We start from the raw sequence: 57,116 nt of genomic DNA, 5'->3' as shown, positions 1-57,116 counted from the left end.
TTCTTCTTGACGAAGAAAATCTCCGCCTTGGGTATCTCGCAACGCGGAATCTCCGAGAAACAAAAATACTGTGCCCTGTCCAGCTTCACGAATCTGCTCAAACATCAGGCGGTCCGGATCCACTCCGATTTCTAATAAAGCTTCTCTAGTCGGGGGAATGCAATCAGATACGAAGGGGTCGCCGTACTCATCGTAAGACTCAAAGTCTTTCAGCTCCCAGTACTCTGTCCCGTTCCGTACCCGCCTGTGGATCCAAATCATGCGCCCATCTGGAGTGCCTTTCGTCCACGAGAGCACAACGATTCCGTACGGGTTCCAGAGATAACAAGATGCTTTAAACCCCTGGCCGAAGTTCCCATGATCGGAGATTTCACGGCCGCCTGAACCGAAATGAGAAAGAAAGTCACCAAGCTCATCTTCATTCATTCCATGGCCGTTATCTGCAACATAGCGACGAAGGACCCCTTGGCTTTCGTACCCCGACTCCTCAATCCCAAACTTGACCCAAGTTGCCTTAGCTTGGATTGAGTTAACCAAACTTTCGCGGACCCATTGAAATTTTCCACCGGCTTGGTATGCCTGGCGAATCAGATTTCCAACCGCGGAATTATCGACGGAAACTTGACGAGACATGCTGACGACCTCCTGAAATTTAGCTCTCGCTAAACACACTATCCACGAAACTCGACGTCAGTCAGCAGTTTTCACAAGTTCGAACCTGTTATCTAACCAACAATAAGGCCACCTTTTCTAGATTTCGCTTGAAAATCCAGCAGTTCAAGACTTTCACTTCGCAGAGATGTCCGAACATACAAACGAACCTTACTCTACAAAAGAGTGCACCTATACATTGCTTCCTCCAGTACATATACACCCCCGAAGAACAGTCCATCCGGTTTGAGTGGTCACTCCAACGAGAGATGCCGAAGCAACTTTTTCCGGCTGAAAACAGTCGCATAGAGGTCATTTTCGAGGCCAGCGTGAGACGCAAAGCGAAAGGCTTAGATTTCCCATACAGCCTGAAGGTTTCTTATCTTTGTTGCTTAGAGGTTACCTTATGGTTCTGGGCCATCCGGCTTACATTGCTCGTATAATCCGTCTTCTCGCCGTTGAGGAAAAATGCACTTTTCGTCCATGCGCTCTTACACGCCATTCCGCGAAAGCACGTTTAAGTCTTCCCAGGTGGCACAGAACCACGCATGGATGCGTTGCGACGGCCAGGATCGCCGCCGCCCGCACAAGCCATACGGCTACTCTGCGCCGCGGTACTAACCGCGAACTTGTACAAGAACTAGTGGACAACAACCAGCGCTGGTACAAAACAGCCAGCGGCCGGTCTTCCCTACTTTGTGGCGGAAGCCCGGCCAATGCTGTGGTTTTATCGGGCGCCTGCTCAGTTGTAGTAGCTGGCCTTGCCGATGATGCCGCGGACTATTTCCGCGATGTGCTTGGCATCGCTTCCTGTCCCCTGCTCAATCTGGGTGCGGCAGGAAAAGCCATCAGCGATGACAACCTTGCCTTCCGTGGCTGCCTTCCTCACCTTCGGGAATAGTTCGCGCTCCCCCAGCGCCATGGACACTTCAGCATGGCCTTTCTCAAAGCCCCAGTTACCGGCCAGGCCGCAGCAGCCGGTGGTGATCTGTTCCTCTTTGATTCCGAGCGCCCGCAGCACGGCAGCGGAATGTTGCGGATCGCCTAAGGACTTTTCATGGCAGTGCACCTGTGTCAGCGCGGAGACATCGCCCGGCGCGATGACGCCGGCGGCGACGAATTGCTCAAGGCGCTTGGCAATAAACTCGCTAAACGAGTGGGTGTTGCGCGCCAGGTTTTTAATCACTGCGCCGTATGTCGGGTCGTCGCAAAGCTCAGCGGCTTCATGTTTCAGCATCACGGCGCATGAGGGTTCCACGCCGATGACCTGCAGGCCGCGGTCCAGGTAAGGTTTCATCACCTTCGCCGTCTGCTTGAGCACGCGCTTTACCATGTCGAGCTGCCCAGTCGAGTGCCAGGTCAGGCCGCAGCACACAAACTCCTGCGGGATCTCCACCGTGTACCCGAGCGCTTCGAGCACCTCCACCGCGGCCGTCGCCGGTGAAGTACCCAGTGAGGAGTTGAAGGAGTCTGGCCACAGGACGACCGTCCGTTCGTTGTCGGCCAGCAGCGGTACCGTCGCCTTGTCATTGTTGTTCGCGATGCCGTTTTGCGCGGTGCCGTTGCACGCGACGTCGTCAAGCGCGGCGACGGAGGTGTGCTGCTTATGCCACTTGCGCAGAGACGTGTGGGCGAAGCGGATGAGCGGGCGGTTCGGGTCGAGACCGCCCACCTTCGCGATGAGCTTGTCGAGGCCCTTGGTGGACATCGCCTTGTCGATGAGCGTGGGCAGAAGCGGAATCTTGTGCGCGATATAGCCCAGCAACGGCAGCCAGCCCATCACGTAGTGCGCGCCCGGGCGCAGCTTGCCCTTGTAGTGGTTGTGCAGGAACTCCGCCTTGTACGTCGCCATGTCCACGTTCACCGGGCATTCGGAAACGCACGCCTTGCAGGACAAGCACAGGTCGAGGGCTTCCTCCACTTCCTTGGACTCAAAGCCGCCCTGGATGGACTCGCCACGGAACATCTCACTGAACATGCGGGCACGGCCGCGGGTCGAGTGCATCTCGTCGCCGGTGATCTGGAAGGACGGGCACATCGAGCCTGTCTCACTGCGGCACGCGGATACACCCACGCACCTATTGATGGCGTTGACCAGCGAGCCCTTGTCCTTGCCCAACTTGTGCACCGGCGTGAGCTCAAAACGCCGCTGCCCCGGCGCCATGCGCAGCCCCTCAGTCACTGCCTCCGGCTTTACTAGAACGCCCGGGTTAAAGAAGTTCTCCGGATCGAAGATCTCCTTGAACTGTTCGAATAGCTCGCGCATCTCCTGCGAGTACATGCGGTCCAGCAGCGCCGAGCGTGCGCGGCCATCGCCGTGCTCGCCCGAGAGCGAACCACCGTGGGCCGAGACCAACTCCGCTGCCTCATTCATGAAGGATTCGAACTGCGCGATGCCCTCCTCAGTGCCGAAGTCGAAGGAGATGCGCACGTGCACGCAGCCCTCACCGAAGTGACCAAATGGAATACCGCGCAGCTCATGCTTTGCCATCAACGCGTACAAATCCCGCAGGTAGTCCGCCAGGTTCTCCGGCGGCACCGCGGAGTCCTCCCAGTTGGGCCAGGCCTCCCCGCCATCGGGCAGGCGCGTCACGATTCCCGCCGCGGCTTCACGGATGCGCCACAGCTCCCGCATTTCTTGTTCCCCGTGCACCACCACGTAGTCCACGGTCTCTACGGCAGTGGCCACCTCCTGCGCGCAAGCCAAGGCTTGCGCTAAGCTTGGTGCGCCGACCTCGCAGTAAAGCCAACCGCCGGCAGCAATGCCCTTGCGGTTACCTGGCAAGTTGCCGCCCGCTTGCTCCTGCCCCACTTTGGAGCGCAGCGCCTCCAACAGGTCGCCGCCCATGCCCTCGATTGTTGCCACGTCCGGCATGCGAAGCTTCGCTGCTGCCGACGCCGCATCAAAGACAGTGTCAAAGGCCAGCACTGCCAGCGCCTTGACCTTAGGCACCGGCACCAGCTTAACCTTCAGCTTCGTGATGATGCCGGTGGTTCCCTCCGACCCCGCCAACGCCTTGGCGGTGTCGAAGCCATGCTTATCCAACAGGTAGTGCAACCCGTAACCGGAAACCTGGCGTGGAAAGCGGCCGAGCTCGGCGTCGATAAGCGTGGCGTTTGCTTCTGCAAGTTCTCGTAGGCGTTGCTCGATTTCTGGGTCGTCGCAACCGCCCTTAAAAAAGTTGACCTCGCGGCCATCTGCCAACAGCAGAGTTAGTTCCTCCAAGTTCTCCGCCGCAGTGCCAAAAGCCACCGAGTGCGAGCCGCATGCGTTGTTGGCCACCATGCCGCCCACCGTGCAGCGCGAGTGCGTCGACGGGTCCGGGCCATAGGTCAAGCCATGCGGCAGTGCAGCGTCGCGCAGCGCATCTGCCACCACACCTGGTTCGATGGTGGCAGTGCGCTCGGCGACGTCGATATCCAGAATGCGGTTGAAGTAGCGCGAGGTATCGATGATGAGACCCTCGCCAATGGCATTACCCGCAACGGACGTGCCGCCGCCGCGGCCGACCACACTCCAACCGCGCACCTTGGCCACATCGATGCCATCACGAATGTCCTCAACCGTCCGCGGCTCTAGCACAGCGGCCGGAACGCGCCTAAAGATGGAAGCGTCCGAGGTATACACAGCCCGCGATGCCATGTCCGTGCGCAAGTTTGTCCGCGCAATCTTGGAATAGACGCTGGGCTCAAGACGAGTGAACTTGGTGGTGTTGCTCATGCGTGCCGCCTTCGCTTTAGTACCCCGCTCGGGGTGGTTGGCCAAATCGGTGAGTAACATGTTACTGCACCTTGCTTTAAGCTTGGGGCAGAATTTTCCACTAATTTTTAGGCTCAACTTTCCAAGAGCCGCTACACCAATCCAGAAGGAACCCACTTTCCCGCCATGCCACGCCCTCCCGCACAACCACGGAAGAACCTCGCACGCGAGGTCATGGACTATGTTCGCGATCGCGCCCAAGCAGGGGAAATGACACCGGGTACGTGGTACAGCGTGTACAAACTTTCAGAGGAGCTAGAGATTTCCCGCTCCCCTGTCCGCGACGGGTTGCTCCGCTTAGAAGAAGCAGGGCTTATTGAGTTCTCCCGCAACCGCGGATTCCAAATTGTGGAAACCAAGCCTTCTGACGTCGCCCAAATCTTCGACATGCGCCTGGCATTAGAGCCAAGAATTGCCGCACGCGCCGCCAAATTCCGCGCGCCTGCGCACATTGAGCAGATGCGCGAAATCCTGCAGGCCATGCAAACCCATGCACAGGCAGGTGATGAAGCTGGCTTCTTCTCGTGGGACAAGCGCCTGCATGACGTCATCTTAGAAGCCGGAGGCAGCACCCGAGCGCAAGATACATTGGCAAGACTGCGCACGCATACCCAGATTCTGACCGATTCAACGGTGCGCAGCGAGCGCTCTTTACCGGACGTCTATGCAGAGCATCTACCCATCATTGAGGCAATCGCGGAGGGTAATGCCCGCGCCGCGCGCCAGCGCATGAGCGAGCACATCACCACTACCGGCCGGCTGCTGTTGCGCCAGACGCTCGTGCGCACTGCGGGCTTTGACGCACTTGCCGACGCCGCCCTTCTCGACGCACGAGTCGAGGAAATCTGGGAGGCTCACACCAGCGAGCTTTAAGAGCGCTTCTTCTTGCGCAGCGGGATTCGGCGGACGATAGCGCGACGCTCTTGTAGCGTCTCACGTCCGCACAGCCAAGCCACAAGCCCCATGGCGGCCACGCCCGCGCATACGGCAAAGGCCTTGGCAAAACCGAAGTAATCCGCCAGGCCACCAACCACGATGGGGCCAAGAATCTGGCCAAAGTCACCGGCCATCTGGAAGGTGGAAAGCACCTGACCGCCGGAGCGCTTGTTGCCCACGACGTCACCAATGGCAGCGGTCTGCGCCGGATTGATGAGGCCGGAAGCAGCCCCCGCAAAGGCCGAGACAACGAGCAGCGCAGGGATGGTATCGGCCAAGCCCATAAGGCCCACGAATACACCCGTGCCCACCAATCCGATGAGAATCATGGGACGACGGCCGTAGATATCGGCCCATCTGCCAGAAAATTGCAGCACCACAGCGTTTCCCGCAGCGAATACAGCTAGAGCAAAGCCGGAGGCAGCGGCGCCGTTATGAAAGACCGAGGCGGCAAACAACGGCAGCACGGAAACTCGCACACCCATGTTGATCCAGCCTTGAGCAAAGTTAGAGGTCAACACCGCCCGATACGCGGTATCGTGCCAAGCCTCGCGAAGCTTCATCGGCGGCAGCGCCGAGCCCGCAGAACCATCGCGCGAAAGCGAAGGCATGAGAACCCAGACCACAACCGCCGCAAGCGCGACGCCCGCGCCGTAAAGCACGAAAGGCCACCTAAAACCCATGAATGCGAGGCTGGCTCCAAGCAGCGGGCCGATGATATTGCCGAGCAGGAAGGCCGTGGCATAGGTGGCAGAACACTTGCCGCGGATAGTCGGCGGCGAAAGCTTCACGATAAGCCCCATGGCAGAGACCGTGAACATCGTGGAACCGATACCCGCCAGGGCACGAAAGAGCACGATGTGCCAGTATTCCTGGGCCACCGCTACGAGCGCCGTGGTAATCGCCACCGTCAATAGGCCCGTCAGATAAACCCAGCGCGAGCCAAACTTGTCCACGAGTTTGCCCGCACCGGGCGCAAAGATGAGACGGCTGGCGGAGAAAATCGAGACCACCATGCCCGCCGCCGCCATCGATACATCGAAGCTCACCACAAACTGAGGAAGCAGCGGCGCGATGATGCCGTAGCCCAAGGCGATAATGAAGGCCGCCGAAACCATAATCCAAATTTCACGGGGGATCTTTGGCGCTGCTTGCGGTTTGGGCTCACCGGCATTTAATTCATCTGCTGCAATAGCTGCTTTTTCATTGTGGGACATAGCAACATTTACCTTAACCCGTTTGGCAAACCGGCAGCTAAGGATGGAAATATCACTAAAAAATAGTTTAGGAAAATCCCAATTCGAACACCTTTTCGAACAATTTTCTTTTTATGTCAACTACACCGATTAGGTTGTGCGCCATGAAGAACTTCAAGAACTCCCCCACTTCCACAGACACCCGTTTCGGCATCCGCCACGCCGCAAGCCGGCATGCGCGCACAACCCATAGCCATTCGCATGAGTCCGAGCGCCTCCGCGCCGGCGAGATAGCCGCTGACATCCTCTTCCATGAAACAGAAACGCTCAACGCTCTAAACGGGATAGTGCGCCATCCACGCTCGCTGGCGCGGCCCACGCCAACATGGCGGCCGCCAATAAAGGAGCTTCCGGCAGTAGCAGGCTTTCCGGCACTAACCATGGCAATAACGCGCCATCGTGTGGGCGAGCGCGCCCGCGCACGAGTCTTGGGCTATGGCGAAGACCGAGTGCCCGCGTATCTCGTCTCAGTACGAATTACTGATTCGACAGGAGCCTCTGTTACCCCAGAACTTGCCGAGGCATGGGTGCGTGCAATGGTGCCGCCGGAGCTAGCAGACGCTGTCCACGAGCTAACCAATGCCGAAGCGCAGCGGTTCGTGTGGCTGGTTGACAGTGCCTACCTTCCGGTTCACTCTCCAGTCTCACTCTTCGCAGGCTTTAGCCAGGCAGCATAGCGGCTGATACCACGGTCCATATAGCGCAAACCGCGGCGAATGCCATCGCCGCCCCCAGGGCTTTCGCTATTTTCACGGAAGACGCTATCCGCAATTGCTGCGTTTCCGGGATAGACGGCATAGGACCGCAAGCCGGCAGGGGCAAAACGGATGAGGAGACACGCTGCAACGACCGTGAAGGCCTTGTCAATGGAATCAGAGGTAAGCGCCTGGCAGATAATGGCCAAGCGGTCATTTCCAGTCACCATCTGGTAGAAGTTCAACAGACCTTCACGCCCGATATCGCCTTCCCCACCGAGCGAATAGATCATGGGATAGACGGCAAGCATGCCGGACAAGCATCCGGCCAGCAGGCCAATCACGATGGTGCTTGCCACGTAACGGAACATGCGCCGTTGTGCCAGCGCACCGAAGATATACCCCACGAACATGGACACGGGGATAAAGGCTAAAGGATGCGCAGCATAACTAGCACTCAGCACAGTAGAGCCGAGGCCTGTAGCCATGCCCAAGGTAGGCCCATACAAAATGGCAACCACGATAGTGCCCAAAGTATCGAAATAAAAGGGGATGTTCGTTCCTACCACCAAAGAGCCAATAAGCATGTTCAGCGCCATCCCCATCACGGGGTTGAACATCATATAGCGCGGAAATAGCCCGTACCTAGAAAGTAATAGGCCCGCAGTTGCAACCAAGCCCAACGCCCAAATGGTGATGGTCAAAGGGCTCGAGAAGGTATAGGTTATCTCCCGGAACTGCGGGGATGTCGACATAGACCACGCGCCTGCGGCAACCAGCACCGAGAAGAGGACGCTTAGTTGGCGCCAGCGGTTGCGGAAGAGACCCGATACGGAACCCAGTTTAGAGCTCATCCTCGTCATCGTAGTCATCGATGGCATCAATGGCATCGCCATCTTCATCATCTAGCGTTTCATCCTCATCGTCGTCAGCGCCGAAGATGTCGTAGACGTCGGGCTCCTCAAACTGTGCATCGTCGAAGGAAACCAACTGACACTCCCAGTCCAGAGCTTGATCGGAGACCAAGCTCAGCACATCAAAGAGGCGATCGAAGTCAGTGTAGGTACCAAGCTCCAAGGCCTCGGCCGGGACTTCAATGATTGGGGCGGAATCGTGAGCCTCGCCGGCCTCAAACAATGCAAGACGCTGCTCCTCGCTCAAGTCATCGTCCTCGTCCTGCTCCCACAGCTCGTTGATGGCTTCATCCTCGAGCTCGTCATACTCTTCCTCGTCAAAGTCGAATGCCAAGAAACGCACGATGGCAGAGGGCACGCCATCGACAGTCTCTACGAGCACGCGCAGCTCAGAGTCGTTAGCCACCTCAGCCACGACGAGGTTCGGGTTGAACTCATCCTGCATAAACTCAAGGTCCGCAATGCGCTCATCGGTGCCTTCCAGTAGGTCCCGCAAAACCGTCACTACCTGATCGGTAGCGATGTGCTTTGCCACAGCCTCAACTGCATCATCCACGGAGAAGGCCACCGAGACCAGGACGGCCTCAAAGTCTTCATCGTCTTCATCCACATCCGCTGCCGCAATGTAGACATTCGCGGCAGGCAGGATTGGGTCAATTTCCACTAGTTGAATCTCAAGATCCGAAGTAATGGGCACAAACATCACGTCATCATTGACGCGGGACTCAATTCCCTCAGCGTCCAACGCAGAAGCGATATCTTCAAAAAAGCTCATCAGTGCAATCCATCCATGTGGCAGTTGGTCACCATGGCTATCACCAAGGCTCCTCAAAGCCTACCCGTTATCCTGCCGCCGTGTTTCTAAACCAAGCGCAGCCAAAAGCTCGGGTCGACCGCTTCCCCACTCGAGCATGTGATAGTTCTGCCATGCTTGGCGACGCCGCTCGAAGGGCGCAACCACGACCTGCGGCTCCGAGTCAAAAATCATGGTCTTGCGCTGGCTTGGCTCATAGCGCGGCCAGTCCTCGTTTGGCCGACCAGCATGGATAAAAGAGGACCACTGCGACTGCATGAGTTGGGTCATATCATCCATCAGTGCACTATCGCCCATACGGGTCAGTGCGGAGACCCGGGAAGCGCCAGGATCGCCAAAGATATTGGAAAGCTCCATCGAGTGCATCGCACCTAGCCCAAGCCACTTCAACGCCGCTGGCGCGAAGTCAAAGCGGTACATCCACGTCTCATGTTCTCTCGAGTGCGCATCGGCAACTCGTACGGTGGGCGCCCAGAACAGGGCGTCGGTAAGCAGGTGCGCAAAATCCTGCCGAGCAACTGCCCCGCCATAGGCCTCCACCACAGCTGGGGCGTTGACCTCGTCGAAGGAAGCAAGCAGGCGCAACGCGGCGCGCCGGCGCGCACTCTGACGCTGGTAGAGAAACTTGCCAAAGCTCGCCTCGTCCGAGTTCGTCCCCACCAACAGCGGTACATCGACTTGTTTGCCTTGGGCGAAAGCCTCCAACGGATGCAAAGGAATCAGATCGTCATCCACCGTGGGCGCGTAGCAGGAATTCAAGTGGAAAAGCTCGCCCGCACGCCACATCATCGATTGGCCCGCGCGCACTATGTCGCCGAACTCAGCCTCGCGCAAATCATCCACGCTGGCTGCGCGCGGCAAGGCCATACGGTTGACCAACTCGCGCGCCCAGAACGTTGACTGCGCCCGCGAATGCAGCATGCCAATCGGCGGCGACTGCGCAATCGCACGGTGAAACAGCCCGTGCGCACGCGGCACCGTCATCAGTGTCAACACCGCTGCGCCACCGGCAGATTCACCCATCAAGGTGATGTTGCCATCATCCCCGCCAAAAGCGGCGATGTTTTCCTTAACCCACTGCAAGGCCAGGAGCTGATCCGATACCGCTGGATTGGCCGAGCACTCGCCGCCCAGGCTGCGCAGATCCAAATAGCCCAGCGCACCCAAACGGAAGTTGATGGAAACGTAGACCACATTCATCTGCGCAGCCAGTTCGAATCCGCGCAGCATAAGCATGTGCGAGGAGCCAACGATGAAACTGCCGCCATGGATGTAGACCACCACCGGCAGCTTTTCGTCGTTGTCTGGGCGAACGACGTCGAGATGCAAGCAATCCTCTCCGCCCGCGACGCGATCCTGCCAAGAATAGATAGGCTGCGGGGCTACTGGGCCAAAGTCATAGCACTCGCGCACGCCTTCCCAACTGGGAGCTTTCTCGGCAGCACGAAAACGCTGGGCGCCGCTGGTATCGGCGCCGAATGGAATGCCCCTCCAAGAGCGCACGGGCGCGGAAATTGGGCGATCTGTACGGAGATCTTCTTCCCTCGTGCCACGTACCCAGCCAGATGAAGTCCGTACCGTCAGCTCGTCTTCCCACACGTTGGCTGCGGCCTCCGCCGCAGCACGCGCACGACGATGCGCATCCGCTGCATGCATGCGGGCAGCGGCGGAACTAGTTTCACGGGGTACATCCCCGAAGCTCCCCTCAGCTTTCATACTTCTAAGACTAGAAAAGTTTCTCTCATTTAGACGAGTTTGGATACTTAAAAAAGTCCTCGACCAACGCTATCGCTAAATCCACAGCAAGCGCTCAGGAAAAAGCAGAGACACTTCGCTACGGTGGTTTTACAACAGGCAACCAAATACCGGTTGTCATAAACAGTTTTTAGAGGTGATTTAGAAGATGAGCATTTTAGATAAGACAAAAGGCGCAATTGAAAAGAGGGTTTCTAACAACGCGACGGGCCCGGCAAATCCCACCAACTCCGACGATGTTTATGAGATCAACCCGGAGGAAGCCAACCGCGTCACCAACGCGCTTTTAGATGGCCTAGACAAAGCAGTCGCAGCGCAGTCTGGTGTTATCAAGAAATACGTTGATGGCCTTCGCAAGCGCAATCCGGAGTCAAGCCCAGCACAAATCCAAGCAATCCTCGATAAGCACTTGCTCAACCTAGTCTCTGGCACTGGTGCTGCTGCCGGTGCTTCCGCCGCAGTTCCTGGTGTGGGCACCATCGCCGGCATCGCTGCTATCGCGGCAGAATCCGTGGTTTTCCTGGAAGCCGCCTCCTGGTACGTCTTGTCTTCTGCTTACCTGCGCGGTGACAACATCGGAGACGAAGAACGGCGCCGTGCCCTGGTTCTGCTGGTGCTGACCGGATCCAAGGGCAGCGCCTTGGTTGACACCTTGGTCGGCGACATGGGCACCGTCAAGGGCGTTACTTCCGCCGCCACCCTGTCGCGTTTTACCGGCCCAACCCTAAGCGGCCTCAATGGCCGTCTCACCAAGCTTTTTGCCAAGCAGGTAACCAAGCGCCTGAAGTGGGCATGGGTCTCCAAGCTGATGCCAATGGGCATCGGTGCAGTGCTCGGCACTTCTGCCAACCGGAAACTTGCCAAGAAGGTAATTGAGCATGCTGGCGAGCAACTTTCGCCTTTGCCCACCTCATAAGGGGCGCTTTCACCCCTGACCTAGTGAGCAAAACAACTCGGAACGTATCATGGTTGAAGACACTTTTCGGGGTGCTGTGTGCACCCGCGCAAAGGCCCTACTAAAGTCCCATTAATGAACCGTAATTAACAAGGAAATGAGGCGAATTCCTGCCGTGAGCAACTCGAGCATTTTCGGCCCCAACGCGTGGCTGATTGACGAACAGTTCCAGCAGTACTCAAAGGATCCCAACTCCGTAGATAAGGAGTGGCGCGATTACTTTGAGGCCAACGGAGCACCGAAGAACGCGGCTTCTGCCCCAGCAGCCGCTGCACAATCCTCCGCGAAGAAGTCCACTCCGGCGAAGCCAGCTGCAGATTCTGCTACCCCGAACGGTGCGCCAGCAGCAAAGCCAGCGAAGGTAGCAGAGAAGCCAGGCAAGGATTCTGACTCCAAGAAGAACTACCCAGATTCCCCGCTCGATCGCATCGGCGAGGCTCCGGAGGCTGGCGAGCGTCAGCTCAAGGGCATGTTCAAGGCAATCGCTAAGAACATGGACGAGTCCCTCGAGATTCCAACCGCAACCACCGTGCGCGACGTTCCAGTCAAGCTGATGTGGGAAAACCGCGCGATGATCAACGATCACCTCAAGCGCACCCGCGGTGGCAAGATTTCCTTTACCCACATCTTGGGCTACGCCTTGGTCAAGGCGACCCAGATCCACCCAGACATGAACGTCCGTTACGAGGTCAAGGACGGCAAGCCGACTGTCGTACAGCCAGAGCACGTCAACCTGGGCCTCGCTATCGACCTCCCGCAGAAAGATGGCTCCCGCGCACTCGTTGTGGCAGCGGTCAAGGAAGCCGAGAAGATGTCCTTCTCCGAGTTCGTTGACGCATACCAGGACATCGTCAACCGCTCCCGCCAAAACAAGCTCACGATGGATGACTTCTCCGGCGTCACCATCAACCTCACCAACCCGGGCGGCATCGGCACCCGCCACTCCATCGCCCGCCTGACCAAGGGCTCCGGCGCCATCATCGGCGTCGGCTCCATGGATTACCCGGCTGAGTTCGCCGGCACCTCCGAGGACCGTCTGGCTGACATGGGTGTAGGCCGTCTGGTCACTCTGACCTCCACCTACGATCACCGCGTCATCCAGGGCGCGGAGTCCGGCGAGTTCCTGCGCACCTTGGGCCAGCTGATCACCGATGATCGCTTCTGGGACGAGCTGTTTGAGTCCATGGGCGTTCCTTACCAGCCATTCCGCTGGGCACAGGATGTCCCGAACACCGGCGTGGACAAGAACACCCGCGTCATGCAGTACATCGAGGCTTACCGCTCCCGCGGCCACCTCCTCGCCAACGTCAACCCACTTGGCTGGCGTCAGCCGGGCCTGCCTTGGCCGGATCACCGCGACCTTGACCTTAAGACCCACGGCCTGTCGATCTGGGATCTGGACCGCACCTTCAACGTCGGCGGCTTCGGTGGCCAGGAGACCATGAAGCTGCGCGACGTCGTCAAGCGTCTGCGTGATGCTTACACGCTGAAGGTCGGCTCCGAGTACGCCCACATCTTGGACCGCGATGAGCGCAGCTGGCTGCAGGATCGCCTCGAGGCTGGCATGCCAAAGCCATCCAACGCTGAGCAGAAGTACATCCTGCAGAAGGTCAACGCTGCTGAGGCATTCGAAAACTTCCTGCACACCAAGTACGTCGGCCAGAAGCGCTTCTCCCTCGAGGGAGCTGAGTCCCTCATCCCGCTGATGGATGCCATCGTGGACACTGCTGCGGGCCAAGGCCTCGACGAGGTCGTCATCGGCATGCCTCACCGTGGCCGCCTGAATGTCTTGTTCAACATTGTTGGCAAGCCACTGGCTGACCTCTTCGGCGAGTTCGACGGCAACTACAAGGGTGGCCAGCTCGGTGGCTCCGGTGACGTTAAGTACCACTTGGGTTCCCAGGGGCACCACATCCAGATGTTCGGTGACGGCGAAATCGATGTCAGCCTGGCTGCTAACCCGTCTCACCTCGAGGCCGTTGACCCAGTCTTAGAGGGCATCGCCCGTGCCAAGCAGGACCTACTGGACAAGGGCCAGGATGGCTTCTCTGTTGTCCCAGTCATGCTGCACGGTGACTCCTCCTTCAACGGCCTGGGCATTGTTCAGGAGACCATCAACCTGTCCCAGCTACGTGGTTACACCACCGGCGGTACCGTCCACATCGTGGTCAACAACCAGGTGGGCTTCACCACTACCCCGGATTCCGCACGTTCTACCCACTACGCCACCGACCTTGCGAAGGGCTTCGATTGCCCGGTATTCCACGTCAACGGCGACGACCCAGAGGCAGTTGTCTGGGTTGGCCAGCTGGCTACCGAGTACCGCCGCAAGTTCGGCAAGGACGTCTTCATCGATCTCATCTGCTACCGTCTGCGCGGACACAACGAGGCAGATGATCCTTCGATGACCCAGCCGGAGCTGTACTCCATCATCGATGACCACAAGTCTGTCCGTGAGATCTACACCGAAGAGCTCATCGGCCGTGGTGACCTGTCCGAAGCAGACGCTGAGGCTGCAGCACGTGACTTCCACGACCAGATGGAATCCGTCTTCACCGAGGTCAAGGAATCCGAGGCCGGTGCCCCTGGCGAGCAGCACGGTATCACCTCTGCGCAGAAGCTCACCCACGGTCTAGATACCTCCATCACCGCCGAGGAGATCGAGGAAATCGGCCAGGCCTACGCCAATGGCCCAGAGGGCTTCGAATACCACAAGCGTGTTGCCCGCGTTGCCAAGGAACGCCTGAAGACCTCCACCGAGGGCGGCATCGACTGGGGCTGGGGCGAGCTTATCGCCTTCGGCTCCCTGGCTAACCAGGGCAAGCTGGTCCGCCTGGCCGGTGAGGATTCCCGCCGCGGTACCTTCACCCAGCGCCACGCTATCCCAGTTGATCCGCGCGATGGCTCCGAGTACAACCCGCTGAACTACCTGGCTCAGGCCAAGGGCAACGGCGGTCGCTTCCTGATTTACAACTCCGCGCTGACCGAGTACGCAGGCATGGGCTTCGAGTACGGCTACTCCGTGGGTAACCAGGACGCACTCGTTGCATGGGAGGCACAGTTCGGTGACTTCGCAAACGGTGCACAGACCATCATCGACGAGTACCTGTCCTCCGGTGAGGCAAAGTGGGGCCAGCTCTCCAGCCTGGTTCTGCTGCTGCCGCACGGCTACGAGGGCCAGGGCCCAGACCACTCCTCTGCCCGCATCGAGCGTTACCTGCAGCTGTGCGCTGAGGGCTCCATGACGGTGGCCCAGCCTTCTACCCCGGCTAACCACTTCCACCTGCTGCGTCGCCAGGCGCTGGGCTCCATGAAGCGTCCGCTGGTCATCTTTACTCCGAAGTCCATGCTGCGTAACAAGGCATCCGCTTCTGCTATCTCCGAGTTCACCGAAATCAAGCACTTCCAGTCCGTCATCAATGACCCGAACTTCGTTGACCACGAGGGCAAGGTTGTAGGCGACGCCGAGAAGGTCAAGACCATCATGCTGGTCTCCGGCAAGCTCTACTGGGAGCTGGCTAAGAAGAAGGAAGCAGACGGCCGCGATGACGTTGCAATCGTCCGCCTCGAGATGCTGCATCCGATTCCGTTCAACCGTCTCGCAGAGGCATTCAAGGCCTTCCCCAATGCCACCCAGGTTCGCTTCGTCCAAGACGAACCAGCAAACCAGGGCCCATGGCCTTTCTACAACGAGCACCTGCGTGAGCTCATTCCGGATATGCCGGAAATGGTCCGCGTATCTCGCCGTGCGCAGTCCTCGACTGCAACCGGTATCGCCAAGGTCCACCAGATCGAGCAGAAGAAGCTGCTTGAAGAGGCCTTCGATGTCTAAGGCTTAAAAGCCAGATATAACGGCTAAAGCGCCCTTGCCGCCTCGAATAGAGGTAGCAAGGGCGCTTTAGTATATTTTCGAAAAAGCAAGCTCTACGAGGAGCTGCTCAGCAGCCAAGCTAGGACTTCGGCTTGCTCGAATTGTCCTTTTTCTCATCGCCGGAGGTCAGATCGGATCCTCCGGAAGAGTTGGAATCACCGCCGGTATCCATGACTGTGCCCGCATTGGATTGCGAGTTCCAATCACTTACGGTTTGCTCCAGAGAACCGGACTCGTCGGTCTTTTCCAGCAGCTCACGGATTTCCCCATCGGTCAAAAACTTGGTCAGGGAAGACACTGCGAGGCGTTCCTCACGGTCAAAAAGACCCTTGTAATAAACCACGACGTAGTTCTGCGGCAGATCCGGCTCCGCTTCCTTGCACCCCTGCGCGCTGGAAGGCTCTACCACCGCGAGGTCCGGCGGTAGCGCATTCATCAGCGCCACGTGGGTAGTAGCCAAGAAATCCTCGCCCGAGGGGTCCTTTTGGTCTTCCTCGTAGCGCTTCGAAATCTCGCGTGCGGCAACAGGGTTGAAGGCATCGAGCAATTCACCGGTGCAACCGATGTAGAAGTTCGTTGCGCCGTCGCCGCTCTCGATAAGCGGGAGGTTCTGCTCGTTAGCAGAGGTGGCCTCCAGTTCCTCATTACTGGCCACATTTGCGGCTCTGCCCTGGGACTCCAAAGTCTGCTTATACAACTCAGCGAGCAACAGCTGCCGCTTGGACTTTGGGTTGACGGATATGGTTACCGCTTGGTGCAAGCCAGGCTTTTCATCCGCCGAAGGATCAAATTTGGTGCAGGAGCTCAATGCAGCCAATGCCAGTCCGGCAGTCGCTAGCGTCGCTACAAGGCGGCGGGATCGCATCGGCACAGTTCTCCTTAAAGTTATGGTTCTTCCTAAATATTCCTAAAATTCTACACGGCACTGCTGGGCTTTCCGACGCCGCCTTATCCCAGCGTTTTCCTGTATTTAATAAGGGGCTAAGATGGGTTGGGTTATGACTAGCGCTATTACTGAATCCGCCGTTCGGGAGGCCCTTAGCCGGGTTGAAGACCCAGAAATCGGCCGCCCTATCACCGAGCTCGACATGGTGAAATCCGTCGCCATCGACGGCAATGACGTCAGCGTCGAAATCTATCTGACCATTGTCGGCTGCCCGATGAAAAACACCATCGAAGCCAACACTCGAGCCGTCCTCGAGGACATCGAGGGCGTTGGCAATGTCAGCGTGACCATGGATGCCATGAGCGATGAACAGCGTCGCGCTTTAAAGCAGAAGTTGCGCGGCGGCCAGGCTGAGCCGGAGATTCCTTTCGCCAAGCCAGAATCCACCACGCGCGTGTTCGCGGTGGCCTCTGGTAAAGGCGGCGTCGGCAAGAGCTCCACCACCGTCAACCTCGCAGCCGCGCTTTCGGCCAAGGGCTTAAAAGTTGGCATTGTCGACGCCGATATCTACGGCCACTCCGTACCGGGCCTGCTGGGTTCGACCGCCGGCCCCACCGTCATTGATGATGAAATGCTGCTGCCACCAATTTCCCACGGCATCAAGCACATCTCCATTGGCCAATTCGTCGAGGGCAACGCCCCTGTGGTCTGGCGCGGCCCGATGCTGCACCGCGCGCTGCAGCAATTCCTGGCTGACGTCTTCTGGGGCGATCTGGACGTTCTACTGCTCGATCTCCCACCCGGCACTGGCGACGTCGCGCTTTCCGTGGCTCAGCTCATCCCGAACGCCGAGCTGCTCATCGTCACTACCCCGCAGGCAGCAGCCGCGGAGGTGGCAGAGCGTGCAGGCTCCATCTCGCAGCAGACTCGCCAGCGCGTAGCCGGCGTTATTGAGAACATGGGCGCCATGGTGCTGCCTGACGGTTCCACGATGGATATCTTTGGTACCGGCGGCGGCAAGGTTGTAGCAGAGCGCCTTAGCACCATCTTGGGCTACGAGGTGCCTGTCTTGGCTGAGGTGCCGCTCGATCCGGCTCTGCGCACCGGCGGCGATGCCGGCGAACCAATCATCACCGCCGCCCCGGATTCTCCTTCTGCAACGGCAATCAAGCAGCTAGCGGATAAGCTCGCCATCCGCAACGACTCTCTGGTGGGCAAGACCTTAGGTCTGGGCGTTACCCGCCACTAAAAAATTAGGCAGACGCCTAAAGCAGTTACTGCTTAGGTAACATCAGCCCAAGAAAAGCCGGTTCCTTCTGCGTTGTCATTTGCCGCAGTTGGTGCCGACTTTGGCGCCGACTTTGGCGTAGGTGCCTGCGGCTGTTGAGCCGAGCTCTGCTGCGGTTGTGCCGGTGCCGCGTAAATCTGGGAGTAGTCGAAGGTCGGGCGCTGCTGGCCCTGCTGACCTGAATTCGCCTGTTGACTGCGCTGACTGTGTTGGGCACGTGGCCCGGAAGCACCGCGCTGCGCTGCGGAGTGCGCTTGCTCATCGCCCGCGCTTAGATGCGGTTTGCCCATTCCCTCTGTCAGCTTGCGCGGGTCGAAATCATCCCAAGCGGAATCGTCTCCGTCAAAAAGAGCCTTGGTGATAGCACCGCGTGGGCCCAAGCGCGTCCATTCGGCGGCCTGGCTGATGGGGCCACGCAAAGTTTCAAATTCCTCGCTCAGGCCGCCCATTTCACCTTGTAGTTCGGCCTTGGCATTGTTGATTGCCTTACGCGCAGCATAGATTGCCGCACGGACATCCATGATTACGCCGGGGAGCCTCTCTGGACCGATGATCACGATGCCAAGAAGCACGATGACGGCAATCTCTGTCCAACCGATTGAAGAAAACACTATGCTATCTTAGCCCTCCGTTAGCGCCTGTGCGCTATGTGAAACGGGCACCAACCTCATTCGCCTTGACTCCGCTGCTAATAGCGCCACTTAGCGCCACTGCATTAACGCCTCTGATTGTGCTTGATGGCGCGAATGACCATCTCGACCTTGTCAAGGATATCGCGCTCGCCGACGCCACTGGTACCGCCGTGTGCGCTGAAATTGTTTCGCCCTTTTTCAGGTGTGGCGGCGTCCTCGTCAGCTGCTTCAGCTGCGATTCCGGCCAGCTTGGCCATCAAATCTTTCGGTGCACGCACTTGGTGGTCAACGTTGCAGTTGCGCACCCACTGGGAAGCACGGCGCTGCTCACGGACGTCGGCGCGACATTCAGCGCAGTGCACCAGGTGAACATGCACACGATGAGTGGCTTTGGGATCCATCTCGCCATCGACGAAGGCTGCCACAGCTTCGGGGCCTAAGTGCCCAATGGAATCAGCCCGCCGAGCCCTTGCTTTGGCCTTATCACGGGTCTTGGCAAGAGTCTTGTCAAAGGTGGTGGTGGCGCCTTCTACTCCACGCATATGAAACGAGGCGCGGTGCTGATGTGCAGAATCCTCCACGGGAGTTTTGCCACCTACCTTTCTATCGAACGTTGGGTTCGTTAATTAGTCTCCACAATAGACCTCATTGCACTTTAGCGTGGGCGGCCTAGCGGCTACGGAGCAAAACTCGGGCTTCGTCGTTGGTCTGCGCGGCGGTTTCGAGAGCCGCGCGCAGCTGTGCACGGCCGCGGTGGATGCGCGAACGAACGGTACCCATCTTCACGCCCAGGGTCTCTGCGATTTCGTCGTAGCTCATTCCCACGACGTCACACAGAACAACTGCTACACGGAAGTCAGGGGCCAGCTCGTCGAGCGCCTTTTGCAAGATCGGGTCCAAGTTGGCCACGGTATAAGCTTGCTCCGGGGTCATATCGGTGCCGGGCACGCGCTCATAATCTTCCGGCAGGGCCTCCATCCGTATCTTGGCACGATGGCGGACCATATCTAAGAAGAGGTTGGTGGTAATCCGGTGCAACCAGCCGCGGAAAGTACCGGGCTGATACTTATCAAGCGAGCGGAACACACGCATGAAGGTCTCTTGGGTCAAGTCCTCTGCATCATGCTGGTTACCGGACAAGCGGTATGCCAGGCGGTAAACGGAGTCTGCATGCTCGTCCACGAGCTCCGACCACGAAGGCATCGCAGCCTGGCCGGCGTCGAACGCGGCTGTGCCGCTGAGTTCTTCGGAAGCAGCGACGTGAGGCTCCGTTGGGCTAGTGGCCACACCAGTTTCCTGGCGCAAAGACGAATCGACGCGATGCTTCCTTTTCATGCTTTCATCTTCCTATACCGAGCTTCAAAACGCCAGACAGTACTCTGCGAAGTGACTGTGAGCGTCACCGAAAAACAAAAACTTCTACCTCATCAGTAACAATCCTGGCGTCTTGACACCGCATACACAGAAAATTACCTATGGTTTAGGTTGTGACTAATACGGCATACGACGCACTGCGTTCTTACATCGAATCCACCAGCGAAGTTTCTACGGCACTCGCCGGGGCCCGTTCCCATGCCGAGGAATTTGGCTTGTCCGTACCGGACGAAGCAACCGGGCAGCTTCTTTCCTCCCTTTCCGCAGCCAGCTCTGGCGCTGATCGCCCCCAGGCCATCGCCATTACTCCGGCTGCTGCTGTAGCCGGAATCTACCTCCTGCAGGGCCTGCCTAACAATGGAATCGTCACCTGCATCGATCCGGAGGCAGAGCATCAGGCCATGGCGAAGTCCACCTTCCGTGAGGCTGGCTTTGCCACCACCCGCGCGCGCTTTTTGCCCTCCCATCCTCTGGAGGTCATGGGACGTCTCGCCACCGATTCTTATCAATTGATCTTCGCAGACGTTCCCGCGCTGGATATGCCGGCTCTTATCAACGCCGCTTTCCCACTGCTGCGTAAGAACGGCACGCTGGTTCTCGCGAACTCTTTGTTGGATGGCACCCTCGCCGACACCACCCGCAGCGACCGCGACACTGCCGCTGCCCGAGAAGCAGACGAGCTCGCCCGCTCACTCGAAGACGCCGTAGTAACCCGTCTACCACTGGGTTCCGGCCTAACGCTTATCACCAAGCGCTAAGAAAGTAGAAACCTCACACGAGATACAGGCGGCTGCCCCTTCATCTCGTGTGAGGCTTCTGTGTTTTCTCCCCGCCGCGGTGCGCTAGACGGTTTCGTTCTTGCCCACGACGACAACGCCGCCGGCAGAGACCTTAAAGCGGGACTCGTCGCGCTCGCGGTCGCAGCCGATGATGGCACCTTCGGAAACCACCACGTTCTTATCCAAAATGGCATGGCGGACAACCGCGCCCTTGCCCACGCGCACGCCTGGCAGCAGCACCGAGCCTTCTACTGAAGCTCCGTCGGCCACATGCACGTCCGAGGACAGCACAGAGTTGCGCACGGTGCCGCCGGAGATGATGCAGCCGGGGGCCACCATGGAAGACTGCGCGATGCCGTTTTGGACGAACTTCGCTGGCGGAAGGTTGGACTCATCCGTGGAGTGGATGGGCCAATGATTGTTATAAAGATTAAAAATCGGGTGCACCGAAATTAAGTCCATGTGCGCTTCGTAGAAAGAATCGATGGTGCCCACATCGCGCCAATAACCATGGTCGCGCTCAGTGGAACCTGGCACGTCATTCGCCATGAAGTCATAAACATGCGCCTGCCCGCGCTCCACGAAGTACGGAATGATGTCGCCGCCCATGTCGTGGTCGGAGTTTTCGTTCTCCTCGTCCTTGAGCAGGGCCTCAATCAGAGCATCGGCCGTAAAGACGTAGTTACCCATGGACGCATAGGTCATGTTCGGATCATCCGGAGTCGAAGGCGGATTATCCGGCTTTTCCAAAAACTCCGTGATGGTTCCCATGCCGTCTGCCTGAATGCAGCCAAATGCGGTGGCCTCGCTACGCGGCACGCGAATGCCCGCCACGGAGCAGTCGAGCCCAGTAGCGATGTGTTCCTGAACCATCTGCTGCGGGTCCATGCGATAGACGTGGTCGGCGCCGAAGACGATGACATAGTCCGGCTTTTCGTCATAAATCAAGTTAAGCGACTGGACAATAGCGTCGGCGGAACCGTTGTACCAACGCTTACCGCGACGCTGCTGGGCGGGCACGGAGGCGATGTACTGGGAAGTCGGGCCAGACAAATTCCAAGCCTGCGAGATGTGGCGGTCGAGGGAATGGGACTTGTATTGGGTGAGCACCGCAATCTTGAGGTAGCCCGCGTTGACGAGGTTAGACAGGACGAAGTCGATGAGACGGTAGGAGCCGCCGAAGGGGACGGCGGGCTTTGCGCGATCTTCCGTAAGGGGGAATAGGCGCTTGCCTTCACCGCCGGCGAGGACAATGGCGAGGACATTAGGCTGGGTTTTCACATGTTCCAACCTATTCAGTTTTAGGCCGCTTCGCAGAGGAAATAGGTCAGAAACTACCCCCACGGGAGTTTTCTGCACGGTATGGATTTTCTCCGTATTCTGGGAGGACATGAGAGCCGGAATTTTTTCCAAGGAATACCCACCTGAAATTTACGGTGGCGCTGGCGTGCACGTCGCCGAGCTAACCCGCTTCATGCGGGAGTTAATCGATGTTTCCGTTCACTGCATGGGTGGCCCACGCGAGGAAAAGGACGTCTTCAACCACGGCGTTGATCCAGAACTTTCCGCAGCCAACCCCGCCATCCAAACTCTTTCCACGGGTCTGCGCATGGCTAATGCAGCTTCCGATATTGATATCGCGCATTCCCACACCTGGTACTCCGGCCTCGGCGGCCATCTCGCCGCCCGCCTCTACGACATCCCGCATGTGGTCACCGCCCACTCTTTGGAGCCGCACCGCCCATGGAAGCGTGAGCAGCTCGGTGGCGGCTACGAGATTTCCTCGTGGTCCGAGAAAAACGCCATGGAATACGCCGACGGCGTCATCGCGGTTTCCGCCGGCATGAAAGCCTCCATTCTGGATGCTTATCCCCGCATCGATGAGTCCAAGGTGCATGTTGTGCTCAATGGCATCGATACCGAGCTGTGGCAGCCGCGCGAGGCAGACTACCTGGACAAACTCGGCGTCGACAAGCAGCGCCCCATCGTTGCCTTCGTCGGCCGCATCACCCGCCAAAAGGGCGTGAAGCACCTGCTGAAGGCCGCGGCCCAGTTTGATTCAGACGTCCAGCTGGTGCTGTGCGCAGGCGCTCCCGATACTCCAGAAATCGCCGCGGAAACCGCAGCTTTGGTCGAAGACCTGCAGGCCAACCGCGACGGCGTGTTCTGGGTGCAGGAAATGCTCTCTCGCAGCCTCATCCAAGAGGTGTACTCTGGCGCCGACGTCTTCGTGTGTCCTTCTATCTACGAGCCTTTGGGAATCGTTAACTTGGAGGCCATGGCGTGCGGGACTGCAGTAGTTGCATCTGACGTCGGAGGAATCCCCGAGGTTGTCGTCGACGGTGAGACCGGAATCCTCGTCCACTACGACGAAAATGCGGTCGCTGACTTCGAGGCCAACCTCGCTGCTGCCGTCAACCAGGTCGTCGCCGACAAGGAGCACGCAACCGCATTCGGCCAAGCCGGCCGCACGCGAGCTGTGGAGAAGTTCTCGTGGGCCACCATCGCCTCCCAGACCGTAGATATTTACCGCGCACTGATTTAAATCGAGAATCTTTAGAAAGGCACTTTGTGACAACCCATCGCCCCGAACTGCACTTCACCCCTGAGTCTGGAGTCCTCGAGGCTCCGGCCGGCGTGCTGCTAGACGGCAATACGTGGCACCTGTTTTTCCAGTACCGCCACGAACTTTCCGCCCCGGCGCGCTGGGGACACAACTATTCTGAAGAATTTCCATTCGATTGGTTGGAGTGCGACGACGCACTTGCCCCTGTCGGCGGTGAGCTTTCCTTGCGCGCCGGTTCTGTAGCCGCGGGCGAAGATGCTATCAACCTCTACTTCACCTCCGTGACTTCCACCGGCACCTCGGTGCGTTTAGCACGCTACACCGATTTCAACGATGTCTGCGAAATTTCGGATGACTCCAACGCACTAGACCCGAATGTCGTGCGCTATGGCGAGGTAGCCGCCAACGTCACCAATTACTCCCGCTTCCGCTCGCCTTCCGTGGTTCCAGACTGGGTCGCGGCCGACCGCGATGAAGGCCACGAGGGCTGGCTCATGCTCGCACTAACCGGCCACTCCGACGCGCCGCTGCCCGTTATCCTGCGCTCGGCCGACGGCTTGACCTGGGATGTGGAAGGCCCGCTCGAGTTCAATGGCGATCCTGGTTTCAACGAGGGCGAGGTCCCGGCAAACTCGCCGATTCCACCGGTTGTCTCTCCACGCCTGGTCCGCTTGCGTGACGAGGTAGATGAGCGCATTTACGACGTCCTCCTGGTTACCCTTGAGCGCGATAACCGCGATGTCTCCGGTTACCTCGTCGGCCGCTTGGAGGGCACCACCTTCACCGTCGCCTCCGGTTTCCAGCGCATCGACTTCGGCCACGATTTCTCCCGCCCGCGCAACACCAACGCCACCGAGGGCACCGTCCCGCAGGAGACCCGCTACGACGAAGCGGTTGTCCTGGGTCTTCTCAACGGCAATGGCCGCGGCGACGATCCTGCAGCGCATCCTTCCTTCGAGGAGGAAGGATGGGCCAATACCCTCGCACTGCCGCGTCGCATCACCCTCCAGGGAGGCAAGCTCTTCCAGACTCCGCCGCGCGGCCTGCCGGATGCCATCCGCCAGTCAGAGCGCGCCCGCTCCTGGGTCGGCGTAATGGATGTCCCGGAAGGCTCCTCCGTCACCGTCACCTTGCTCGACGGCAACGGCAAGCCCGCGGCAGTCATCACCCATGCTGGCAGCACACTGACCTTAGATCGTTCCATGGGCACTGCTTTCGATTCCTATTTCAAGGACTCGGCTCCTGCCGTAGCGCATTTGGCTGAGGGTGATTCCGATTCCCTCACCGTCGTGGTCGACGGTGCCACCGTAGAGGTCTACGCCGACGGCGGCCAGGTAGCCATGGGCTCCCGCGTCTACTTCGACGGCGGTTGCTCTGATCTCCAGGTCGAGACCGCCGGTGAGGCCGTCATCGAGCAATCCTGGCAGCGCAAAGGCTCGCAGCTCTAAGCGCGACGTGTTTTAACACTCAAAGCGACAATAGGGAAAGGCAGAGCATCTGTGCTCTGCCTTTCCCTATTGTTTGTGCAACCGGCCAGACCTTTGGCCTTGCCCACCGCTATTTAGACTGCGCGCAGACGGTCCAGGCGGGCATGAGCGGTGACCTGCATGGTCTCTGGCAATTTTGCCATGCGCTCAGCAAGCTCTTCCTTTTCAAGGTGGCGGGCAGACGGGCTCATGCCAACCTGCGCGGCAATAGAGGCGCGATCCAGGGTCATCGGATAAGAGATATCAACCGGATCTGCTGCCTGCTCCAGGTAGCCGGCGGCCTGCTCGTACATGCGCTCGATCTTGCCTTCTTCCACGCCCAAGATTCCCAGCGGCTCGCGCAGTTCATCCAGATGGCCGAGGTCCGGAGTCAAGACAATGACCTCGCCGCCTGGACGCAAGATGCGCTGGAACTCCGCTGGGTTGCGCGGGGCAAAGACCACCGATACCGCATCGATGGAATCATCCTGCAGCGGCAACCGCTCCCACACATCCGCCACCACGGCGCCAACGCGCGGATGGCACTTTGCCAGATGCTTGGCAGCATGTGGGGAAATATCCAAACCAACGCCACGGGCCTCAGCGATGGAATCCAAGGTATGTGCTAGGTAATAGCCGGTGCCGGCACCGACTTCAAGCAGCATAGGCTCGGCAGTCTCAGGCAACTCGTTGGCATCAAGTGCGTCCTGCACTGCGCCAGTGACAGCCTCCACAAATGGGGCGAAGTGGCCCAAAGACAAGAAGGTCTCACGCGCGGAAACCATCTCACTGGAATCGCCCTTATGCTTTAGCCCTGCCCCGGGGGCAAGGGTGACATAGCCTTGTTTGGCCACATCAAAAGAGTGCCCAGACTCAGAGACGAGACGAGCAAAATCGTCGGCGCCGCTTAGCGCGGTGCCATCGTTTGGGTCGGCCAGAACATCGATGACGTGTGAAAGCATGCCTTAAAGACTAGCTGGAAACTTCGGTCAGCAATGAACCAAGTTCCGCAGCCTCCTCTTTTGTGAGCTCCACAACAATACGGCCACCACCATCGGAGGGGATTCGCATGACAATTTTGCGGGACTCCTCAACCGCTTCCATTGGCCCACCTGTCGTGCGTGGCTTCATAGCTGCCATAGCTGTACCGCTCCTTTGAGATGTAAAATTTTTGGGTTACCCAAACCACTCTACGCCTTTATTGCTAGTCAAGGGGCGGTTACGAAATTGGTCTAGCTGTTTCGCCCTCGCTTCGGTAGCGCTTTTCTACCTCCGCCAGCAAGGCATCCACCTGGGATTGGCGGTATCCATGGGAAACGACGTCGAACTTGATGTCATCAAAGTTGCCATCTTGAAGCGCTCGCTGATTGTTTGCCAACACATCGCGTTTTTCATCAAGATCGTCTAGCACTTCCCCCCGCCCAAAAATCGAGCCCCACGCCCATGTCCCTAAAACCACCAACGCGAGCAGAACGACGATAAGCAAAATCCACGACAGCATGGGCTAAAGCTTACCGCCGGATGGTTCACGTTGAGCAACAGGACCTATTACTCCGTCGCGTGACAAAATCGTGCGCGCGACCACCTCAGCCATGGGCGCAAGCTCATGCAGCGGCCGGTTGCGGTGGATGCGCTCGCCAAGGTCTACTTCGGCGATGGAAGAAACACCGCAGCGCTTAGCGACGTCGATAAGCAGCCCGGCTTCCACCCCGTAGCCATCAACAAATGGCAATGCCCGAGCCAGCGACGTGCGCAGCGCATATTCGCCACCCAAGGGCTGTGCGATATCTCCGAGCTCCGGGAAGAAGGTGCGCAGCAAAGGCTTAGCGGTCAACTCCGTGACCCGCCCGCCGCCGCTTGGGGCACCGTTGAAGGTACGACGATAAGTAGCTTTGACCATCTGGATCTCTGGATCCGCAAACGGCGCAGCCAACTGCGCGACCATCCCTGGACACGCAGACTCCAAGTCGGCATCAACGAAGACCACGATGTCACCTTGCGCTGCGGCGACCCCGCGCCAGAGGGATTCACCCTTGCCCGGCCGCGGCGCAATCTCCGGCAGGATTTCGCGCCAGTTGTATACCTTTGCTCCGGCAGCGGCAGCGCGCTGCGCGGTGTGATCCGTGGAGTCAGCATCGACAACGATGACCTCCATTGGGTCATCTGCCAAACAGGCTCGTACCACGTTCGCGACGGTTGCTTCCTCGTTGAGCGCTGGGATGATGACAGAAACGCTCATGCGAGCCCACGGGTGGTGTTCAGCGGGGCCATCGTGCCTTCGATAGCTGCGGTCATACGAATGACGTCGAGGGTCTCCGCGACCTCGTGGACGCGGAAAGCGGCCACACCATGCGCCGCCGACCACGCGGTTGCGGCCAATGTCCCTGCCACGCGCTTGCCGACGCCGCGGTCCAAAGTCTCGCCTACGAAGTCCTTGTTAGACAACGCCATCAGTACCGGCCAGCCCGTGGCAACAACCTCGTCGATGCGGCGCAGCAACTCCAGCCCGTGAAAGGTGTTCTTGCCAAAGTCGTGGGTTGGGTCGATAAAGACCAGCTCCTCCGGGCACCCCAGGCTCGCCGCCTTTTCTGCCAGAGCAGTCGTCTCCGCGATGACATCCGCTACGACGTCGTCAAAGTGCACGCGGTGTGGGCGCGTGCGTGGGGTGACGCCGCCCGTATGCGAGCAGACATAGCCGACCTTATGTTCTCCGGCGACTTCGATGAGCTCAGGGTCCCAGCCCGCCCATGTGTCATTGATGAGCGTCGCCCCGGCTGTGATGGCGGCTTCGGCAACGCTTGCGCGCCATGTATCTACTGAGATGGTGACATCCGGGTAGCGCTCGTGCGCCGCGGCAATCGTGGGAACCACGCGCTCGATCTCTTCCTGCGCGTCCACGGCTTCGCCAGGCCCTGCCTTCACGCCACCGATGTCGACGATGCTGGCACCCTGCTCGATCACCTCGGCACAGCGGCGAAGGGCCTCAGCTTCGGCGAAGGTTGCGCCCTTGTCATAGAACGAATCCGGCGTGCGATTGACAATTGCCATCACCTGCGCCAACTTGGCGCTACGCGGATTAGCGCTCATCACGAATCCGCTTATCGCTCATCACCTTGTGCGAGTTCACGATATGTGCGACCGCTTCGTCGACGTCATCAGTAAGCAGGAACAAGTCCATGTCTGATGCGCCGATAAGACCGCGTGCTGCCATGGTGGACTTCATCCACTCCAGGAGGCCGGACCAGTACTCGGTGCCCATCAGAACGATTGGATAATTGGTGACCTTTCCGGTTTGCACCATGCAGGCCACCTCAAAGAACTCGTCCATGGTGCCCATGCCACCGGGCAGACAGATAAAAGCCTGGGAATACTTCAAGAACATCGTCTTGCGGGCAAAGAAGTAACGGAAGTTCAATCCCAGATCGACGTATTCGTTAAGTCCCTGTTCATGCGGAAGCTCGATGCCAAGGCCTACCGAAAGGCCTTTTTCCTCATAAGCACCACGATTCGCAGCCTCCATTAGTCCTGGGCCGCCACCGGTGATGACCGCGTACTGGGCATTGGTTAGCGCTTTGCCCACGCGAACGCCCAAGTCATATTCCGGCGTGCCCTCTCCCAGACGTGCGGAGCCAAAGACGGTGACAGCCTTCGGCAGCTTTGCCAAAGCATCAAACCCTGAGACGAATTCCCCCTGGATGCGCAGAACCCGCCACGGGTCCGCGTGCTGCCATTCGTGGTCGGCCCCGGATTCCAGCAAGCGCTGGTCATAGGTTGAGGTCTGATCGCCCTCGGTGCGCAGCAATAATGGTCCGCGCAGGGTGCGATTACGTTCTGGCGACATTTTGGTTAGGCCTCCTTGGCGTTTGCGCCGCTTAAATACTCAATCAAAGCATCGGACACGGAAGTAATTTGCGCAATTGGAACCTGCTCGTCTTTCTTATGCGCAAACCCTGGATCACCCGGGCCAAAATTCACGGCCGGAGTGCCCATCTCGGAAAAACGGGCAACGTCAGTCCAGCCGTATTTCGCACGGAAGTTACCGCCGACGGCGTCGACAAGCGCGCGAGCGGCGGGCTGGCCCAGGCCTGGAAGGGCTGCGGAAGATTCGTCATCAACCTCAATGGTGACGTTTTCATGCTCTCCGATAACCTCACGCATATGTGTCATGGCCTCGCGCAAGTTCCGGTCTGGCGCGAAGCGGAAGTTCACAAACATCCATGCCTCATCTGGAATGGTGTTGGTTGCTACTCCGGATTCCAGGTGCACGATGTTGAGACCTTCCTTATAGGTACAACCATCAATGGTGACCTCGCGCGGAGTGTAGTTAGCTACATTGACCATGATCGGTGCCAGTTTATGAGCAGCATTAGACCCCAGCCAGGCACGCGCGGAATGAGCGCGGGTTCCGTGCGCCGTGATGCGGAGACGGATGGTGCCCTGGCAGCCGGCCTCGATCATGGCGCCGGAAGGTTCTCCCAAAAGAGCTAGATCGCCGTGCAGCCACTCGGGGTGATCTTTTTGCAGATGTCCCAGCCCATTAAATTCCGAGGAGACTTCCTCCCCCTCGTAAGCAATGACTGTTAAGTCATGGGCGAGGTCGGGGGCGTCGTAAAGCGCAGCAAAAGCGTGCAGGTACACGGCCATGCCAGACTTCATATCGACGGTGCCACAGCCCCACATGACATCGCCTTCCATGTGGTGGGGAACGTTATCCGCCAGCGGGACGGTATCGATGTGGCCAGCCAGAATCACGCGGGATTCGAGCCCGCGATTGGTGCGGGCGCAGACGGTGTTTGCGTATCGCACCACTTCGATCTTGTCATTATCAAGGCCCCGTAGGGCTGCCTCTATTGCATCAGCGATCTCCTCCTCATGATGAGAGGGGCTCGGGATGTCTACGAGCGCTTTGGTCAATTCGATTGGGGAGGCAAAGAGATCTAAAGTCACAAAGCGCCATCGTAGCGACCTTGCACGATGGCTGCATTGTGTAATATACCTCTCAATACTTTGTTCTAAATCACAAAAGGTGCATCGATATGGCAGAAACCTCACAGCAGCTCAAGACACGCCACCTCACGATGATGGGGCTCGGGTCTGCGGTTGGCGCAGGCCTCTTTCTAGGCGTTGGCCTGGGAATCCAAATGTCCGGTACCTCGGTTCTGCTTTCCTATGCAGTCGCCGGCCTCTTGGTCGGCGCCATCATGTGGATGCTCGGCGAGATGGCAGCAGCCCGCCCCTCGCTAGGATCCTTTTCCACCTATGCCGGCCAAGCTTTTGGCAATTGGGCACGCTTTACCCTGGGCTGGTTGTTTTGGTTCATGCTAGTGATGGTGATGGGAGCCGAGATTACGGGCGCTGCCGCAATCATCGCCTCCTGGTTTAACATCGCAGCGTGGATTCCCGCCCTTATCGCAGTCTCCTTCTTCGCGGTGGTCAACTTTGCAGCCGTTCGTGGATTCGGCGAGTTCGAATTCTGGTTCGCCATCATCAAGGTGGCCGTCATCCTAGCCTTCCTGGCAGTGGGCGTACTGATGCTGATTGGCGTGCTGCCAGGCTTCAACGGCGACCTCGCAACCACCAACTTCACGGAGAACTTCCTTCCGAATGGCATGCCGGGCTTTGCTTCCGGATTGCTCGCCGTTGCATTCGCCTTCGGCGGTATTGAGATGGTAACCATCGCCGCCGCCGAGTCGGAGGATCCTGCACGCAACGTCGCGACCGCCGTGCGTGCGGTTATCTTCCGCATCATGGTCTTCTACATTGGCGCCATCGTGGTCATCACCATGGTTTTGCCATTTAAATACATCCAAGATGCCGATGCAGCCGCCGATTCCCCATTCACCCTGGTGCTAGAGGCCGCGCAAATCCCATTCGCCGCGGGCTTTATGGAAGTCATCATCGCTTTGGCCCTGCTTTCTGCATTCAACGCGCAGATCTACTCCACCTCCCGCGTAATTTTCGACATGGCTAAGGACGGCTCGGCACCGGCTATCTTTAAAAAGCAGAACCCATCGGGCTCCCCAGTCTTCGCCGTCATCTTGTCCATGCTTTTCGCATTCGGCTCCGTGCTGCTGCAGTTCTGGAATCCGCCAGGACTTCTGTCCTTCCTCTTCAATGCAGTCGGCGGCTGCCTGCTAGTGATCTGGACCTTCGTGGTTTTGTCCTACTTGAAGCTGCACCCAATCATGAAGAAGAACGGTGAGCTTTCCGCCGTCGAGGTCATCGCCTACCCGGTTCTGCCATGGGCCACCCTGCTGGCGATTGCCGCATTGGTTGTTCTCATGCTCTTCGACCCATCCGCACGCAACCAGGTCCTTGCAGTGAGTGCGCTGACCGTCGTGCTCATCGTTGCGTCCCGCCTCACAAAACCTCGCCAAGTAAACACGGTGTCGAAGTAGCTGTGTATGCTCTAGCGGTGAAAGAAATGGCCTAGTTTTCGCTAGGCTCTACCCCGCATTTGTGAAGGTTTTTCCTAAAGCTATGACTTCTGCATCCGCACGCGGCCTTGCCACCCTTACCCACGATGGGACCGTTCTCGACGTGTGGTTCCCCGCCGTTCATATCGGCGATGACGCCCCGGTAACCGAGTCCGGCACCACTCGCTTGGAAGAGACCCCTCAGCAGTTCGCCGCCTTGGCGGGCCCGGATGAGGAGCGCGGCGTCGCCCGCGTGGCGGTTGAGACCGCCATTAAGGACTTGGATGATGCGCCGCTGGACGCATATGACGCATACCTGCGCCTACACCTGCTCTCGCACCGTGCCGTCAAGCCGCACGGTCTGAACATGGACGGCATCTTCGGACTTCTGGCCAACGTTGTGTGGACCAACTACGGCCCATGCGCTGTGGCTGACTTCCAGATGATCCGCGGCCGCCTGTCCTCCCGCGGCCCGGTCACCGTCTACTCCGTAGACAAGTTCCCGCGCATGGTGGACTACGTTGTGCCAACCGGCGTGCGCATCGGCGATGCTGACCGCGTCCGCTTGGGCGCTCACCTGGCTGAGGGCACCACCGTCATGCACGAAGGCTTCGTCAACTTCAATGCTGGCACCCTGGGCGCCTCCATGGTCGAAGGCCGCATCTCTGCAGGAGTTGTTGTCGGTGACGGCTCCGATATCGGCGGCGGCGCCTCCATCATGGGCACGCTTTCCGGTGGCGGCAAGGAAGTCATCTCCATCGGTGAGCGCTGCCTGCTCGGCGCTAACTCCGGTATCGGCATATCGCTTGGCAACGACGCAGTTGTCGAAGCCGGCCTCTACGTCACCGCCGGCACGAAGGTAAGCGTCTTCGGAAAGGTTGCCGAGGCACTGGGCGTGGAGGAAGGCTCCACCGTCAAGGGCTCCCAGCTCTCCGGCGCATCGGGCTTCCTGCTGCGCCGCAACTCCGTTTCCGGCGCCGTTGAGGCCACCGAATGGAAGTCTGATGCAATCGCTCTCAACGAGGATCTGCACAAGAACTAAGCCCGCCGACTCGTGGATTTAGTCATGGCTTAAACTATTCGGGTGACCGATAGCAATAAATCCACGCAAAATCTTGGCAAAGGCCTCAAGGTCCGCCATCTGACCATGATGGGCCTGGGCTCCACCATCGGCGCCGGTCTCTTCCTCGGAACCGGCGTCGGCATCTCGGCTGCAGGCCCTGCCGTCCTCCTCGCCTATTGCATCGCAGGCTTATTAGCCATCTTGGTAATGCAAATGCTCGGCGAGATGGGTACCGTCATCCCCGCCTCCGGCTCCTTTTCCGAATATGCCGAACACGGCATCGGCCGCTGGGCAGGCTTTACACAAGGCTGGATTTATTGGCTAGCCACCGTGGCCGTGCTGGGCGCTGAGATCACCGGCGCCGCCGGCTTCATCGGTTCTTGGTTCGGTGTTTCCCCATGGATTCCCGCGGCTATTTGCGTGGCGTTCTTTGGAATCGTGAACCTGCTGCGCGTTCGACTCTTCGGCGAGTTTGAGTACTGGTTCGCCGCCATCAAGGTCCTCGTCATCGTGGCCTTTTTGATTGTCGGCTTCCTGCTTATTTTTGGTCTTCTGCCTGGGCATGAAGCAATTGGCACCAAGGTCTTTTTGGATGACGGCTTCATGCCGAATGGCTTGGGCGGCGTCGCCGCTGGCCTGCTCGCCGTGGCATTCGCTTTCGGCGGCATTGAGGTCGTCGCCATCGCGGCGGCTGAGTCTGAAGATCCGGAAAAGTCCTTGGTCAACGCCGTTCGCACGACCATCCTGCGCATCTCGGTGTTCTACTTGGGCTCCGTTTTGGTAATTACCTTTCTGCTTCCCTACTCCTCGCTGGGTAACGCTGATACCGCGGCGCAATCGCCATTCACTCAGGTTCTCGACCATGCAGGAATTAAGGGCGCTGCGGGATTCATGGAAGTCATCATCGTGTTGGCACTGCTTTCCGCATTCAATGCTCAGATCTACGCTTCCTCCCGCATGATGCACTCGCTGGCCTCTCGCCACGAAGCACCGAAGATCTTCACGAAGACCAATGCACAGGGTGTTCCGACGCACGCGATTGCGCTTTCGGTCATTCTCTCGGTCATCATGGTCGTGCTCAACTATGCCGACACCGGCTGGTTGTTGTCCTTCATGCTCAATGCGGCGGGCGCCTCCCTGCTCATCGTGTGGGTCTTCATCGCGGTCAGCCAGCTGCGCCTGCGCCGCCAGCTTGAGGCCATTCACCCGCTGCCCATCCGCATGTGGGCTTTCCCGTACCTGACGTGGTTTGCATTGGCCGTCTTCGCAGCGATTGCGGTACTCATGCTGACTGACGCCTCCGCTCGCGTCCAGCTACTGTCCGCCGGTGCGATGTTCGTCGTCCTTGCGTTTGCGGGCGTACTCAACGCCAAGGCGCGCGGCATTTCGCCTACTTCGACGCTGCCGCTGCCGGACGTCGCCAAGCCCTAGCAATTCGCCTCGAATAATCCCCGGGCCAGCTGTTTCCTTCCAAACGCTGACCCGGGGATTTGACGTTTTGCGGCACCACTCTTGACATGATGACAATGAGCCTTTACATTTAGGGATGTAAGCACGACATAGAAACTTGAAAGCTTTACATCATGCCCGAACACTCCAATATGGTTCGCAAGTGGCGTCGATGGCTGGAAATGACCCAGGCAGACCTCGCCGCTGAGGTAGGCGTTTCCCGGCAGACCATCGCGAACATCGAAAAAGGTAACTACTCGCCTTCCGTGTACTTGGCACTAGACATCTGCAAGGTGCTCGGCAAGTCCGTGGAAGAAGTCTTCAACAACAACCCAGAAAGCGTGAACGATAATGGCTAATAACAACGATGGCTTCTTTGCCAACCTGACCTTCAAAGAGATTGCAAGCTACTCGCTCGATGAGTTCGAAGAGGAAACCTACTTCAAGACCTATGCCATTGGCTACACCACTGCCTTGTTTACCGTCTACTGCGTGTCCGCGCTATTAGCGTGGGTCCTGCCGGGCCGACTTTCCTTGTGGAGCCTCTCGCCCATCGTCGCGCTCGCGATTGCAGAATTTGTCTCGGCGCATTGGATGAAAAAGCGTGTTCCGCGTCCGAACAAGATGCGTTCTTGGACAGGCATAATCTTGATGCTGGTCCCCACCATTGCGCTTTTCGCTGGACTCGCTATGAAACTCAGCATCGACAGCGATTTCGACAACGGTCTCGTAATCGGCGCATTCACAGGTATAGCTGCGGTACTCATCCTCGGTCCCATTTTCCTAAAGTGGCAAAATGGCCGCGACCAGCAGCGCTTAGACAGCCAGCTAGAGGGCTAATCAAGAGGTTCCTCACCATCTGGCTTCCTAGTCCCCTCGTGTGACACTCCTCTTTTGGTCCTTTTGCTCGGCGCCCTTTGCCGGGGGAAAGGACCAAACAGCTCGTTTTCAGCGGCCGTCGAGAGAGCCCAACCTGGGCCAGCCAGCTTAAGCCGGCTCGGTGTGCTCGACCAAGACTGGGGCCTTCGGGCTAGAGCGGAAGGTCCACAGCTTATTAATGATGAAGTTAATCGGCATCGCAAGCAGGATGGATCCCGCAGTAGCCCAGTAAAACTTGGTGCGTAATCCAGTGGAATTATCGAAAATATCCGTGGGTAGACCAACCGGCGAATTCGGGTTCATAAACAAGGTCAAAAGCAAAAGGCTGACGACATACGCCCCCAGTCCCGCAACAAGAAACGCAACGTAGCCCCGAAGCCAGGAGACCTTTTCCACCGATTTGAAAGTCCACATGCGATTGAGCTGGTAGTTCCAGGTATTCGCTACGAGGAAAGCGATGGTCTGAAACACATGGTACCAACGAACATGGAACGCGGAACCGAAAAGATTCACAAAGGGGTCATCGGGCGTAATGCCACTGGTGGCTAGTGCAATTTTGACTGCGATGTATGACACCGCCAGGTTGACCACCGTGCCCGATCCGCCGACCATGCCAAACTTGATAAATTGGCCCATATTGGACGCAAAACGCCCAGCGGCAACTGATGAGCTCACGCGTTCCTCTTTCCGGTTAATCGATAACTAAATCAGGTTACCGCCCAATTGCCGCAAAGTGGAAAATTCGCGGCGTGTGCCGGATAACGGATCTGCAAACTCTAGGCGGTGCGCCACGAGTTGGAGAGGCGAGGAAAAGTCGTAGAGGTCGAGTCCGCGGTCTACCGGGTAGGTGTCGTCGCCTTGGATGGGAGCGCCTAAGTAGTTACAGACCACCCGCAGCTGGTGGGTATGCCCCGTGTGCGGAATGAGCGAGGCCGTATAGCCGTGTGCCTCCACTTGGGTCAACGTGGGCGTACCGCCGAGCGAGACTTGGCGGCTACCTTTGACCTTGTGCATGGAAAGCTCAACCGTTCCGGAGTATTCCAGGCAGGCAGAAAGGCGCGCATGGTAGGTCTTGGTTACTTTGCGCTCAGCAAAAAGCCTCTGATACCTCCCGCGTGTGCGAGGGTTGCGTGAGCACACCACTACCCCGGCAGTCAGGCGGTCGAGGCGGTGCAGCGGCACAATGTCATCTTCACCGAAATCCACGCGCAGGCGTGTCTGTAGGGTCTCGCGCACCAATCGCCCATTGCTGGTCGTGGGTAAAAAGTGTGGCTTGTCCACGACGATGAGGTCGCGGTCTTCATAAAGCACCGTGTAATCGAAGGGAATCGGCTTCTCTTCGGGCACATCAGGGTGATACCAGGCAGGGACCGGACGTGAAAGCGCCATTCCCGCAGGCAGAAGCTGCCCCGGTGAAAACGGCGAATCGCCCGCCGCGGCCGCGAAGTACTCGGTGTCCGCGGGCACGACTGCCTGCAGGACTACTTTGCGCGGAGAAATCCCCTCGCGGGCTGGCGGGCGATAGGTCACGGGCTAGTTGTCAGCAGCAAGGCGGGCCACAGCGGCATCGATACGCTCATCAGTGCCGTTCAAGCCGATGCGCACGAACTTATCACCCGATGGGCCATAAAAGTCACCCGGGGCAACCAAGATTCCGCGCTCGGCCAGCCAATCTACGGTAATGCGGCACTGCTCATCGCGGGTCGCCCACAGGTACATGCTGGCCTCAGAGTGCTCGATGCGAAAGCCGGCGCCAGTTAGTGCGCGCAGGAGCTTAGCGCGGCGGGCGGCATAGCGGCGCACCTGCAGCGTCTCAGAATCGTCGTCGTTTAGCGCTTCAACCATCGCAGCCTGAATCGGCCCTGGAACGATAAGGCCTGCGTGCTTGCGCAGCTCGAGAAGCTCCGCGATAAGCGCCTGGTCACCCGCAAAGAAGCCCGTGCGATAAGAGGCCAGGTTATGGGACTTCGACAACGAGTGCATCGCGATAAGCCCCGTGTTATCGCCGTCAGTCACGCGCGGATCCAAGATGGAAACCGGCTTCTTCTCGTCGTCCCATGCCAACGCCAAGTAGCACTCGTCAGAGGCCACAATGACGTTGTTCTCACGCGCCCATGCCACCACGGCACGCATCTCTTCCACGGTCTTTACTCGGCCGGTCGGGTTCGACGGCGAGTTGATAAAGGCCAGCTCTGCATCGCCAAAGTCGCGAGGATCGTCCGCGCGCTCTGGGTATGCGCCAGCAATCAGCGCGCCCACCTCGTAAGTCGGATAAGCCACGGAAGGGATGATGACGCGCTGGCCGCGCATGCCCAGCAGCGTCGGCAGCCAAGCGATAGACTCCTTCAAGCCGATTACCGGCAGTACGCCGAAGGAGGAAGGTTGAGCGCCCGTGCGGCGCGCAACATTACCGCGGATGGCTTCCTGCAGCTGCGCAGTGCCCGCCGTGGTGGGATAGCCGGGAGCCTCCGCGGTCGAAGCCATCGCCAGCTGCACGCCCGGAGCTACTGGATCGACCGGGTTGCCCACGGAAAGATCCACGATGCCATCTGGGTGCGACTGAGCCTTCTTCTTCGCCTCAGCAAGCGAGTTCCACGGAAAGTCCGGCAGGCTATTTCCAAGCGGTTGACGAGCCATTCTTAGGTCAAGCTCCTTATTTACAAGGTAGGCAGCGGGAAAAGTTAAAGCCCGGACCCAAATGCGTGAGGTCCGGGCAGCAGAAATTAATCCTGGTTCTGCGGAGGCAGGGCCGCAATCATTGGAGCGTCGAAGTCCTGTGGACCAAGCGCTGCAGCACCACCCGGGGAGCCAAGATCATCAAAGAACGCAGCGTTAGCGTCGTTGTAATCAATCCACTCATCCGGAACGTCATCCTCGTAGAAGATTGCCTCAACTGGGCAAGCAGGCTCACAAGCGCCGCAGTCTACGCACTCGTCAGGATGGATGTACAGGGAGCGCTTGCCTTCGTAGATGCAATCGACGGGGCACTCTTCAACGCAAGCGCGGTCCATCACATCGACGCATGGCTGCGCGATAGTGTAAGTCATGAGGTGCTAAAACTCCTGTTTTCACGGGTTTTGGGATGTCTAACAGTATGTCACTTTTGGACAAAAAATGGGAAAATTCCGCCCCCGATTCCGGCGATTAACAGCAGGAGCGAAAGAATATTATTGGCCAGCCATATATCGCCGGTCACGACCACACCCAGCACGAATGCGAAGTATCCCAGCAGCCAAGCCGCCAAAGGAACAAGCCCGATGTAGGCATTATCACTCCAGAGCCTTGCTGTGCGCGTGAGCACTGTATTAAACCACCAGGCTAGAACGATCGTGATGGGAAAAGCCACGCTCGTCCCACCCGGCAGCGGCAACCTGGCGGTGAGGTAGACAACTTCTAGAACCAGGGAGGTCAGCGCACCTAGGCACAGCCAGGCCAGGCCGGTTATCTGCTCGCCGCGTGAGTATTCATTCAAAATCACAGGCCCTCCAGAAGCGCTTCTGCAGGCTCGCCCCGCCCCAGCTGGTAGTGCTCGGCACGCAGCAACGGCATAACAAGGAGATTGGACAGGCCATATGCGCTTGGCGACGCCGCTGGGTCCCCAATGGCCGCCGCAGCCGCTACCGGGTTCGTCTGAGTCACTGTGGAGTCAGCCACCCAAATTTGCGTGGCATGGGCGACCATGGCGTGACGCTTGGCGGCTAGCGCGGCATCGTCAAGCCGGTATTCCACGTCAGCGCCCTCGTTGGTGAAATTGTCGAGGTAACTCCGGTCCGACTTTCGCCAGCCCTCCGGTGCGCCGATGGTCTCAAGCGCGCTGTAGTGCGCGCCGCGTTCGAAGATTGCCCACCAGATGCGCTGGTCTGGTGCTGCGGCCGCGTGGACTGCCTGGTGCACGGCGATGTGGTCTGGGTGGCCATAGCCGCCGTCCGGCCCGTATGTCAGCACGATATGCGGGCGAAGCTGCACAAAGTGCTCGCGCAACAAATCTGCTGCCTCGTCAATGCGGCGCACCAAGGCACGCGGATTCTCGTGAGCCGGTGAGCCCTCCATGCCGGAATCGCGGAAGAAGCCAAAGCCGCCGAGTTGAATACCGTGGACGCCCAAGATATCGAGGGCGTCGGAAAGCTCACGTGCCCTAAAACCGCCTAGCTGGTCTGCATTGCACAAGCCTTGATAAGGCGTGCCAATGACCTCGCCTTCCTCGCCGAGCGTGGCCGTGATGACCGTGACCTCAGCGCCTCTTGCAGCCATGTCAGCTAGTGTTCCGCCGGTAAAAAGCACCTCGTCATCTGGGTGAGCATGTACGGCCACCACGCGGTAGCCGCGCAAATCATTACTTTTCATCTTTCCTCCACATCGGTGCCGTAATAAGCCCTGCATCCCAATCTTCGATGCGTTGACCGGGCCCAAGGATACCCCTGCCCAAAGCATGGATACGCACCTCGTCCATCAAAGGTACGTAGAGCACCTCATCGGAATTGAGTTTGCGGACCTTTTCCAAGGCCGCATCCGGAGTGATGCGTCCAGACAAGATATCGCCGCGCATGTCCTCTGCCTCCGCAGGGCAAAAGCCGGAGATATCGCTGGCGCGTACGTCGTCGTTTTCACACATATAGAGGCTGGCCAGACTCTCCGGAGACACGTTTGCATTCTCCCAGGCCACCACGGCGTCCACCTCTGCCTCCGGCAGCATCTCGCCCGCAATGGTTTGAGTGCGCTCAGAGACTACCTCTGCACTAATTGCTTGTGTTTCGAGGACGTCGACGATGGTGCTGGCAGCCGCCACAGCCTCCGGATGCGTGGGATCAGCTGCGATGCGCAGCGGCTTGCGGCCCGCGCGCTCGCGAAGTGGCGTCAGGTCCACTTCTTCGTTGACCGGGTTTTGGCCCGGACGCAACTCCGAGGCACGGCCCGCCGCCAGGCGAGCGACCTGGTCGGTCTCGATGAGCGAGGCTAAAGCGCGACGCTGGCTTTGCTCTGGCAACGCGCCTTCCCGGGCGGAAAAGTGCAGGCGCAGCTGGCGATTACGGGTCACGGTCCCGGCGTTGACGTTGCTCAGCAAACTGAGGCTCTCCAGCGAGGTTTGTTCCGGAGTAAAGTCCACGAATCCCACCTGGCCCGAGCGCAACATGTTGACCGCCTGACTGGTATCGCGGACGGTACGCAGCTGGACGACGTCGACAAGCGCAGGCCCCGCGCCCCAGAAGCGGTCGTTGCGATTCAGGGTAATAACTCCCCTGCCTCGATCGACGGCCTCGACGGCATAGCGCCCAGCGGATGCGGGGATGCCGTCGGCAAGAGCTGCCGTAAACTCGGTGTCCTGCAGCAGGTGCGAAGGAAGAAGGTGCGCGAAAAGTCGGTGCCAATCGGACACGCGCTGCTTGAAATCCACCACCACAACGCGCCCTGCCGAGGACGTGCTGATGTCCTCGATGGCGAAGTAGCCCGCTGGGTCCACCACTCCGGGGTTGGAGGTCATTTGGGTCCACAGGTAGTGAAAGTCACTGCCGCTAATCGGAGTGCCATCGGACCATTGCGCCGGCGAGGCAATCTTGTACACCACGCGCTGGGCAACACCTTTCGGCGGCTCTACCTCCTCCGCGCTGGCCAGCACATCGGAATCCATGTGTTCGCCGTGGAAAGCAGAAGGAAGGACGAGCTCTGCAATCTGGCTGACCAGCTCGCTGTTGTTGGCTACCAGATGCGGATTGAGTCCGCCGCGGAGCGGGTCGACGCCGATGGCGACAGTCTCGCGCTCGACGCCGTCCTCTTTTTCCTTCTTCTCGGGCGTCGGTGTTTCGGTCTGGGTGCTCTCGGCAGCCGGTTTGTCCTCGACGGGCGGCGGGCCCGGATTGGCCATGCACGAGGTGAGCACGCAAAGTGATGAGGCAACCACTGCCGCGCCAAGCTTTCGCACTTTGATACCGCCCTTCTACCTAGATCTGAAACCACTTTAGTCGGAGGGCCGGCATTGCTTGGAATCTGACGCTGTGTTTACGGCGCTCTCCAGCTGCATTCGAACCATCGAGTAGCTCTCTTGGGTGCCTTTTGGCGCCCTTCGATGGTTCGAATGCAGGTTGTTTTAATACATGAAGAAATGTGGATTGAGAAGCCGCAAGACCGCCAGGTGCCACGTACCAGTTTGCTGATGAGGAGCACTGCCAAAATCCGGTTGGTCCGCAGTACGAACTTGCTCGATGATGGCTGGGAGATGATGCGCCACGCAATGCCCCGTGTAGCGCAAGGTGCGCCACCCGCGAAGCACGGCGTCATTGTTCTTCCAGTGATCCTTTATCCAGGTATCCAGTGCTGAGTGAAATTTCCGACCATTAATTTCGATGGCAATTCGCTTGTCCTTTAATACGATGTCCCATGCATAAACACCGATGAAGTAATTGCACTCAACGTCCATTCCCGCATCTTGTAATCCGCGGGCCACCTTAATTTCCGCCGAAGAATCGGTGAATAGGACTGCTTCTGACAACGCTTCCTGCGTTCTCGAGTCTAGGCGAGCAAGCTTTCTTCTATCTTCTTCAAGCCGCGTTCTGCTACGTCGTCCTCGGTAGACCGCTTCGAGCATTTCTACTGCTTGAGTGCGCTCTGCAAAAGCCGCGGCCGCGAGCGGATTGTGTACTTTAAGACCTTCATATTCAAAGTGGTCTCTGACTTGGCTGCGTTTATAGGTAAACAGTGCACCGCTTCGCATCTTGTGTGGGCCTGCCACGATGACTGGAAAACTAAGGTCTTGTTCACTCAGCAATTGAGCTGCTGTATTCCCCGTTGCGCAACATCCGTGCTTGGCTGTTAGCAACGTGAGGACATCCCGCGGGTTCGGTTTACCCCACACATAAATCCCGCGAGCAATTTTTGTTATTTCCCCCGAGCGCACGCGGGCAGCTATTTTCGATCGACTAAGCCCCGATACTGGTTGCATGCTTGCCCCTCCCCCTTGCATTGGCATCATCCAGTTTCGATGCTCAAGCTAGCACGAGAGAAAGCAACCTGCATTCGAACCATCGAGTGGCTCTTTTGGGCGCCTTTTGGCGCCCTTCGATGGTTCGAATGCAGGTTTTCTGGCAAAAGAAAAAGCGCGACCCCAAAACGGCCGCGCTTTAATCTCCTAAGCGTTACTTGTTGAGCTGCTTCGCACGGGAAGCTGCACGCTTACGGTCGGTAGCGGAAAGCTCGACCTTACGCACTCGCATGACGTTCGGAGCAACCTCGACGCACTCGTCGTTGCCACAGAACTCAAGCGCCTCGTCCAGGGAAAGGGTACGCGCCTTTGCCAGGGTGACGGTTGCGTCTGCGGTGGCAGAACGCATGTTGGTCAGCTTCTTTTCCTTGGTGATGTTGATGTCCATATCCTCATCACGGTTATTAGCACCAACGACCATGCCCTCGTAAGCCTCCATGCCTGGCTCGACGAAGAACTCGCCACGGTCAGCCAGCTGCTGCAGTGCGTATGCGGTGATCTGGCCGGAGCGGTCAGCAACCAGGGAGCCAGTCGGACGGGACTTGATCTCGCCTGCCCAGCTATCCAGGCCATCGGCGATGGAGTTAGCGATACCTGCACCGCGGGTCTCGGTCAGGAACTGGGTGCGGAAGCCGATGAGGCCACGCGCCGGAACGCGGAAGATCATGCGTACCCAGTCACCCTCGCGGACGTCCATGGACTGCATCTGGCCCTTGCGGGTAGCCAGCAGCTGGGTAACGGCGCCCTGGTACTCGGAAGGAGTATCGATGGTGAGCATCTCGTATGGCTCCATGGTCTTGCCATCGACAACCTGGGTAACAACCTGTGGCTTACCCACGGTCATCTCGAAGCCCTCACGGCGCATGTTCTCAATCAGAACGGACAGCGCCATCTCGCCGCGGCCCTGTACCTCCCAAGCGTCAGGACGCTCGGTCGGCAGAACCTTCAGGGACACATTACCGATAAGCTCCTGGTCCAAACGAGCCTTGACCATACGTGCGGTCAGCTTGTCGCCACCGCCCTGGCCAGCCATTGGGGAGGTGTTAACGCCGATGGTCATAGAGATTGCCGGCTCATCAACGTGAATCTGCGGCAGAGCAACCGGGTTTTCAACGTCAGCGATAGTATCGCCAATCATGATCTCTGGGATACCGGAGATGGCGACGATGTCGCCGGCAATAGCCTCGGTCTCTGGCTGGCGCTCGAAGCCGACGGTACGCAGCAGCTCGGCAACCTTAACGTTCTTGACAACCTCGTTGCCGTCCTCATCCCAGGAGATCCAGGCAACCTGCTGGCCCTTCTTGATCTTACCGGAGTAGATACGCAGCAAAGCGATACGGCCGAGGAAGTCAGAGGAGTCAAGGTTGGCCACGTGCGCCTGCAACGGGCCGTCGACGGAAGCGGATGGCTCCGGCAGAACCTCGTAGATGACGTCGAAGAGCGCCTGCAGGTCCTCAGCCGCAGGAACGTTGCCGTCGCCTGGGTTCTCGGTGGAAGCCTTGCCCTCACGGCCAGAAGCGTAGAGTACCGGCAGATCCAACAGTGTTTCTGCAGCAGCAGCTGCTTCCTCATCCTCTAGGCCGGAGGCGATTTCCAGCAGGAGGTCGTGGGACTCGTTGACGACCTCGTCGATACGAGCGTCTGGGCGGTCGGTCTTGTTAACGCAGATGATGACCGGCAGCTTGGCTTCCAGGGCCTTGGTCAGAACGAAGCGGGTCTGTGGCAGCGGGCCTTCGGAGGCGTCGACTAGCAGCACGACGCCGTCAACCATGGAGATACCGCGCTCGACCTCGCCACCGAAGTCGGCGTGGCCCGGGGTGTCGATGACGTTGATGATAAGGTCGCCGCCGTCCTTGCCCAGGCCCTTGCGGTGAATAGCGGTATTCTTCGCCAGAATGGTAATGCCGCGCTCGCGCTCCTGGTCATTGGAGTCCATGACGCGGTCCGTGTGCTCGCCGTGGTCACCGAAGGCACCGGACTGCTCCAGCATGCCGTTGACGAGGGTGGTCTTACCGTGGTCAACGTGGGCGACGATGGCGACGTTACGGAACTCGGTATTAGTCACTGGTGGGGTGCTCCTTAAAGCAAAGTTGGAACGCTTAAGCGCAAGATTTTGAACGGGGTCTAAATATACTCTGCAACTTTGCAATTTGCAGCATTGGAACACCCCTCTGAAGCGGGAAATCGCAGGAGCCAGCGTTTTGTAACAAATCTATAACCCCGGACGAAAGACGGGTTGAGACACACTTTCGCTTCAGAAACTGGCTTGACCGTAAGAAACTTGACCGCAAGAAAAAGGTGAATATTGTTACCAGAGATACTATTGTGACCAATGTGCCGAATGTTATTGTCAAGCATCTCGCACCCATTTCCGTCTCCTGCACCCAATTCAAGGAATCTGATAATCGTGAGCACCTCGAGCACCGCACCTAGCTCCGAGCACAACAACGGACACCGCCTCCGCGCGAGCTCCGGCATGATTGCTGCCGCTACCGCGGCGCTCATCGGTCTAGCTACTCCCCTTATCGCACCGGCCCAGGCAGACGCCCCGGACCTGGCCGCCCTGGAAGCACAGGCAATGTCGCACTCCCCGCTGGATTCGCTGGGACGTCCCAATGAGGCAACCCAGAATCGTATCCGCGAATTCGCCGCACAGCTATGGATTCCCAACGACATTCGCAGCGCCATCCTCTCCGGACTTGCTTTCAGCATGGGCCAGGGAGGTGATCCAGGCGTGAAATTGCCTGAGGGCCAAAGCCCAGCATTCCGCCAGTTCTACTGGCCTACCGTCTCCGCAAAATGCATCGGGGGCCAGGGCGATTCCATGGGTTCTGCCATCGCCGTCCCGGGCCCTACCAAGATGCCAGCACCGGGTGCAGGTCCAGGAGAGGCAGTCTTCCTCTTCACGGCACTAGGCACTTCCCCTGCAGCTAAGGAGCAGGGCAACATGAAGGTCCAGTGGTTCAACCTGGACACCTTCCAGTCCGGCGTTACCCCGCTTTTCAACAACGGCATCAACGCCGACGGCCCCACCACCGTCTCAGGCCGCGCCACCACGGGCAAGGGCACCGTCGTGGCCATCTTGTCCGGTTCCGTCAACACCCAAGATTCCGCGTGCGCATTCCCGCCAACTGCCGCCTTCCTTGAGGTCAATTAATGAGCGTCGATCTGCACCCTGTCAAGCAAGAAACCTTTAATACAGCGGAAAACATCAACGTCGATCCAAAAGGTTTCTTGCGCGAGGTAGACACCTACAAAGAAACCGAATTTGGTCTTTACATGGCCCGCGGTGCCAATCATCCGCGCTTTGGTTACCTCGAATCTTGGTTGCTGCCTGAACTGGGCCTGCGCGCGAATATCTTCCACTTCCGGGAAGGGGTTGAGGCACACCAGGACTTCTACTTCGATATCGCTGACATCGATAACAAGGATGGAGTCTGGACTACCCGTGACCTTTACGTCGATCTGGTCTCGAACACGGGCGAGCCAATCGACGTTCTCGACATCGACGAGTTGGCCGCAGCCACCTCCGCGGGTTTTATCTCGGCAGAAGAGGCAGAGCGCGCTATGGACCGTACCCTCGTCGCGGTTGAAGGCATTACCCGATACGGCGACGATTCCATGGCTTGGCTGCGCGCCCTCGGCATCGAACTTTCTTGGGCAGACTCTGTCACCCTGACGCCTGCGGAGTAGTTGCGTAAGATATTTAGGGTTATTTGTCCCTATCATATTAAGGATGCTTATTCCCCATGGCCGGTGGACTTTTTGCACTGCTTGACGACGTCGCGGTAATCGCTCGCGCGGCAGCCTCCAGCGCCGACGACGTCGCTGCCCTAGCTGGCAAGACCTCGGTAAAGGCGACAGGCGTCGTGGTTGACGATGCCGCCGTTACCCCACAGTACGTCTCCGGCGTTAGCCCAGCCCGCGAGCTGCCTATCATTTGGCGCATCACCAAGGGCTCGCTCATCAACAAGATCGTCATCATCTTGCCGATCGCACTGCTGTTGTCTTGGATTGCGCCGTGGGCGCTGACCCCCATTCTCATGTGCGGCGGTACTTATTTGTGCTTTGAAGGCGCAGAGAAGATCTTCCACTACTTCGCAGCGCATGGCGCAGAAGAAGAAAAAGAAGAACAGTCGGACACAAAGGATCCAGACGCCGAAGACAAGTTGGTCAAGTCTGCCGTTACCACAGACCTTATCTTGTCCGCTGAGATCATGGTGATCTCGCTCAACGAGGTCATTGACCAAAGTTTCTGGATGCGCCTAGGCGCGCTGCTCATCGTCGCCATCGTTATCACTTTGGCGGTCTATGGCGCTGTCGGCGTGCTGATCAAGATGGACGACCTTGGCATTAAGCTGCTGGAGCGCAACGAAGGCAAGTCCGCCGTCGGCAACGCCTTGGTCAAGGGCATGCCGGTAGTTCTGGACATCATCTCCGTCATCGGCACGGCGGCAATGCTGTGGGTAGGTGGCCACATCGTCATCAAGGGGCTGCACGAGTTCGGCATCAACCAGCCGCACGGTTTTATCCACCACCTGACCGAACCCATCTCCAACGGCGCGCTGTCCTGGACCGTAGATACCGTCTGTTCCATGGCCTTCGGCTTTGTCCTGGGCGCCATCGTCTTGGGCATCGTCACAGGCTTCAAGAAGGCTCTCGGTAAGTAGTCGCGAACCCCTCCAGGTTTTCTCGTCTACACGATTACAGGAACATAAGCAGCGACAGCGCCATCACTGCCATTCCGGCAATCAGCCCGTAGATGGCGTGGTGGTGTTCACCGGTTTCCTCTGCGGTGGGCAAAAGCTCATCAAGCGAGATGAAGACCATGATGCCGGCGATGGCTGCAAAGCTAAAGCCCATCGTGGCAGGCCCCATCAGCGGCAGCAGGAGAACGAAGCCCACCGCTGCCCCGACTGGCTCAGCGAGCCCCGAAACCGTAGCCCACCAGAAGGCTTTGGCTCTCGAGCCCGTGGCTTCCCGTAGTGGCACCGCGACTGCGATGCCTTCCGGAATATTGTGAATCGCAATCGCCACGGCTACCGGAATCGCGATACGTGGGTCTTCCAAGCCGGCGAGGAAGGTGGCAAAACCTTCCGGAGAATTATGAAAGGCCAAGGCGCAGGCCGTAAACACGCCCGTCTTCATCAGCCGCTTGCGGCGTGCTTCTTCTTCCGTGGTGGCAGGCTCGTGCGGATTAATCTCTTCCGGAACGATTCGGTCAATAACCGCAATTATCGCGATGCCGACGAAAAACGCGAGCACCACCGCCCAGGTTCCTGCCTTCTTTCCGCCAAAGGCATCCGTCAATTGCTCGAGGCCCGTCGGCAGGATCTCCATGAAAGAGACATAAAGCATGACGCCAGCCGAAAGACCTAACGCGGCAGCCATGAAAGCCGGACCAGCATGGCGTTTACTGACGGCGATGCCAGCGCCGATGGACGTCGATAAGCCGGCCAAGAGCGTAAGACCGAAAGCCACCGCCAAGGAAGACGCTGTATACATAACTTAAGACTCTAGAACATTAGCGCGCCCCAGCCCCCACTCCGTGGTGCGTAGGCTTTAAATGCGTAGGCTAGAAGCCTATAAACCTTTAAAGATTTGGAGGCCCTCGTTGGACGTGAGCATGTACCCACTAGCTAAAAGCTACTTCGGCGTCACTCACGTCGCAGTTCTCGAGCATGTAGTCCACTCGGTAGCGCTCAGCCTCCCGCTTTTGCACAAGGGGCCGCTTGCGCTGGCGGTCACGCTCGAGCCCGAGGCTTTCAGCGGCGGCTGGCGTGTGCGCAGCGAGTTTGGCATCTTAGGCTATCTCGACGCCGCGGAAACTGCGGAGTTTCCTGCCCTGCAGCGAGTGCGTGCTTCAGGGTTTAGAGTCGCAACTGACGCTACGGTTGAGCTCGTGTCTGAGGACGCGACTATCGACGTCGCGGTTAACCTCGGTCTTGCCCCGTGGATGGTGCCTGTCAATGAGCAACCCGCAGGCTCCGTACTGTTGCAGGGCGGCCTCGGCCTCCTCATCGATACCGCAACCGGGCAGCTTAATGAATCTCAACTTTCGCGCTTAATTACCCAGCAGATCTTCGTCTCGCTGCATCTGGTTGAAGGCGATATTGTCGCCGCTACCCCAGGCTTCGTCCTGGGCCGCGTGTGCACCACACAACAACAGCCACACCTCGGTGCGATCCTGGAACGTGGCAGTGCACAAGATGCCGCTATCGCTGCCCGTGCTTACTGCGCCGACGGCCGCATCGCTGTCGACGTGCCCGAGGTGGGCGCCACCGAGTTCTTCTCCCCCGCCGTCCCCGCCCTGCGCGTGCCGCCCGAAGCGCCCGCCATCCCTCCTGCCGTCGAGCCCGTGGCCACGCAGGCTTGGGAGACCGGCCTCGAGGCCGCAGACTTCCATGCCGGCCTGCCGCGCGGAGCCAAGAAAATCGCGCGCCTGGTGACTCTAGCGGCACAGCCTGCCCCGGAAGCAGTAGTAAAACCGGAACCAGCGGACAAACCTGAACCGCTGTCAGAGCCTGCACCGCGTAGCGAGCTCGCAAGCCTCGTCAACCACGTCCCAGGCCAACAAGCGTTAGCATGGCGGCAGCTTCCCGTCGCTGCGGCGCCGGGTCGCTTCTCCTCGGAGTCAGCGCGTGTGCGCGCACGACGCTCTGAACGTGCGGCCTCGCGGCAGCGGGGCGGGCACCACCGCAAGTAGACTTGCAGCTTTCCCACCGAAAGGACTTAACAATGCTTTCCCACAACCGGCGCTTGCTGCGCATCGGCGCGACCGTGCTGGCTGGCAGCCTCTTTTTGGCTGCCTGCGGCGAGGGCGAGTCCGCCAACCCGCGCATCATCCAAGGCTTGCACCAGAAAAAGCCGAAAGAGCCGATTGCCCGCCCGATGTCGGAGATGGTCCCAGCAGAGGTCGCCGCAGGACTCGGCAGCGAAAAGTACGGACTGCCCACCGCCCACGGCGCATCCATCGCATCGGGAGCGATGGAGCAATGCCGGGATTTCAAAGGCGATACCTTCCAAGCTGTTGCCGATGCCAAGACTTTGGAGGACCACGAAATCGAGGTGGACTACGGCCTCGACGATGCCGACATGAAGTCCTGGGATGGCATGTGCGCACCCATCAAATTCGAAGGCGCCAATGCCTTTGCCACCGTGGCGACAGTGCCGTTTAAACAGGACAAGAACGAAGTCACAGGCCCGATGCTCTACATCTTCAACGGCGGTAACGGCGCTCCCCTGGTCACCCAGCCTTTCGAGCTGCCGCAGGAATTTGCCGGGAAGAAGATGAGTGATTTCGCCATCACCCAGGTGGGCGAAAAGCTGGTCTTTTCCCTAAACGATGTGCCGGAGGACAAAGCCCCACAAATCTTCACGCTCTCGCTTGCTGATGCCACCTCAAAGACCGTCAATCAGCCAGAGCCGCCGGCGAATACCTCGCAGCGCCGCCTAGAGGAATTCCGCATTCAGGATTCCTATGTTTATATCGCCGAACGCAACAGCGAGGCCGGATATCAGCTCGTTGCTGTCGATGCCCTAAGCGGCGAGGAAACCGTCTTGGTGGATGCGGGTTCCCCGGGCTTCGACAACGTCGAGCTGCCGCCCGAGGCCAAGGGCTATACCTTGCTGCGCAACAACGACTTCCTAGTGGGAATCTCCGACAACGCAGCGCGCCCGACCTTTGTCTTCGACAAGCAGCAGGGCCCGCGCATGCTTGGCGATGCCTTCCCACTCGACGACCCCGGGGAACCCGCCCACGTCTCCAGCCCGACGGGCACCATCGTGCGCAATCACCTAACGCTGCTGGATAAGGATGCCGGCATCAAGGTCATCGATCTGGCCAGCGGCGAGCAGATGGGGGAAGTCTCCAACGAGGAGATGACTGAGCCTTTCGAGACCGAGGATTACAAGGAGAAGGGTATTTCTGCCATCTCCGACGGCCAGTCGCTCTACTTGTCTACCGGCAAGACCGAGGAATCCACCGAGCGCTACAAGCTCAACCTGGAGACCTTGGAGGTCGAGGAAAAGAACCCGAAGGCCGTGCCGCTCTTCGATACCCAGAACCTCTTCTTTGCTGGCTCCACCCTATTCGCCAACTTCGGCGAGGCCGGCGAGACCATCCCGGCCACCGGCGTTTACGCCTACTACGACTAAGCAAGCTCGCGCAGGCTGCCATCGAGGCGCCGGGTAATCCCCTTCGCATCCAGTTGCTCTAGCAGCGGGATGGCAACCCGGCGCGTGGTGCAAAGCGCCTGACGCGCCTGCGAGGTGCTAAAGGGCTGCTCGATTTCTTGCAGGCGGGTTCTTGCCTCCGCGACTGCCGCGGGCAGCAACACCACGCCGTCTTTTAGGCGCAGCAGTCTCCCGGCGCGCTCAGCTGCGGCAAGCTCTTTATTTCCTAGACCAAGCTCGCGTAGGTCCGCGGCCTCCGGCGCGGCGAAGGGCTCTCTCTTTAGCCGGCGCTCCAGCTCGGCAACGCCCGCTTCTGCCTCGCCCAAGTTAACCGCAGCGCCGGGCAGCCGAATAACGCCTTCGGCGGACTCCAGCTTCGCCGCGGCAACAGCTAGGTTGAGCAGGCTATCTTCTTCGACACCCAATACATCACGGGCGGCACCGCGCGGCAGGCCGACAGACAGCGGCTTAGCCGCCATGTGTTCCTGTACGGCATCATTGAGCGCCTGCTTCCACTGTCCCACCTGGCGGGCGGTTATCCACCACTTGTTAAAGGCAATCACCCCGGCAGGCGGCGCGGAGGTCTCATAGCCATCCTGTTCTAACTCGCTGAGCAACACGTAACCGCGGTGACGCAGGCTCTGTGCCGGATTGCGGTTGTCTTCCAGCTGCGCGAGTTCTTCCGCGCGGCGGGCTGCGGCTCCCCGCCGGCGCAGCGCGGGCGGGACGAGGTCAACAATTTCCACGCCGGCCAACACGTGGCGAGCGCCGGGCCCGCGCAGCACAAAGCGATCCCCCAGCTGAAGAGCCAATGGGGCACTGAGTCGAATGCGCGCGAAGTCGCCGCTGAGAGGTCGCACGCGTGCTTCCACGCCCGCCGTGCCGGTATGGGCGATGAGCTCCTGGGCAATGCCATCCAAGCTTTCGCCAGAGACCCGGCGCACGTCGAATTCTTGCGTGACCCGCCATGTGCTTGGGCTGAGCAGGCTATCGCCGCGGCTAATCGCCTCTGCCTCCACGCCGCGCAGGTTTACCGCAACGCGGGTGACTGGCTGGGCTGAGACAACCGCCGTATTTTCACTGTGCAGGCCGCGTACCTCGACTGGGACCAGCTCCCCGCCGCTGAGCAGATCAAGTCGATCGCCCACGGCAATGCTGCCTGCCCCAAGTGTTCCGGTGACCACGGTGCCCGCGCCCTTCACGCTGAAGGAGCGATCTACCCACAGGCGAACGCGCTGCTCGGCATCTGGAGCAGGCGCGGCGGCCAGCACGGTGTCGAGCTCAGCGCGCAGCTTCTCGATGCCCTCCCCGGTCTTAGCGGAGACCTCGATGATGGCGGCGTCGGCAAGCGCGGTGCCCGCGAGCTGCCTGCCTACCTCCCCGCGCACCTCCTGGCGACGCTGATCATCCGCACGGTCGGAGCGGGTCAGCGCCACGACGCCGTGGCTAATTCCCAGCGCGGCGATGGCATCGCGGTGATCGGTGGACTGAGCCTGCCAGCCTTCATCGGCGGCGACGACGAAAAGCACCACCGGTGCAGGCCCCAGGCCGGCCAGCATATTTCCCAAGAAACGCTCGTGGCCTGGGACATCAACAAAGGCAACATCGGCGCCCGAGGGCAGGTGCGTCCACACAAAACCCAAGTCGATGGTGAGCCCGCGGCGCTTTTCCTCTTCCCAGCGATCCGGATCCATACCTGTAAGCGTCCGCGCGAGCGTGGACTTTCCATGGTCCACGTGGCCGGCGGTGGCGACGACGTACATCTTTTACTCCTCAGGCTGTAGCTTTTGGGCTTTGCGGATGGCCGCGATGAGCGCGGCGTCTTGGGAGGCAGGGATGCAGCGGACATCGATAAGACACTGGCCCTGGTGGACGCGCGGCAGCACGGCCGACTGCCCAACGCGCAGAAGAGCGGCGAGCTCTTCCGGCAAAGCCACGGCAAAGCCTTCGAGCGGGTACTCAGGTGCCCCACCACCGCCAACACGTCCGGCGTGTGCAACCACCTCGCCGCCTACCGCCTGCGCCACCTCTTCGGTGCGGCGGCGGTACTCGGCGGAATCAATATGCAGGGCCTCCTCGACTGCATTCACCGGCGCATTCAGCGCTGCTTCCAGGGCGTTTAGCCGCAGCTTATCGATGCGCACCGCACGCGCGAGCGGGTGCTTCTTCAACAAAGCAATGGCCTTCTTGGTGCCCAAGATGATGCCGGCCTGCGGCCCGCCGAGCAGCTTGTCACCAGAGGCAATGACCACGTCCGCGCCGGCATCCAGCTGCTCGCTGAGGCTCGGCTCCTCGGGCAGGGTCGGGTCCGGCACCAGCAGCCCGGATCCCAGATCGACGATGAGGCTGACCTGCCCCGCGCCCTCTCCGCGAGACTTGTTGTGCTTCTTCAGTGCCCCACGCAGCTGCGGCACATCCACGGCGGTGGTAAAGCCCTCGATGCGAAAGTTGGAAGGATGTACCTTAAGCACCGCGCCGGTGTTATTACCCAGCGCAGCCTCGTAGTCAGCGAGGTGGGTGCGGTTGGTGGCGCCAATCTCTTTGAGTACCGTGCCGGAGGATTCGATGAGTTCCGGCAGCCGGAATCCGGCGCCGATCTCGATGAGTTCGCCGCGGGAGATAATGACTTCCTTGCCAGGGGCAAGAGCGGCGGTGGCCAGCAACAACGCTGCAGCTCCGTTGTTGACCACGAGCGCATCTTCCGCGCCCGGGCAGGCTGCAAGCAGCGCATTGATGGCGCCGCGGCCGCGGTCCTTAGAACGCACGCCGGCCGGAAGATCGAGTTCGACGTCGGTGTAGGCGGCGGCATCGGCAAGCGCAGCGATGGCAACCTCCGGAAGCGGCGCGCGGCCCAAGTTCGTGTGCACGATAACCCCGGTGGCGTTGAGCACCGGGCGCAGGCTATACGGGCTTGCGTTGTTTAGAGCATCCCGGACCTTGGCGGTGACATCCGCTGGCGCGATGGCTCCCCTTTGCGCCTGCTTGACGACGCCCCGGATAGCAGCGCGCACTGCATGTTCCGCGAGCTTCTCGCGCGCGGCTTGGGCCTCCGGCAGCGCCAAAAGTTGATCGGTACGGGGGATGTTGCGGCGCTCGTCCTGCCGCTGCGAATCGCTCTTGCTTGTCACAAACGTTCCTTGGGTTGCGGGGAGATGCCACGGGTGCCAGATACGCTGGCGGAGACGGACAGGAATCGAACCTGCCAGACCGAGCTACTCGGCCTCACCGGTTTTGAAGACCGGGGCGCCCACCAGGACACGTACGCCTCCATCGCAAGAGTTTACACTTAGGCCAATTCAGCCAGCCCCCTGCCCAGCACCGCGCCCGCGCGAATCCACAAAAGCACCATTGTCCCAGCGTGTTGCCAGCAGTTGTACACTCGGAATAATGAACGACATTTTGTTGACATCTTTTGCAGCAGGCGGCGGATGCGCCTGCAAAATCCCGCCGGGCGAGTTGGAATCGGCCGTCGAAGGCCTCGTGGGCAAGGCCGATCCGAACGTCTTGGTGGGCCTCGATGACGGCGACGATGCCGCGGCTGTCAAGATTCAAGATGGCCTGGCGGTAATTTCCACCGCGGACTTTTTCACCCCGATGCTCAACGACCCTTATGACTGGGGCCGAGTGGCGGCAGCGAACGCGCTTTCTGACGTCTACGCCATGGGTGGCACCCCAGTCACCGCCATCAACCTGGTGGGTTGGCCGCGTGAGGTACTCCCCCTCGACGTTCTGCGCGAGGTCTTGCGCGGCGGAATGGATGTCGCGACGCAAGCTGGTATCTCCGTGACCGGTGGCCACTCAATTACCTCGCCGGAGCCAATCTACGGCATGGCGGCCACGGGCATCGTGGCGCCGGAGAAGCTGATGCGCAACGACACTGCGGAAGCGGGTCTTCCCATCACGCTGACCAAACCCATCGGCGTGGGCATCTTGAACAACAAGCACAAGGCCACTGGTGAGGTTTCCCAAGCGGCCGTGGACTCAATGACCACGCTCAACCGCGAGGCCTCCCGTGCAGCAGTTGAGGCTGGCATTTCTGCAGCTACCGACGTCACCGGCTTTGGCTTGTTGGGCCACCTCTACAAGATGATGCGCGCCTCCGGCATCGCCGCTGAGCTCGACGCCAGCTCGGTTCCGGCCGTAGAAGGCGCCAAGGAAGCTCTTGCTGAGGGCTTTATTCCAGGCGGCTCCCGCCGCAACCTGGACTGGGTCCGCCCACATCTAACCAACGAGGCTGGCCTGAGCGAAGAAGAGCTGGTCTTCCTCGCTGATGCACAGACTTCCGGCGGTCTGCTGCTCATCGGTGAGGTACCTGGCTACCCGGTCATCGGACGCACCGTCGCGCACGACGGCGGGCCTTTTATTCGGCTTACTTAAGCTACTGAAGTAATCACCGAATGACGCAGCCCTTCCTGCGCGCGGGCACGTTCAGCCCGGCGTTTTTGAGGCGCGATGGTCGTGGCTGGGTCTTTGACCGCTTCGATGCCGCCGTTGAGCACACCGAAGCGGGTGCAGGCGGAACCAGCCATGAGCGAGAGGCCGGAGACCACCGAAAGCGCACGTGACTTGGTAGCCGCGGCCAGTGCGGTGCCCATGCCACCGGCGGCGATGAGGTACTCGCTGGCCTTCATCAACTTGCCTGGGGTGCCGTTGTGCAAAGGCGCGACGGTCTCAGGCTCCATGTTTTCCTCCATGACCTTGGTCATGACGAGGTCGCTGGCAGCGGCAGCCATGCCCAGAGCGCGGGCCGGGCCGGCGCTATCGACCGGAGTAAAGACCATGGCGCAGCCGGAGGCAGCGGCAGAGGCCGAGGAAACGAACACATAAGGAAGATGCTGCTTGGCGTCGTTCCACGTCGGGTTCGAGGTATTGCCCAAAAGCACCGCGGTATATCCCGCCAGTGGCCCACCCAAGATGCCCGCCGCCACGCCGGCCGGACCGGCAGCGGCACCAAGAGCCTTGCGCACGAACTTTGGCACAGGCAGCTTCTGCTTGGTCAGCTTGTCCGCCTCATACAAAGCCGGCAAGGAAGAGGCCGTGGCAAAGGTGCCCAGAATCCACGAGCCCACGCTCATCGGGGAGGTCACCTTGAATACACGAAACATGTTAAGCAGGCGCTCAGGGCGGCCGAGGTCCAAAACCAGGAACACAGAGCCGCCCGCGGCAGCGCTAAAGGCCGCCAGGCGGGTACTGCGCGCCAAGGCTTCATTCTTGGTGGCCTGCGCGCCAGCCGCCAGCAGTGCGGAGCCGCCAGAGACACCGCCCAAGAACAGGTAGGCGCCAATGGGCCACTCCCACGGCGGAGCCTTAACTACAGACTTGCCGTAGTAGGAGGAAAACTCAAAGTCCTCCGCCATACGCTCTTCTTTAGAACCATCCTGCGCACCGGCGCCAACCCGCTTGCGCTTCTTCTTTGGCTTGGTGCCGTCGAACTTGCGGTAGCGGTTAGCGCGCGCTGGTTGCGGCGGGCGGTACTCGTCGAATTCACTCACTTGCGGCCTCCCATCACGAATGCGCCAGCGACGGCCAAGGCCATGCCACCGATAGCTTTAGCTGCGGTCTTATACATCTGCGGCAAATCCGCAGTAGGAACCCGCGGGTCAGGCGGAAGGCCATAGACCTCCGGGGAATCCAGCAACAGGAAGATGGACCCGGTTCCGCCGACGCCGTCGTCAGGATTAGCGCCATACAGGCGCGCCTCGGTAAGCCCCTGCTCGTGGAGGACCCGCACGCGCTCCTTCGCCGCGGCGAGCATCTCTTCATAGGGGCCGAACTGGATGGAGTCGGTTGGGCACGTCTTTGCGCACGCTGGCTGCTCGCCAATCTTGAGGCGGTCGTAGCACATGGTGCACTTCTGAGCGACGCCGAGATTCTTGATCGGCATCTTCTTCCCCGGTACGTGGTCCTCGCCCTGTGGTTTCAGCTGCGCCAGCTTCTTGAACACATTAATGCCAGCGTGGTCATCGGGCTGAAAATCGACGGTAGCCGTCTTATCAGTCTTCAGCGTCACACCGCCGTCATCGCGGCGCTCAATGACGCCGAACGGACAGCCGGCAACGCAAGTACCGCAACCGTTACACACGTCATCCTGCACAACCACCGTGCCGAACTCGGAGCGGAAGAGCGCGCCCGTTGGGCACACGTCCAAGCAGCCCGCGTTGGTGCAGTGCTTGCACACGTCAGAGGACATGAGCCAACGGAAGTCACCGGTGTCCGGCGGCGTGGTATCGACCTTTTCTAGCTGCGACCCGAAACCGGGCATGCCGAGGGAGACCAACTGACGGCCTTCCTCACGTGCCTGCTCGATGCGCTCTTGACCTTGTTCGATGAAGGCCACGTGGCGCCAGGTATTAGCGCCCAATGAGCCGGTGTTGTCGTAAGAGTCACCGGTTACCGCATATCCCTCAACCGGGTTGCGGTTCCATTCCTTACAGGCCACCTCGCAGGCTTTGCAGCCAATACAGATCGAGGTGTCCGTAAAGAAGGCCATGCGGTTATAGGACTCGTAGCCGTGCTGATCGGCTTTTTCAGTAAGCAAATTAGCCATGAGCTCTACTCACCTACCCTTCTTTGCCTTCGTAGTCGGCTACGTTGCCGGCGGTGTCATCAGCGCCGGTGTTTTCGTCCTTGGAATTAGCACCCTTGTCTTCGGGATTCAGCGTGAAAGCATCGTCGACGTCGACAAGCTGGTTACCGGACTCCAGGTCAAGGTGAGCCTTGTCCTGGTACTCCTTGAGCAACTCGATGCGGGCATGTCCGCGTGGGCGACGGCCCGGGCGGATATCGCAGGCACCAATCTTGGAGTTCTGAATCCACACGTTCGGCTCAAGCGTGAGACCGAGCAGGTCATTCGCGCCGTCGCCAGCCACGTCCGTGGTTTCGGACTCGCCGTAGTGATACGGCAAACCGATCTGGTGGAAATCCTCGCCGTTAATCGTCAGCTTCTGCACGCGGCCGGTGACCAAGACCTGCGCTTCGATCACGCCACGCGGTGAAACGATGGTTGCCCATTCGCCGTTTTCCAGCCCGCGCAGTGCTGCAAGCTCCTTCGAGACCTCACAGAACAGGCCCGGCTGCAGCTCCGCCAGGTAAGGCAGGCGGCGCGACATCGCACCCGAGGTATACATCTCGGTCAAACGGTAGGTGGAGAACACGAACGGGAAGACCTCGGCGCCTGGCTCGCCCGGTTCCGGGCGCGACAGGTTATCTGGACGCTTAATGGTAAGACGCGTCGGCGATTGCTGCTGCTTGTAGAGCAGGTTGTGCGCTGGGGACTCATGCGGCTCATAGTGCGTTGGCAGCGGGCCATCCGATAGCCCCTTCGGGGCGAAGAGCCAGCCGACGCCGTCCGCCTGCATGATGAATGGATCGTCACCGTCGAGCGCGGCAGGGCCGACGGCGTCGATAGGCGCACGGTAATCCGGCGCCTTGTTGACTGGGAAGTCTGGGACGTCGTCGCCAACCCATGCCTCCTTGGCAGCATCCCACCAGATGTACTTCTTGCGCTCAGACCATGGTTTTCCGTCTGGGCGTGCAGAAGCACGGTTATAAAGGATGCGGCGG

Annotated in this window: 53 protein-coding genes and 1 tRNA gene (2 of these 54 running past the window's edge); 20 read left to right on the top strand and 34 right to left on the bottom strand. The window is 59.3% G+C overall.

Annotation, left to right across the window (positions count from 1 at the left end):
- Window positions 1-633, bottom strand: partial view of an ATP-binding protein gene (locus HMPREF2692_RS02530; RefSeq protein WP_070822628.1) — the 5' end (the start) only. It extends 1,368 nt beyond the left edge of the window; 633 of the gene's 2,001 nt are visible here — the first part of the coding sequence; its start codon is at window positions 631-633; its stop codon lies beyond the left edge, outside the window.
- 501 nt (window positions 634-1,134) lie between these two features.
- On the opposite strand from HMPREF2692_RS02530, the gene HMPREF2692_RS13080 reads away from it, so the two are divergent.
- Entirely contained in the window at window positions 1,135-1,272 is a 138-nt protein-coding gene (locus HMPREF2692_RS13080; RefSeq protein ID WP_168168022.1) for a hypothetical protein, read from the top strand.
- A 121-nt stretch (window positions 1,273-1,393) separates the two neighbouring features.
- On the opposite strand, the gene HMPREF2692_RS02520 is transcribed toward HMPREF2692_RS13080, so the two are convergent.
- Window positions 1,394-4,372 (bottom strand): FAD-binding and (Fe-S)-binding domain-containing protein, encoded by a 2,979-nt coding sequence (locus HMPREF2692_RS02520; RefSeq protein ID WP_070822658.1) that lies wholly within the window; start codon window positions 4,370-4,372, stop codon window positions 1,394-1,396.
- Between the two features lie 165 nt (window positions 4,373-4,537).
- Here HMPREF2692_RS02520 and HMPREF2692_RS02515 point away from each other — a divergent pair, with 165 nt between their 5' ends.
- Window positions 4,538-5,284 carry a GntR family transcriptional regulator gene (locus tag HMPREF2692_RS02515; protein ID WP_070822624.1) on the top strand — a complete coding sequence of 249 codons (747 nt, stop codon included), beginning with the start codon at window positions 4,538-4,540 and terminating at the stop codon, window positions 5,282-5,284.
- Here the strand turns inward: HMPREF2692_RS02515 and HMPREF2692_RS02510 are convergent.
- Window positions 5,281-6,564 (bottom strand): MFS transporter, encoded by a 1,284-nt coding sequence (locus tag HMPREF2692_RS02510; RefSeq protein WP_083323797.1) that lies wholly within the window; start codon window positions 6,562-6,564, stop codon window positions 5,281-5,283. The genes HMPREF2692_RS02515 and HMPREF2692_RS02510 overlap by 4 nt on opposite strands.
- 143 nt (window positions 6,565-6,707) lie before the next feature.
- Between HMPREF2692_RS02510 and HMPREF2692_RS12530 the strand changes: the two genes are divergently transcribed.
- Window positions 6,708-7,280, top strand: a complete 573-nt coding sequence (locus HMPREF2692_RS12530; protein WP_210400636.1) for a hypothetical protein — start codon at window positions 6,708-6,710, stop codon at window positions 7,278-7,280.
- Here the strand turns inward: HMPREF2692_RS12530 and HMPREF2692_RS02500 are convergent.
- From HMPREF2692_RS02500 to HMPREF2692_RS02490, 3 genes are read right to left on the bottom strand one after another with little or no spacing between them, the layout of a single operon-like run.
- On the bottom strand, window positions 7,235-8,152 hold the full coding sequence (locus HMPREF2692_RS02500; RefSeq protein ID WP_141761296.1) for an ECF transporter S component: 918 nt from the start codon (window positions 8,150-8,152) through the stop codon (window positions 7,235-7,237). The two genes, HMPREF2692_RS12530 and HMPREF2692_RS02500, sit on opposite strands and share 46 nt — an antisense overlap.
- Window positions 8,142-8,987, bottom strand: a complete 846-nt coding sequence (locus tag HMPREF2692_RS02495) for a DNA primase (protein WP_070822617.1) — start codon at window positions 8,985-8,987, stop codon at window positions 8,142-8,144. Before HMPREF2692_RS02495 ends, HMPREF2692_RS02500 begins: the two co-directional genes overlap by 11 nt.
- A 60-nt stretch (window positions 8,988-9,047) precedes the next feature.
- The gene (locus HMPREF2692_RS02490; protein WP_070822615.1) at window positions 9,048-10,742 is read right to left on the bottom strand and encodes a carboxylesterase/lipase family protein; all 1,695 of its coding nucleotides are present in this window, start codon (window positions 10,740-10,742) and stop codon (window positions 9,048-9,050) included.
- Between the two features lie 187 nt (window positions 10,743-10,929).
- Here HMPREF2692_RS02490 and HMPREF2692_RS02485 point away from each other — a divergent pair, with 187 nt between their 5' ends.
- Window positions 10,930-11,697: a hypothetical protein gene (locus HMPREF2692_RS02485; protein ID WP_246823413.1), complete on the top strand. Its 768-nt coding sequence runs from the start codon at window positions 10,930-10,932 to the stop codon at window positions 11,695-11,697.
- 154 nt (window positions 11,698-11,851) lie between these two features.
- Entirely contained in the window at window positions 11,852-15,568 is a 3,717-nt protein-coding gene (locus HMPREF2692_RS02480; protein WP_210400635.1) for a multifunctional oxoglutarate decarboxylase/oxoglutarate dehydrogenase thiamine pyrophosphate-binding subunit/dihydrolipoyllysine-residue succinyltransferase subunit, read from the top strand.
- Between the two features lie 118 nt (window positions 15,569-15,686).
- Here the strand turns inward: HMPREF2692_RS02480 and HMPREF2692_RS02475 are convergent, their stop codons facing one another.
- The gene (locus HMPREF2692_RS02475) at window positions 15,687-16,472 is read right to left on the bottom strand and encodes a type 2 periplasmic-binding domain-containing protein (RefSeq protein ID WP_070456215.1); all 786 of its coding nucleotides are present in this window, start codon (window positions 16,470-16,472) and stop codon (window positions 15,687-15,689) included.
- 133 nt (window positions 16,473-16,605) lie between these two features.
- Here HMPREF2692_RS02475 and HMPREF2692_RS02470 point away from each other — a divergent pair, with 133 nt between their 5' ends.
- On the top strand, window positions 16,606-17,742 hold the full coding sequence (locus tag HMPREF2692_RS02470; protein WP_070822654.1) for an Mrp/NBP35 family ATP-binding protein: 1,137 nt from the start codon (window positions 16,606-16,608) through the stop codon (window positions 17,740-17,742).
- A 32-nt stretch (window positions 17,743-17,774) separates the two neighbouring features.
- Here the strand turns inward: HMPREF2692_RS02470 and HMPREF2692_RS02465 are convergent, their stop codons facing one another.
- The 3 genes from HMPREF2692_RS02465 to sigE form a co-directional block, all read right to left on the bottom strand.
- Window positions 17,775-18,392: a twin-arginine translocase TatA/TatE family subunit gene (locus HMPREF2692_RS02465; protein WP_061921800.1), complete on the bottom strand. Its 618-nt coding sequence runs from the start codon at window positions 18,390-18,392 to the stop codon at window positions 17,775-17,777.
- Window positions 18,393-18,496: 104 nt separating this feature from the next.
- Entirely contained in the window at window positions 18,497-18,955 is a 459-nt protein-coding gene (locus HMPREF2692_RS02460; RefSeq protein WP_070822652.1) for an anti-sigma factor family protein, read from the bottom strand.
- A 127-nt stretch (window positions 18,956-19,082) separates the two neighbouring features.
- Complete coding sequence (sigE, locus tag HMPREF2692_RS02455; protein ID WP_070433460.1) at window positions 19,083-19,748, bottom strand: RNA polymerase sigma factor SigE; 666 nt, start codon at window positions 19,746-19,748, stop codon at window positions 19,083-19,085.
- A gap of 152 nt (window positions 19,749-19,900) precedes the next feature.
- Between sigE and HMPREF2692_RS02450 the strand changes: the two genes are divergently transcribed.
- Window positions 19,901-20,545: an O-methyltransferase gene (locus tag HMPREF2692_RS02450; RefSeq protein ID WP_070433459.1), complete on the top strand. Its 645-nt coding sequence runs from the start codon at window positions 19,901-19,903 to the stop codon at window positions 20,543-20,545.
- A gap of 84 nt (window positions 20,546-20,629) precedes the next feature.
- On the opposite strand, the gene glgC is transcribed toward HMPREF2692_RS02450, so the two are convergent.
- Window positions 20,630-21,847 (bottom strand): glucose-1-phosphate adenylyltransferase, encoded by a 1,218-nt coding sequence (glgC, locus tag HMPREF2692_RS02445; protein WP_070433458.1) that lies wholly within the window; start codon window positions 21,845-21,847, stop codon window positions 20,630-20,632.
- A gap of 109 nt (window positions 21,848-21,956) precedes the next feature.
- Here glgC and glgA point away from each other — a divergent pair, with 109 nt between their 5' ends.
- Window positions 21,957-23,111 carry a glycogen synthase gene (gene glgA / locus HMPREF2692_RS02440; RefSeq protein ID WP_070433457.1) on the top strand — a complete coding sequence of 385 codons (1,155 nt, stop codon included), beginning with the start codon at window positions 21,957-21,959 and terminating at the stop codon, window positions 23,109-23,111.
- A gap of 26 nt (window positions 23,112-23,137) precedes the next feature.
- Complete coding sequence (locus tag HMPREF2692_RS02435) at window positions 23,138-24,580, top strand: GH32 C-terminal domain-containing protein (protein ID WP_070433456.1); 1,443 nt, start codon at window positions 23,138-23,140, stop codon at window positions 24,578-24,580.
- A 113-nt stretch (window positions 24,581-24,693) separates the two neighbouring features.
- Here the strand turns inward: HMPREF2692_RS02435 and HMPREF2692_RS02430 are convergent, their stop codons facing one another.
- From HMPREF2692_RS02430 to dapE, 7 genes are all read right to left on the bottom strand, one after another.
- Window positions 24,694-25,560, bottom strand: coding sequence for a methyltransferase domain-containing protein (locus HMPREF2692_RS02430; RefSeq protein ID WP_062035438.1), 867 nt, complete (start codon window positions 25,558-25,560; stop codon window positions 24,694-24,696).
- 10 nt (window positions 25,561-25,570) lie between these two features.
- Window positions 25,571-25,738, bottom strand: coding sequence for a DUF3117 domain-containing protein (locus tag HMPREF2692_RS02425; protein ID WP_005531903.1), 168 nt, complete (start codon window positions 25,736-25,738; stop codon window positions 25,571-25,573).
- A 79-nt stretch (window positions 25,739-25,817) separates the two neighbouring features.
- A complete protein-coding gene (locus HMPREF2692_RS02420) occupies window positions 25,818-26,099 on the bottom strand; it encodes a hypothetical protein (protein WP_062035440.1) in 282 nt (93 codons plus the stop codon).
- A 3-nt stretch (window positions 26,100-26,102) separates the two neighbouring features.
- On the bottom strand, window positions 26,103-26,837 hold the full coding sequence (locus tag HMPREF2692_RS02415) for a glucosyl-3-phosphoglycerate synthase (protein WP_062035442.1): 735 nt from the start codon (window positions 26,835-26,837) through the stop codon (window positions 26,103-26,105).
- Entirely contained in the window at window positions 26,834-27,685 is an 852-nt protein-coding gene (gene folP / locus HMPREF2692_RS02410; protein WP_062035444.1) for a dihydropteroate synthase, read from the bottom strand. Before folP ends, HMPREF2692_RS02415 begins: the two co-directional genes overlap by 4 nt.
- On the bottom strand, window positions 27,675-28,439 hold the full coding sequence (locus HMPREF2692_RS02405; RefSeq protein ID WP_061921769.1) for an LOG family protein: 765 nt from the start codon (window positions 28,437-28,439) through the stop codon (window positions 27,675-27,677). Before HMPREF2692_RS02405 ends, folP begins: the two co-directional genes overlap by 11 nt.
- Before the next feature lie 5 nt (window positions 28,440-28,444).
- Window positions 28,445-29,545 carry a succinyl-diaminopimelate desuccinylase gene (gene dapE / locus HMPREF2692_RS02400; protein WP_070822611.1) on the bottom strand — a complete coding sequence of 367 codons (1,101 nt, stop codon included), beginning with the start codon at window positions 29,543-29,545 and terminating at the stop codon, window positions 28,445-28,447.
- Between the two features lie 89 nt (window positions 29,546-29,634).
- Here dapE and HMPREF2692_RS02395 point away from each other — a divergent pair, with 89 nt between their 5' ends.
- From HMPREF2692_RS02395 to HMPREF2692_RS02375, 5 genes are all read left to right on the top strand, one after another.
- Entirely contained in the window at window positions 29,635-30,996 is a 1,362-nt protein-coding gene (locus tag HMPREF2692_RS02395) for an amino acid permease (protein ID WP_062035450.1), read from the top strand.
- 82 nt (window positions 30,997-31,078) lie between these two features.
- Window positions 31,079-32,056, top strand: a complete 978-nt coding sequence (gene dapD, locus HMPREF2692_RS02390) for a 2,3,4,5-tetrahydropyridine-2,6-dicarboxylate N-succinyltransferase (RefSeq protein ID WP_062035452.1) — start codon at window positions 31,079-31,081, stop codon at window positions 32,054-32,056.
- 105 nt (window positions 32,057-32,161) lie between these two features.
- The gene (locus HMPREF2692_RS02385; protein WP_246815625.1) at window positions 32,162-33,508 is read left to right on the top strand and encodes an amino acid permease; all 1,347 of its coding nucleotides are present in this window, start codon (window positions 32,162-32,164) and stop codon (window positions 33,506-33,508) included.
- Between the two features lie 152 nt (window positions 33,509-33,660).
- Window positions 33,661-33,885 carry a helix-turn-helix transcriptional regulator gene (locus HMPREF2692_RS02380; RefSeq protein ID WP_062035457.1) on the top strand — a complete coding sequence of 75 codons (225 nt, stop codon included), beginning with the start codon at window positions 33,661-33,663 and terminating at the stop codon, window positions 33,883-33,885.
- Window positions 33,878-34,366 carry a hypothetical protein gene (locus HMPREF2692_RS02375; protein WP_062035459.1) on the top strand — a complete coding sequence of 163 codons (489 nt, stop codon included), beginning with the start codon at window positions 33,878-33,880 and terminating at the stop codon, window positions 34,364-34,366. The genes HMPREF2692_RS02380 and HMPREF2692_RS02375 overlap by 8 nt, the downstream gene beginning before the upstream one ends.
- 147 nt (window positions 34,367-34,513) lie before the next feature.
- Here the strand turns inward: HMPREF2692_RS02375 and HMPREF2692_RS02370 are convergent, their stop codons facing one another.
- The 9 genes from HMPREF2692_RS02370 to typA form a co-directional block, all read right to left on the bottom strand.
- Complete coding sequence (locus HMPREF2692_RS02370; RefSeq protein WP_062039037.1) at window positions 34,514-35,041, bottom strand: GtrA family protein; 528 nt, start codon at window positions 35,039-35,041, stop codon at window positions 34,514-34,516.
- A gap of 66 nt (window positions 35,042-35,107) precedes the next feature.
- A complete protein-coding gene (locus tag HMPREF2692_RS02365) occupies window positions 35,108-35,935 on the bottom strand; it encodes a pseudouridine synthase (protein WP_062035461.1) in 828 nt (275 codons plus the stop codon).
- 3 nt (window positions 35,936-35,938) lie between these two features.
- Window positions 35,939-37,042, bottom strand: a complete 1,104-nt coding sequence (gene dapC / locus HMPREF2692_RS02360; protein WP_070822609.1) for a succinyldiaminopimelate transaminase — start codon at window positions 37,040-37,042, stop codon at window positions 35,939-35,941.
- A gap of 86 nt (window positions 37,043-37,128) precedes the next feature.
- Entirely contained in the window at window positions 37,129-37,452 is a 324-nt protein-coding gene (fdxA, locus tag HMPREF2692_RS02355; protein WP_005531876.1) for a ferredoxin, read from the bottom strand.
- 50 nt (window positions 37,453-37,502) lie between these two features.
- The gene (locus HMPREF2692_RS02350; RefSeq protein WP_070433452.1) at window positions 37,503-37,883 is read right to left on the bottom strand and encodes a hypothetical protein; all 381 of its coding nucleotides are present in this window, start codon (window positions 37,881-37,883) and stop codon (window positions 37,503-37,505) included.
- A complete protein-coding gene (locus HMPREF2692_RS02345) occupies window positions 37,880-38,749 on the bottom strand; it encodes a PIG-L family deacetylase (protein WP_070822607.1) in 870 nt (289 codons plus the stop codon). Before HMPREF2692_RS02345 ends, HMPREF2692_RS02350 begins: the two co-directional genes overlap by 4 nt.
- The gene (locus HMPREF2692_RS02340; protein ID WP_246815059.1) at window positions 38,739-40,322 is read right to left on the bottom strand and encodes an ABC transporter family substrate-binding protein; all 1,584 of its coding nucleotides are present in this window, start codon (window positions 40,320-40,322) and stop codon (window positions 38,739-38,741) included. Before HMPREF2692_RS02340 ends, HMPREF2692_RS02345 begins: the two co-directional genes overlap by 11 nt.
- A 165-nt stretch (window positions 40,323-40,487) precedes the next feature.
- Entirely contained in the window at window positions 40,488-41,339 is an 852-nt protein-coding gene (locus HMPREF2692_RS02335; protein WP_062035472.1) for a type IV toxin-antitoxin system AbiEi family antitoxin domain-containing protein, read from the bottom strand.
- A gap of 193 nt (window positions 41,340-41,532) precedes the next feature.
- Entirely contained in the window at window positions 41,533-43,443 is a 1,911-nt protein-coding gene (typA, locus tag HMPREF2692_RS02330; RefSeq protein WP_070456224.1) for a translational GTPase TypA, read from the bottom strand.
- Window positions 43,444-43,854: 411 nt separating this feature from the next.
- Here typA and HMPREF2692_RS02325 point away from each other — a divergent pair, with 411 nt between their 5' ends.
- From HMPREF2692_RS02325 to HMPREF2692_RS02315, 3 genes are read left to right on the top strand one after another with little or no spacing between them, the layout of a single operon-like run.
- On the top strand, window positions 43,855-44,535 hold the full coding sequence (locus HMPREF2692_RS02325) for an Rv1157c family protein (RefSeq protein ID WP_070433469.1): 681 nt from the start codon (window positions 43,855-43,857) through the stop codon (window positions 44,533-44,535).
- Entirely contained in the window at window positions 44,535-45,071 is a 537-nt protein-coding gene (locus HMPREF2692_RS02320) for a ribonuclease FAU-1 family protein (RefSeq protein WP_061921722.1), read from the top strand. Before HMPREF2692_RS02325 ends, HMPREF2692_RS02320 begins: the two co-directional genes overlap by 1 nt.
- 56 nt (window positions 45,072-45,127) lie before the next feature.
- Window positions 45,128-46,048: a DUF808 domain-containing protein gene (locus HMPREF2692_RS02315; protein ID WP_070732858.1), complete on the top strand. Its 921-nt coding sequence runs from the start codon at window positions 45,128-45,130 to the stop codon at window positions 46,046-46,048.
- 34 nt (window positions 46,049-46,082) lie between these two features.
- On the opposite strand, the gene zupT is transcribed toward HMPREF2692_RS02315, so the two are convergent.
- A complete protein-coding gene (gene zupT / locus HMPREF2692_RS02310) occupies window positions 46,083-46,883 on the bottom strand; it encodes a zinc transporter ZupT (RefSeq protein ID WP_070822605.1) in 801 nt (266 codons plus the stop codon).
- Between the two features lie 121 nt (window positions 46,884-47,004).
- Here zupT and HMPREF2692_RS02305 point away from each other — a divergent pair, with 121 nt between their 5' ends.
- A complete protein-coding gene (locus HMPREF2692_RS02305) occupies window positions 47,005-48,084 on the top strand; it encodes a hypothetical protein (protein WP_246817816.1) in 1,080 nt (359 codons plus the stop codon).
- A 32-nt stretch (window positions 48,085-48,116) separates the two neighbouring features.
- On the top strand, window positions 48,117-49,535 hold the full coding sequence (locus HMPREF2692_RS02300; protein ID WP_070732854.1) for a hypothetical protein: 1,419 nt from the start codon (window positions 48,117-48,119) through the stop codon (window positions 49,533-49,535).
- On the opposite strand, the gene selB is transcribed toward HMPREF2692_RS02300, so the two are convergent.
- The 3 genes from selB to HMPREF2692_RS02285 all read right to left on the bottom strand — a co-directional run bounded on the left by selB (window position 49,532) and on the right by HMPREF2692_RS02285 (window position 52,822).
- Window positions 49,532-51,316: a selenocysteine-specific translation elongation factor gene (gene selB / locus HMPREF2692_RS02295; RefSeq protein WP_070822603.1), complete on the bottom strand. Its 1,785-nt coding sequence runs from the start codon at window positions 51,314-51,316 to the stop codon at window positions 49,532-49,534. The genes HMPREF2692_RS02300 and selB overlap by 4 nt on opposite strands.
- A 3-nt stretch (window positions 51,317-51,319) precedes the next feature.
- Complete coding sequence (gene selA / locus HMPREF2692_RS02290) at window positions 51,320-52,681, bottom strand: L-seryl-tRNA(Sec) selenium transferase (RefSeq protein WP_070496807.1); 1,362 nt, start codon at window positions 52,679-52,681, stop codon at window positions 51,320-51,322.
- Between the two features lie 46 nt (window positions 52,682-52,727).
- Window positions 52,728-52,822: transfer RNA gene (locus HMPREF2692_RS02285), tRNA-Sec, on the bottom strand.
- 118 nt (window positions 52,823-52,940) lie between these two features.
- On the opposite strand from HMPREF2692_RS02285, the gene selD reads away from it, so the two are divergent.
- The gene (gene selD, locus HMPREF2692_RS02280) at window positions 52,941-53,930 is read left to right on the top strand and encodes a selenide, water dikinase SelD (RefSeq protein ID WP_070822601.1); all 990 of its coding nucleotides are present in this window, start codon (window positions 52,941-52,943) and stop codon (window positions 53,928-53,930) included.
- On the opposite strand, the gene nrfD is transcribed toward selD, so the two are convergent.
- The 3 genes in view from nrfD to fdnG are tightly spaced (at most 13 nt apart) and all read right to left on the bottom strand, a layout consistent with a single transcriptional unit that may run on beyond the window.
- Window positions 53,927-55,045 carry an NrfD/PsrC family molybdoenzyme membrane anchor subunit gene (gene nrfD / locus HMPREF2692_RS02275; RefSeq protein WP_070822599.1) on the bottom strand — a complete coding sequence of 373 codons (1,119 nt, stop codon included), beginning with the start codon at window positions 55,043-55,045 and terminating at the stop codon, window positions 53,927-53,929. The genes selD and nrfD overlap by 4 nt on opposite strands.
- Complete coding sequence (locus HMPREF2692_RS02270; RefSeq protein ID WP_062041334.1) at window positions 55,042-56,100, bottom strand: 4Fe-4S dicluster domain-containing protein; 1,059 nt, start codon at window positions 56,098-56,100, stop codon at window positions 55,042-55,044. Before HMPREF2692_RS02270 ends, nrfD begins: the two co-directional genes overlap by 4 nt.
- Window positions 56,101-56,113: 13 nt before the next feature.
- A protein-coding gene (gene fdnG / locus HMPREF2692_RS02265; RefSeq protein ID WP_246823410.1) for a formate dehydrogenase-N subunit alpha crosses the window boundary here: on the bottom strand, window positions 56,114-57,116 show its end. It continues 2,285 nt past the right edge of the window; the window shows 1,003 of its 3,288 coding nt (coding positions 2,286-3,288); the start codon falls outside the window, past its right edge; its stop codon occupies window positions 56,114-56,116.

This window comes from Corynebacterium sp. HMSC036D03 (assembly GCF_001836185.1).
GTDB lineage: Bacteria > Actinomycetota > Actinomycetes > Mycobacteriales > Mycobacteriaceae > Corynebacterium > Corynebacterium simulans.
The sequence above is the reverse complement of the archived record's forward strand: the minus strand, read 5'-3'. Positions and strand labels throughout refer to the sequence as shown.

Coding starts and splice junctions, on each gene's coding strand:
- HMPREF2692_RS13080 (WP_168168022.1), top strand. CDS start 1,135: ATGCGCTCTTACACGCCATTCCGCGAAAGCACGTTTAAGTCTTCCCAG.
- HMPREF2692_RS02520 (WP_070822658.1), bottom strand. CDS start 4,372: ATGAGCAACACCACCAAGTTCACTCGTCTTGAGCCCAGCGTCTATTCC.
- HMPREF2692_RS02515 (WP_070822624.1), top strand. CDS start 4,538: ATGCCACGCCCTCCCGCACAACCACGGAAGAACCTCGCACGCGAGGTC.
- HMPREF2692_RS02510 (WP_083323797.1), bottom strand. CDS start 6,564: ATGTCCCACAATGAAAAAGCAGCTATTGCAGCAGATGAATTAAATGCC.
- HMPREF2692_RS12530 (WP_210400636.1), top strand. CDS start 6,708: ATGAAGAACTTCAAGAACTCCCCCACTTCCACAGACACCCGTTTCGGC.
- HMPREF2692_RS02500 (WP_141761296.1), bottom strand. CDS start 8,152: ATGAGCTCTAAACTGGGTTCCGTATCGGGTCTCTTCCGCAACCGCTGG.
- HMPREF2692_RS02495 (WP_070822617.1), bottom strand. CDS start 8,987: ATGAGCTTTTTTGAAGATATCGCTTCTGCGTTGGACGCTGAGGGAATT.
- HMPREF2692_RS02490 (WP_070822615.1), bottom strand. CDS start 10,742: ATGAAAGCTGAGGGGAGCTTCGGGGATGTACCCCGTGAAACTAGTTCC.
- HMPREF2692_RS02485 (WP_246823413.1), top strand. CDS start 10,930: ATGAGCATTTTAGATAAGACAAAAGGCGCAATTGAAAAGAGGGTTTCT.
- HMPREF2692_RS02475 (WP_070456215.1), bottom strand. CDS start 16,472: ATGCGATCCCGCCGCCTTGTAGCGACGCTAGCGACTGCCGGACTGGCA.
- HMPREF2692_RS02470 (WP_070822654.1), top strand. CDS start 16,606: ATGACTAGCGCTATTACTGAATCCGCCGTTCGGGAGGCCCTTAGCCGG.
- HMPREF2692_RS02460 (WP_070822652.1), bottom strand. CDS start 18,955: ATGCGTGGAGTAGAAGGCGCCACCACCACCTTTGACAAGACTCTTGCC.
- sigE (WP_070433460.1), bottom strand. CDS start 19,748: ATGAAAAGGAAGCATCGCGTCGATTCGTCTTTGCGCCAGGAAACTGGT.
- glgA (WP_070433457.1), top strand. CDS start 21,957: ATGAGAGCCGGAATTTTTTCCAAGGAATACCCACCTGAAATTTACGGT.
- HMPREF2692_RS02430 (WP_062035438.1), bottom strand. CDS start 25,560: ATGCTTTCACACGTCATCGATGTTCTGGCCGACCCAAACGATGGCACC.
- HMPREF2692_RS02425 (WP_005531903.1), bottom strand. CDS start 25,738: ATGGCAGCTATGAAGCCACGCACGACAGGTGGGCCAATGGAAGCGGTT.
- HMPREF2692_RS02420 (WP_062035440.1), bottom strand. CDS start 26,099: ATGCTGTCGTGGATTTTGCTTATCGTCGTTCTGCTCGCGTTGGTGGTT.
- HMPREF2692_RS02415 (WP_062035442.1), bottom strand. CDS start 26,837: ATGAGCGTTTCTGTCATCATCCCAGCGCTCAACGAGGAAGCAACCGTC.
- folP (WP_062035444.1), bottom strand. CDS start 27,685: ATGAGCGCTAATCCGCGTAGCGCCAAGTTGGCGCAGGTGATGGCAATT.
- HMPREF2692_RS02405 (WP_061921769.1), bottom strand. CDS start 28,439: ATGTCGCCAGAACGTAATCGCACCCTGCGCGGACCATTATTGCTGCGC.
- HMPREF2692_RS02395 (WP_062035450.1), top strand. CDS start 29,635: ATGGCAGAAACCTCACAGCAGCTCAAGACACGCCACCTCACGATGATG.
- dapD (WP_062035452.1), top strand. CDS start 31,079: ATGACTTCTGCATCCGCACGCGGCCTTGCCACCCTTACCCACGATGGG.
- HMPREF2692_RS02385 (WP_246815625.1), top strand. CDS start 32,162: ATGATGGGCCTGGGCTCCACCATCGGCGCCGGTCTCTTCCTCGGAACC.
- HMPREF2692_RS02380 (WP_062035457.1), top strand. CDS start 33,661: ATGCCCGAACACTCCAATATGGTTCGCAAGTGGCGTCGATGGCTGGAA.
- HMPREF2692_RS02375 (WP_062035459.1), top strand. CDS start 33,878: ATGGCTAATAACAACGATGGCTTCTTTGCCAACCTGACCTTCAAAGAG.
- HMPREF2692_RS02370 (WP_062039037.1), bottom strand. CDS start 35,041: ATGGGCCAATTTATCAAGTTTGGCATGGTCGGCGGATCGGGCACGGTG.
- dapC (WP_070822609.1), bottom strand. CDS start 37,042: ATGGCTCGTCAACCGCTTGGAAATAGCCTGCCGGACTTTCCGTGGAAC.
- fdxA (WP_005531876.1), bottom strand. CDS start 37,452: ATGACTTACACTATCGCGCAGCCATGCGTCGATGTGATGGACCGCGCT.
- HMPREF2692_RS02345 (WP_070822607.1), bottom strand. CDS start 38,749: ATGAAAAGTAATGATTTGCGCGGCTACCGCGTGGTGGCCGTACATGCT.
- HMPREF2692_RS02335 (WP_062035472.1), bottom strand. CDS start 41,339: ATGCAACCAGTATCGGGGCTTAGTCGATCGAAAATAGCTGCCCGCGTG.
- HMPREF2692_RS02325 (WP_070433469.1), top strand. CDS start 43,855: ATGATTGCTGCCGCTACCGCGGCGCTCATCGGTCTAGCTACTCCCCTT.
- HMPREF2692_RS02320 (WP_061921722.1), top strand. CDS start 44,535: ATGAGCGTCGATCTGCACCCTGTCAAGCAAGAAACCTTTAATACAGCG.
- HMPREF2692_RS02315 (WP_070732858.1), top strand. CDS start 45,128: ATGGCCGGTGGACTTTTTGCACTGCTTGACGACGTCGCGGTAATCGCT.
- zupT (WP_070822605.1), bottom strand. CDS start 46,883: ATGTATACAGCGTCTTCCTTGGCGGTGGCTTTCGGTCTTACGCTCTTG.
- HMPREF2692_RS02305 (WP_246817816.1), top strand. CDS start 47,005: ATGTACCCACTAGCTAAAAGCTACTTCGGCGTCACTCACGTCGCAGTT.
- HMPREF2692_RS02300 (WP_070732854.1), top strand. CDS start 48,117: ATGCTTTCCCACAACCGGCGCTTGCTGCGCATCGGCGCGACCGTGCTG.
- selB (WP_070822603.1), bottom strand. CDS start 51,316: ATGTACGTCGTCGCCACCGCCGGCCACGTGGACCATGGAAAGTCCACG.
- selD (WP_070822601.1), top strand. CDS start 52,941: ATGAACGACATTTTGTTGACATCTTTTGCAGCAGGCGGCGGATGCGCC.
- HMPREF2692_RS02270 (WP_062041334.1), bottom strand. CDS start 56,100: ATGGCTAATTTGCTTACTGAAAAAGCCGATCAGCACGGCTACGAGTCC.